Raw genomic sequence first — 57,671 nt, 5'->3', positions numbered from 1 at the left:
GGATCAGGGCGCCGAGAGATACCGGTCCTGCAGATAATCGAAGATGCGCGCAACACCGCCGGCCTTCGACAACGCTGTCGTGTCCACCGTCAGGTCAGGATCGGTTGGCGGCTCATAGGGCGCGGATACGCCGGTGAACGATGGAATTGCGCCGGAGCGTGCCTTCGCATAAAGACCTTTCGGGTCGCGGCGCTCGCAGTCGTTTACCGACGCAGCGACGTACACCTCGATAAATTTGTCGTGCCCGATAATCTCGCGAGCCATCGCGCGATCTTCCCGCATCGGCGATATCAGCGCGACGATCACAATCAGCCCGGCATCGTTCATGAGCTGTGCGACATGCGCAACCCGACGAATATTCTCGTGCCGGTCTTCCGCGCTAAAACCAAGATCGCTGGTGAGGCCGTGCCGGACGCTGTCGCCGTCGAGCACATAGCATGCGCGACCCTCCGACATGAGCTGGCGTTCCAGTTCGAATGCGAGCGTGGACTTGCCTGCTCCCGACAGACCCGTGAGCCACACGGTCATCGATTTCTGTCCAAGCACCTGGGTTCTCTCGTTGCTGGTAATGATCCCACTGAAGCGCTGCAGGAAGGGCTGGGTGCGAGCGGCAACAATAGTCGTTCCATCTTCGGGTGCTGTGTCACCGCTTTCACAATGGGGTTCGACGGCCGACGGGTGTAAGTGAGGGGTTTTCAATTTGGGTTATCTCTCTTGCCGGTTCTTCTACAAAACCTGTAGCCGGTCATTTCTCCTGTTTGTCGCGAGGGCGCGGACATATTTCCCGAATCACGTGTATGACACGTAATAAGCGAAGAATCGCGCGCGCCCTTTAGTTATATATCGCATTGAAATAGACGGCGCTGTAACGGCAAATTACAGACGTAATGGACAAACGCCGGCAAGGTGTTGGCGTTTTGGCCAGGCGCTTGTCAATGATCCGAGGGGACGATACTCCGTCGATGCCCGTCAGTTATGTGGATGTAAGCGGATCACGGGTCATGCGACGCGACGAGTAAAGAAATACCCCAGCGTAGGGACGCCCGGAAACGGATCCGTGTCTGCAATAGAGCGTAATGAATTGCGGTCTGAATAGACCCATGAAGAAAGAGCCGCGACACGAATGTGCCCGGCTCACTCACGCGTGCTCGCGTTGGCGGCAAAGATCAGTGCCGCGCTTCCCCGGGCGGCGCATCCTTCGCGCTCGCCACCGGCGCTTCATCCTCGCTGGCGCGAGCCCAGAAAAAGCGATCCGGCAGATACGCGCCCATACCGGGGCGGTACGCGTTCAGGGTTGCCTGATATAGATACTCCTGCGCTTCGCGCACGGCTTCGGCAGGGTCCTGGCCATTCGCGAGCAGTGCCGCGATCGCCGAGCCGAGCGTGTCGGTCAGCCCCATCAGGCGATGCGGCCCACGATCCCACATATCTTCGCGCAACTGGCCGTCTTCGCTGAAGAGCGTATTGACGAGCCGGTGCGTGCCGGTCTGTGTCGAAAGGATGTATTCGCAACCTTGTGACAGCAGATGCGAGATCGCCGCGTCGAGACTCGGGGCTTCGGCATCGCCGTCCGGTTGCGCGAGCGCGAGCAGTGTTGCGTGGTCGGCGACCAGCAGCGTGGTCTGCGGGGCGAGCAGATCGGCGATTGCCTCGCGCAGGTCGTCGGCGGCGAGTACGTGTTCGTCGTCGAGCGTGAAGTCGGGTGCGAGGATCAGTGGGATGTCGTCGTAGTCGGCAACCACTTCGGCGATTGCGCTGACCACTTCAGCGCGCGTTGCCGCGCCGACCTTGAACGCCGCGATCGGCATGTCTTCGAGCAGCATGCGGGCCTGCGTCGCGACGACGTCGGGGTCGAGCCCGGTGACTTCGTCGCAGTTCGCGGAGTCGCGCACCGTATAGCCGGTGAGTACCGTGACGCCGTGACAGCCCATGCTGGCGAGCGTCATCAGGTCCGCCTGTACGCCGGAGCCACCCGTTGGGTCGGAAAGGCCGAAGGTGAGGACGATCGGAGGGGTCTCGCTGGGCATGAAAATCGGGGGCAGGAGTGAGCGGATTGTCGGGCGGAAGCCGCCGCGCGCCACGCGCGCAACGACTCGGCAGTCGGCTCAATTATGCGGCCTATTCTGCCGGCAGGGCATTTTTTCACGCCGTCAGGAACCGAGGGCCGATTGCTAGGCAGTGGGGCGGCAACACGGTACCATCATGGCTCCCGAATTAACGTGCTTTTCGACGCGATACAAGAATGGACCATAAGAGCTGGATGTGCCTGATTTGCGGCTGGATTTATGATGAAGAAGCCGGATTGCCAGATGAAGGAATCGCGCCGGGCACGCGCTGGGAAGACGTCCCAATCAACTGGACCTGTCCCGAATGCGGTGCCCGCAAGGAAGACTTCGAGATGGTCCAGATCTGATCCCGGGCCGCGCTGCGGCCCGTCAGCGTTCCTGCAGCCTGCCCATGATTCCTCCTGCCGTTTCCCCCGCGTCGTTCGAAGCGCTACCCAATCCGCGCGGCGGCGCGGTGCGGGCGGCGGAGGCCGCATTGGCCGACGCTGCGCACGCGTTCGCGCGGGGTGACGAGTTTGCTGCACCGCTGCTGCGTGCCGCATGGGTCTTGCGCGAAGCAGGGTGGTTGGCGGCACAACGGTTTACCGACACGCTCGTGCTGGTGTCGCCGCTCGCGGCGGCGCATGTCGAACCGACGAACGCTCAGCGTGCACGGGCCGTTTTCGCGGCTGCGCTCGACGATTTCCGCGCCGCTGTCGAGCGGCGCAATCTGCGCGAGCTGTCCTGTTCGCCGGCGCTGTTTGCGCACTACCGCGCGCTCGATCTGTTGCTCGCGCAGCGCACTCCGGGCGTAAATGCTGCGTTCGAGGGTCTCGCGCTTGCCGGGCGTCCCGTTCCACCGGCAACGTTCAGCCCGCAACCCGCCGACCGGCTTGCCCATCTGCGTGCCCGTTACGAGCAGGCGTTGCTGCCGGTTCTGCGTGCTCCGGCGCTGGCCGGCGCCGCGGTACAAACAGCCGAGGCAGCCGGAGCCACCGATACCCGCGCCGCACTCGATACGCTCGGCGCGTGCCTCACCGAACTCGCCGGTCCCGATCCCTACGATTTCTGGCGCCTCGCGGCCGCCTGCGCGGATGCGCTGCGCACGAGCGCCCACGTATCGGGCGACGCAGACCTGCGGCGCTTCCATGCCCGTTGCAATCTCGCGCTCGCCGATCACGCACGCGGCGTCGTGCTCGCGCCGCGCTCGCTGGTGCGCCTGGCGCTCGCCTTGCTGTGGCGCGATTACGCGCTGTTCGGCGCCGCGGCGGAGGATGCGGACCACGTCACGCTGCTGCGCGACTACGGCTTGACGACCGACTGGCACGTCGCGGGCACGCAGGCATCGGAAGCGCTGTGGGAAGCCGGCACGATTGCCGCCGATGCAACCGCGTTGCGCGGCGACGGTGCAACCCGCGAACTCGGCGTGCTGACGGTCAACGCCCATGCGTTTGAAGACTTCCTGCAAACCGCGGACGCAGCGATTGCCGCACTATCGGATCATGCGCGTGCCGCGTTGCAACCCGACCGGGCAGACCCCAGTGCGGCACTGCAGGCGGGCGACGCCGCCTACCGGCTCGGTGCGGCCGCGGCGGCCCTCGGGCTCGGTCACATTGGCCTGCTGGCCGATGCGCTCGGCGTAGCCTGGCGGCGGCGCGCACATGCGAGCGCGAGCGAAACCGCAGTGGCGCACCCAGCGCATCCCATCGTCGAAGCACCCGATGCCCCCGCACTGGAGCAGGCCGCCGAAGCGTTGCGCGCGATCCTGCACAAGATCGCCGCCGGCATCGCACCCACCGACGGCAGCGCCGCGCTCGCCGTACTCACACACGCTATCGAGCGCGGCGGCGCCTAGCGTGCCCGCAACTGTCCACCGCTTGCCATTGTCCGGTTGCGCATACTTCGCGCGGCTCGATACAGGGCCGCCGGCCGGGGCTGGGCGCGTGATAGAGTGTTGCAACATGATCCGCATTTCCCGGATCGCGGCAAACCCCATCCGCCTGTGCGGTCGGCGGGTGCCGAAGGCCCGCTATCCCGCATCGTCTTTGCTAAAATCCGAACTATGTCCAAGAGTACCGATCGCATCAATCTGACCAACCAGTTCCTGATCGCCATGCCGAACATGGCGGATCCCACGTTTTCAGGAACGGTGGTCTACCTTTGCGATCACAGCGAGCGCGGTGCGCTCGGCCTCGTCATCAACCGGCCGACCGACATCGATCTGCAGGCGCTCTTCAACCGCATCGACCTCAAGCTCGAAATCGAACCCCTGCTGCATGTCCCCGTTTACTTCGGCGGCCCGGTGCAAACCGAGCGCGGCTTCGTGCTGCACGATCCCGCGGAAGGCAACACGTACACGTCGTCGATGTCCGTGCCGGGTGGCCTCGAAATGACCACGTCGAAGGACGTGCTCGAAGCGGTGGCGAGCGGCAGCGGCCCGCAGCGCTTTCTACTCACACTGGGCCACGCGGGTTGGGGCGCCGGCCAGCTCGAGGAAGAGATTCTGAAGAACGGCTGGCTCTCGGTGGAAGCCGACCCGAAAATCGTTTTCGATGTCCCCGCCGAAGAACGTCTCGAAGCCGCGCTCGCGCTGCTCGGCATTTCGCTGTCGATGCTTTCGGGCGAAGCAGGTCACGCATGAGCAGTGCGGCTGGACGCGAGGCAACGCTGCTTGCGTTCGACTATGGCGAAAAACGCATCGGTGTGGCGGTTGGCAATTCGCTGACCCGTCACGCGCAATCCCTCGTAGTGCTGCAAAACCGCAATCGCGAGTATCGCTTTGAGGCCGTTGGCAAGCTGATCGGCGAGTGGAAACCGGACGCACTGGTGGTCGGCCTGCCGATGCACCAGGATGGCACTCCCCACGCAATGACCCAGCAGGCCAAACGCTTCGGCAATCAGCTGAACGGTCGCTTCAATCTGCCGGTGACGTGGGTCGACGAGCGCTATTCATCAGTTGAAGCAGAAGCCGCCATCCGCGCCGGCACCGCGCGCACCGAGCTGGTCGACGCCGAGGCCGCGCGCATCATCCTCCAGCAATATCTAGACGGGCTTTCCGAAGATCATGAGTTCCATTGACGCCGAAGCGCTCTACAGCGCCGTGCTCGAACAGATCCGTGCCGCGTATGGCGAAGCGTTTGCTGCGGGTACCGGCGAGGTCGTGCTGGCCGGTATCTATAGCGGCGGTGCGTGGCTCGCGCAGCGCCTTGCGCGCGACCTGAAGGTCGCGTCGTTCGGCGTCGTCAACGTGGCGCTGCATCGCGACGACTACGCGAAGAAGGGACTGCACACGCAGGCGAGCCCGACCTCATTGCCGTTCGAAGTCGACAAGCGCCGCATCGTGCTCGTCGACGACGTGCTGTACACCGGGCGCACGGTCCGTGCCGCGCTGAACGAACTGTATGACTACGGGCGGCCGGCATCGGTGGAACTCGCGGTGCTCGCCGATCGCGGCGGGCGCGAGTTGCCGGTGGCGGCGCGTTTTGTCGGCGGCGTGGTCGACGTGCCGGCGCATACGACGCTCGTGCTCGCACGCGGCGAGGGCGCCACCGACGACGCGCCGCGCTTCACGTTCCATACCGAGGCACGCGTCGATTCCTGATTCACCCGATATACCCCAGGCACACCCATGAACACCGCTACCCAGGGTTCCACCAGCAGCGACGCCGCGGAACCGTTCCGCTACGGCTTCCTGAAGGGCAACCCGCAGCTCACGAAGAACGGCGAGCTCAAACATCTGCTGACTATCGAAGGATTGCCGCGGGCAATCGTCAATCACATTCTCGATACCGCTGAGCAGTTTGTCAGTGTGACCGACCGCGAAGTGAAGAAAGTGCCGCTATTGCGCGGCAAGTCGGTGTTCAACCTGTTCTTCGAGAACTCCACACGCACGCGCACGACCTTCGAGATCGCGGCGAAGCGTCTGTCGGCAGACGTGATCAACCTGAACATCAATGCGTCGTCGACGAGCAAGGGCGAGTCGCTGCTCGACACGATCAACAACCTGTCGGCGATGCATGCCGATATGTTCGTCGTGCGTCACGCATCGAGCGGTGCGCCATATCTGATCGCCGAACATTGCGCGCCGCACGTGCACGTGATCAACGCCGGCGATGGCCGCCACGCGCACCCGACGCAGGGCCTGCTCGACATGTACACGATCCGCCACTACAAGCGCGATTTCACGAATCTGCGCGTGGCGATTGTCGGCGACATTCTGCATTCGCGTGTCGCGCGCTCGGATATTCATGCGCTCACTACACTCGGCGTACCCGAAGTGCGCGCCATCGGCCCGCGCACGTTGCTGCCGGGCGGGCTCGAACAGATGGGCGTACGTGTATTCCACAATCTCGACGAAGGGTTGAAGGACGTCGACGTGATCATCATGCTGCGTCTGCAGAACGAGCGGATGAGCGGTGCGTTGCTGCCGTCGGCGCAGGAATACTTCAAGAGCTGGGGCCTCACGCCGGAACGGCTCGCGCTCGCGAAGCCCGATGCGATTGTGATGCACCCCGGTCCGATGAACCGCGGTGTCGAGATCGACTCGCAGGTGGCGGATGGGCCGCAATCGGTGATCCTGAATCAGGTGACGTTCGGTATTGCCGTGCGGATGGCGGTGATGGGGATTGTTGCTAGCAATCACGACTAAACGCCCATGTCCGGCGAGTTGCAGATCAGACAGACCATGCAGAATAAAGGCAGCGCATGAAGATTCATATTCAGGGTGGCACGCTGATCGATCCGGCGGCCGGCACCGAACAGCAGCAGGACATATTCATTGCGGCGGGCAAGATCGTCGGGCTCGGCAGTGCGCCTGTGGATTTCCACGCGGCGAAAACCATCGATGCGCGCGGATTGCATATCTCGCCAGGGCTCGTTGACCTGTCGGCGCGGTTGCGCGAACCAGGTTTCGAACACAAGGCGACGCTCGAATCCGAAATGGCCGCGGCACTTGCAGGCGGCGTGACAACGCTGGCGTGCCCACCCGATACCGACCCGGTGCTCGACGAACCCGGTCTCGTCGAAATGCTGAAGTTTCGCGCGCGCAACCTGAATCAGGCGCATGTGTATCCGCTCGGCGCGCTTACTGTTGGCTTGAAAGGACAGACCATCACCGAGATGGTTGAGCTGACCGAAGCGGGGTGCATCGGTTTCTCGCAGGCCGATGTGCCGGTGGTCGATACGCAGGTGCTGCTGCGCGCGCTGCAGTATGCGACCACATACGGCTATACCGTGTGGCTGCGGCCGCAGGATGCGTACCTCGCGCAGGGTGGCGTTGCGGCAAGCGGCGCGCTGGCGTCACGGCTCGGTTTGTCTGGCGTACCGGTTTCCGCCGAGACGATCGCGCTGCATACAATTTTCGAACTCGTGCGCGTGACGGGTGCGCGTGTGCATCTGTCGCATGTTTCGTCGGCGGCGGGCGTCGCGCTCGTGCGTGAAGCGAAGGCCGAGGGCCTGGCGGTGACCTGCGATGTGACCATCAACCACGTCCATCTGATCGACGTCGACATCGGCTACTTCGATGCGCAGTTCCGGCTCGATCCGCCGTTGCGTCAGCAGCGCGATCGCGAGGCGATCCGCGCGGGACTCGCGGACGGCACGATCGATGCGATCTGCTCCGACCACACACCCGTCGACGACGACGAGAAACTGCTGCCGTTCGCCGAAGCGACACCAGGGGCGACCGGGCTCGAACTGTTTTTGTCGCTCACTGTGAAGTGGGCGAACGAAGCCCATGTGCCGCTTGCGAAGGCACTGAACCGGATCACAACTGCGCCAGCGGACGTGCTGAAGCTTGCCGCAGGTCGCATCGGCGTAGGCGCGGCGGCGGACCTGTGCGTGTTCGATCGCGATGCGCACTGGCGTGTCGAACCGCGGGCGCTGAAGAGCCAGGGGCACAACACACCGTTCCTCGGCTACGAACTGCCGGCGCGCGTGCGCGCTACCGTGGTGGCCGGACATGTGGCGTTCGAGCAGCGTTGATGCTGCACGGGCGCCGCGCTTCAATGGATAGATAGAGAACACGTCACAGCATGAAACTCGCGTTTCGCAAGGCACGACTCGTTGTACATCTACTGGTCGGGATGTTCGTGGTGGCGACGCGCTTTCCGCGCGCATCCGCGGACGAACGGCTCGAGTTGAACCGTGCATGGTCGCTGAAGATGCTGCGGCTCGCGGGCCTGCGGCTCGTCGTGCACAACGACGGCGCGCGGCTCGATCATGGCGCACTGGTGGTCGCGAATCATGTGTCGTGGATCGATATCTACGTGATCAATGCGTGGCGGCCGACACCGTTTGTGTCGAAGGCGGAGATCCGTCAGTGGCCGGTGGTGGGGTGGCTCGCGCAACAGCTCGGCACGGTGTTCATCCAGCGCGAGAAGCGCAGCGATGCGAAGCGGATCATGCACGAGCTGGCCGACCGCCTGAGTTCCGGCGAATTGATGTGCGTGTTCCCGGAAGGCACGACGTCCGACGGGCTCGGGTTGCTGCCATTTCACGCGAACATGTTTCAGGCGGCGGTGCTCGCGTCGGCGCCGGTGCAGCCGCTGTGTCTGATGTATGAGGATGCGCAGGGGCGGCAGTCGACTGCGCCGGCGTATATCGACGACCTGACGCTGGCCGACTCGTTGAATGCGTTGCTGCGTGAGGGGCCGTTGACTGCGCATGTTTATGTGGGCGCGCCGCTGGCGGCGGGTGAAGACCGGCGGGTGCTGGCGGGGCAGGCGGAGGCCGCGGTGCGCGGTGCACTCGAAGCAATGCGCGGCGCGCAGAGTACGCCACTGCTTCCAGTCGAGCACGGCTAGCTGAAGCTAGCTGAGCGGCGGCAACGCCGTTTGTTCGTTCGAGTAAACTACCGGCGATATGAACAGCGGACCGGCCCTCATGAACCGAACTGAAATTGGCGTGCTGATCGCGCAGCGCCTCGCGCCTGTTGTAGCGGAGGCACATGAGCAGTGGCTTCGCGCGGCTCCCATTCATTTCTTCGTTGTCGACAACCTGCTGCCCGTCGAACTGGCCAGCGAGATCCGCCGTGCTTTTCCGGATGCATCGAAGATGATGCTTCGCAAGAGCCTGCGTGAATTGAAGTACGTCACGGCGCAGATGAACCAGCACGCGCCGCTGCTCGAAGAAATCATCTTCGCGTTCCAGGAGCCCGCGGTTGTCGAGCTCGTGCAGCAGATCAGCGGCTTACGCTCGCTGTATCCCGACGAGCATCTGTACGCGGGCGGCATCTCGATGATGGGCAACGGTCATTTTCTGAACCCGCATCTGGACAACTCGCACGACAAGGATCGCGCGCGCTACCGCGTGCTGAACCTGCTCTATTACGTTTCGCCCGACTGGCAGGCCGGCAACGGCGGTAATCTCGAAGTGTGGCCCAACGGTACGAAGGCCGAACCGACGACGATCGTGAGCGAGTTCAACCGGCTCGTCGTGATGGTCACTAACCAGCATTCGTGGCACTCCGTTTCGAAGAACCTGACCGACCGGCAACGTTGCTGCGTGTCGAATTACTACTTCTCCGATCATCCGGTCGGGGATGACGAATACTTTCATCCGACCTCGTTTCGCGGCCGTCCCGACGAACCCGTCAAGGACGTCGTGCTGCAGGCCGATGCGGCCGCGCGCGGCGTGGTGCGGCGGTTGTTTCCGAAAGGGGTGAAACAGGCTACGCACGTCTACAAGAAGGACTAGCCTCGCGCGACAGCGAGGATTCGATCATCGCGCGATCGACCCACAGCGAGGGCGATTGCGAACATGGGCCAGAGGAGTAGCGAGTGACATTTTCTTCCGAACCGACGCCCCGGCGCGCACTGATCACCGGTGCGCGCGGCTTCACTGGCGCGTATGTCCGCGACGAATTGCAGCGCGCGGGATTTGAAGTGGTAGGCACACTTGCCGGCAACGAGACACCGGGTTTGAACGAGTACGTGCTCGACATTACGTCTCTCGACGACTGCAGACGCGTGATCGGCGAAGTACGGCCTACGCATATCGTCCATCTCGCCGCTATCAGCTTCGTTGCGCACGATGATGCGCTGGAGATGTACAACGTCAACGTGCTCGGTACGTTGAATCTTTTGCAGGCTTGCGTGGACGTTGGCGTACGGCCGGACAAGATACTGATTGCGAGCAGCGCGAATGTGTATGGCAACGCCGGCGGCGTGATCGACGAGAGCGTGGTTCCCGCGCCCGTCAATCACTATGCGGCGAGCAAGCTGGCGATGGAGCATCTCGTGCGCACATGGTTCGAACGCCTGCCGATCGTCGTGACGCGGCCGTTCAACTATACGGGGCGAGGGCAGGCGCCGCGCTTCCTGGTGCCGAAGATCGTCGAGCATTTTGTGCAACGTCGGCCTTTTATCGAGCTCGGCAACCTGGATGTGGCGCGCGATTTTTCCGACGTGCGGACGGTGGCGCAAACCTATCGGGCGCTGCTTGAATCGGCGGTGGCGGGGGAGGTTGTCAACGTTTGCAGTGAGCACGCCCGTACGCTGCATGATGTCGTGGACATGGTCCGCGAAGCTTCAGGGCACGATCTGGAGATTCGCGTCAACCCGGCCTTCGTTAGAGATAACGAAGTGAAGTTGCTGGTTGGTTCGGTGGCGCGGTTGCGCAAGCTCGTGCCCGATGTTCAACCGGTTGATTTTGCGGAGACGATCCGGTGGATGGTTCGTCCAGACTGACCGATGCTCGAGGTAACCGCGAGCCGGTTACTTCGAAGCGTGATCGGATTCCGAGCGACAGGCTGAACAATCCACCTGCGTGACTGTGCGTTTGCTGGGGTCTCTTGCCAGCTGCACGGCCGAAAGCCGATTGCCCCACACGCAACCCGAATCGAGGCCGACCAGATTGTCGCGCAGGGTCAGGCCGAGCGCGGCCCAGTGGCCGAATACCATCGTGATGTCGGTCGTCTTGCGCGATGGGACGTCGAACCAGGGCATGTAACCTTCCGGAGCGGCATCGAGTCCGCCACTCGATGAGAAATCCATCACGCCGTCCTTGTCGCAAACGCGCAGCCGGGTGAGCGCGCTGCAGGTAATGCGCAGACGCTCGATGCCTTTCAGATGTTTGGTCCAGCGGTTCGGCTCGTTGCCATAGAGACCTGCGAGCGTTTCCTTCCAGTCCGGTGCGCGCAGCGCGCGTTGCAGATCGTCGGCGAGTTCCAGCGTTAGTGTCACGTCCCATTGCGGCAGCACGCCGGCGTGGACGAGCAGCATGCCGTGCTCGAAGTGCGCGATCGGACGATGGCGGATCCAGTCGAGCAGATCGGCGGCGTCGGGGGCGGCGAGGATGTCGTCGAGCGTGTCGCCTCGTTTCGATTTGCGGATACCCGCCGAGACCGACAGCAGGTGCAGATCGTGGTTGCCTAGTACCGTGACCGCCCGGTCGCCTAGTGCGATTACGGCGCGCAATGTCGCCAGCGATTCGGGGCCGCGGTTGATGAGGTCGCCGGCGAACCATAGTGGTGTGTTGGCGGGGGGGGCGGTTTTTGCGAGGAGTTGCTGGAACTGGGTGTGGCAACCTTGTAGGTCGCCGAAGGCGAGGGGGGATGGGGACTGCGAAGTAACGACGGTCATTATGTGGACGGGTCAGTGACGACAGGCCTGGTCGTGAGGTAACACATTGACGTGTATGACGACGCTATTATCGCCGACAAGATGCCAGGGCTGTTTGCGATATCAGTGCCGCGCACGAGCGCTGCGTCTAATGACGTTGCGAACTTTAGCAACGCGCACATTATTACTCATCGTCGACGGGCAAAGGGTAATTTTGTCAAGTTGTCGCAAGTTGTTACGGGTCTTTTTTTTACCCCACACAGATTTATAATTGAGCCCGATACTTAAGCGCTTGAATGCTTGTTTGTTGTGAACAGTTTCGTATGGCGGGACCAGGAGTCGAATGATGCGCACGCACTCCAGGCAACCGAACGACATGCTCCGGCTGCATCTATCCCGGATATCTTGAAAGGAATTCCATGATCCTGGTAACGGGCGGCGCCGGTTTTATCGGAGCCAATTTTGTGCTCGACTGGTTGAATACATCGGACGAGCCTGTCGTCAACCTCGACAAACTGACTTACGCCGGTAATTTGAGTACGCTAAAGCCGCGGCAGGGTGATGCGCGACACATCTTTGTGCGAGCCGATATCTGTGATCGGGCAGCACTCGATGCGCTATTCGCCGAGCATAAGCCGCGTGCAGTGCTGCACTTCGCGGCCGAAAGTCATGTCGATCGGTCCATTCACGGTCCGGCCGATTTCGTGCAGACCAACGTGGTCGGCACATTTACGCTGCTTGAAGCCACGCGCGCATACTGGAATACGCTAGGCGACGATGACAAGGCGGCATTTCGCTTCCTGCATGTGTCGACCGATGAGGTGTTCGGTTCGCTGTCCAGCACCGACCCGCAATTCTCGGAAACGACATCCTATGCGCCGAATAGTCCGTACTCCGCAACTAAAGCGGGTTCTGATCATCTGGTTCGCGCATACCATCACACGTACGGCTTGCCGACACTGACGACGAACTGTTCGAACAACTACGGTCCCTACCAGTTTCCGGAGAAACTGATTCCGCTGATCATCGCCAACGCGCTGGGCGGCAAACCTCTGCCCGTGTATGGCGATGGTCAGAACGTGCGCGACTGGTTGTATGTCGGCGATCACTGCAGCGCGATCCGCGAGGTTCTTGCACGCGGCGCATCGGGCGAGACGTACAACGTGGGCGGCTGGAACGAGAAGAAGAATCTTGAAGTGGTGCACACCCTGTGCGACCTGCTCGATGAGCTTCGTCCGAAGGCTGCGGGTTCGTATCGTGATCAGATCACGTATGTGACCGATCGCCCGGGCCACGATCGCCGTTATGCAATCGATGCCCGCAAGCTCGAACGCGAACTCGGCTGGAAGCCAGCTGAAACCTTTGAGACCGGTCTGAAAAAGACAGTGCAGTGGTATCTCGACAATCAGGAGTGGGTCGACGAAGTGGTATCTGGCGACTATCGGAAATGGGTCGAGACGAACTACGCGCAGCGCGCGTAAAGGCAAAGTCATGGCACGTAAGGGCATCATTCTCGCGGGTGGATCGGGCACGCGGCTCTATCCGATTACGCATGTCGTCTCGAAGCAGCTGTTACCGGTGTACGACAAGCCGATGATCTACTATCCGCTGTCGACGCTGATGCTCGCGGGCATTCGTGACGTACTCGTTATTTCCACGCCCGACGATACGCCGCGCTTCCAGGCGATGCTTGGCGATGGAGCGCAATGGGGGATGAACCTGCAATATGCGGTGCAGCCCTCTCCAGATGGGCTTGCGCAGGCATTCATCATTGGGCGCGAGTTCATCGGTGCCGATCCGTCCGCGCTGATACTCGGCGACAACATTTTTCACGGCCATGATCTGGCGCGACAGCTCGCAGCTGCCAGTGCTACGCATGACTGCGCGACAGTCTTTGCATACCATGTCAACGACCCCGAACGTTACGGCGTCGTGGAGTTCGACGATCAATTCCGTGCGCTTTCCATTGAAGAGAAACCCGCGCGGCCGCGCTCGAACTATGCGGTGACGGGGCTCTATTTCTACGACAACGATGTTTGCGATATTGCCGCAGATATCAAACCTTCTCCGCGCGGAGAGCTCGAGATTACCGATGTCAATTCACGGTACCTGAGTGCGGGCAAGTTACGTGTCGAGATGATGGGACGCGGCTATGCGTGGCTTGATACTGGAACGCACGATTCGTTGATCGAGGCTGCAACGTTCATTGCAACCTTGCAGAAACGGCAGGGGTTGGTAGTGGCGTGTCCGGAAGAGATCGCATACCGGCATCGGTGGATCGACGCGGCGCAGGTGGAGCGGCTCGCAGCACCGCTTGCCAAGAATGGCTATGGCAAATATCTCATCAAGCTGCTTTCGGAACCCATTGCATGAAGATCATTGTTACCCCAACGTTGTTACCCGAAGTCAAGCTCATCGAGCCCAAAGTCTTTGGGGATGCGCGTGGCTTCTTTTTCGAAAGTTTCAACGCGCGGGAGTTTGCCGAAGGCGTCGGTGAACAGGTGGACTTCGTGCAAGACAATCATTCGCTATCGACACAGAACGTACTGCGAGGATTGCATTATCAGGTTGAACGACCGCAAGGAAAGCTCGTGCGAGTGGTGGCTGGCGAGGTGTTCGATGTCGCGGTCGACATCAGGGCAAGTTCGCCAAACTTCGGCAAATGGACCGGTGTGCGACTAAGCGCCGAGAACAAGCGACAGCTGTGGATTCCAGCAGGATTTGCGCACGGGTTCCTCGTATTGTCCGAGCGCGCGGAATTCCTCTATAAGACGACGGACTACTGGCTCCCGGAGTACGAGCGCTGCCTCGTGTGGAATGACGCGCAGGTAGGTATCGAATGGCCCATCGACGGTGAGCCGGTGTTAGCGGCAAAAGACGCAGCGGGTAAGACGCTTGCAGAAGCCGAACACTATGCTTGAAGAGGCGACGTCGATGCGTGAGGAACGGGTTATCTTGCTCACAGGCTCGACGGGCCAGGTTGGCTTTGAACTGGTCCGTAGCTTGCAGGGATTGGGGAAAGTCGTTGTGACTGGCCGAAACAGCCTGAATCTTGCTGATACAGCGCAGATTCGCGACACCGTGCGGACACTCAAGCCGGTGTTGATCGTGAACCCCGCGGCGTACACTGAAGTCGACAAAGCTGAGGCCGACGTGGTGTCGGCAACGCAGCTTAATGTCGATGCCCCCCGCGTGCTGGCTGAGGAAGCAAAGCGCCTGGGCGCCGCGCTTGTGCATTATTCGACTGACTACGTTTTCGATGGAACGAAGACCACGGCCTATGTCGAACAGGACGAGACGAATCCGCAGAACGTTTATGGACGCACCAAGCGCGCGGGCGAACAGGCGATCATCGAGTCCGGCTGCGCGCATCTGATCTTTCGCACCAGTTGGGTGTATGGGACGCGCGGCAAGAACTTTCTGCTAACCATGCTGCGCCTCGGCGCGCAGCGTAGCGAGTTGAGCGTGGTGGACGATCAGTATGGTGCTCCGACGTGGGCTAACACCATCGCCGCGCTGACTTCGAACGTGCTTGCACAGGCGGTAAGAGGCAGTGCAGCGGATTGGGATAACTGGTGGTCGTCATACTCGGGCATCTATCACCTGACAGCATCGGGCGAGACAAGTTGGCATCAGTTCGCGCAGGCCATTTTCGAACTGTCCGATCTGGCGACGAAACCGCTAGTCAAACCGATTCCTGCCGCTTCCTATCCCACGGCAGCCGTAAGGCCGGCCAATTCCCGCCTTTCGAACGACAAGCTCGCCGACGTATTCGGAGTTCGCGCGCCGGATTGGCACGACGCGTTGCGCCTTTGCATGGCAGCGCGGTGACGCTTGAGCAGGTGCGCGAAGGCGCGTCACCTATTCAAAACTGATGCAGGAGTATGAAGATGCCGGGTCGCGAGCGTGTTCGTGTGATAGCACGAGAGACATTGTCGAGTGAACGACGGCGGTTGGAAAAGCTGACTTTCGAATACGATCGCAGCGACGGCAGCACGCAGCAGCTCACCAACGAGATCTACCACGTAGACGATGGAGCCGCAGGGCTGCTCTATGACGTTGAGCGTCGTACCGTTGTGCTTGTGCGGCAGTTCCGTTTGCCCGCGTACCTGCAAGGGGCGAGTGGATTCACGCTCGAAGCGGCAGCTGGTTTTCTCGACGGTGTTTCGCCGGAAGAGCGTGTGCACGAGGAGATCATGGAGGAGGCCGGGTATCGCGTGGCTTCGGCGAAGAAGGTGTTCGAGGCGTTGATGGTGCCGGGTTGTCTGACCCACACGGTGCATTGTTTCGTTGCACCGTATACGCCAGCGGACAGGATTGCAGCGGGTGGCGGACTACTGGAAGAGGGCGAAGATATTTCCGTGATCGAACTATCAATCGACGATGCGCTGACGATGATCGAGAGCGGTGAGATTGTTGATGCCAAGACGATCATGTTGTTGCAGTACGCGCAGCTGCGTCTTTTTGGCAAGCCTTGATTGTGCGGTCATCCGGTCGGAAGCATCGATTGCACGGGCTGATTTTGCTCGCGCTCGCGCTGGCAGATTTTGCGTAGTAGCTACACGAACGTCCCGGTCGGGGTCAACCCCGACGCGTTGACAATGCCATATATGTGCGGGATACTCCCCGGGCGATAAATTTGGGATGCATTTTCTTTCAGAATGCCTCCGCTTCAAACCTTTGGGTCAGTTCGTAGAAGTAGCAGTAGCGGGCTTGCTGCGCCCGCAGCAACGAACGACAAGCGAAGGAGCGCAGTCGCCAACTGCAGCAGGTCAGGGCGGGCGGCACGTCAATGCGTGGCACACGCCATGCTCTGTTTGCTCCATTCAAAGTTGAACAACACAGCCTGACAGGCTGATCTTTCGAGTTCTCGAGTGTGAAGTATTTGATCGCGTTAAATGACGTCCGTGATGGTATCCGTAGCCGCGAACTGTGGCTCGCCCTTGGCATGCAGGACATTCGCCAGCGCTATCGCCGCTCGATGCTGGGGCCGTTCTGGCTGACCATTAGCATGGGCGTCATGATCGGCGCTATGGGGCCGTTGTACGGAGCGCTGTTCGGATATAGCGCTGCGGTCTTCATTCCCCACCTTGCGCTTGGGTTGATCTTTTGGGGTTTCATTGCTGGGCAGATCAGCGACTTCGGAGAGGCGTTCTCGAATTCGACGAATTATCTGCGGCAAATGAAGCTGCCGCTTTCCATGTTCGTGCTTCGGGTGATGTGTCGACACTCGATCATCCTTGCGCACAATATTCTCGTCTTTGTCGTGGTCTGGGCAATTTTGCCGGTCCATCTGAATGCGAACCTGCTGGTTCTGCCATTCGCGGTACTTCTTGTGCTGGCCAATATCTTCTGGATCGGCGTCATCACCAGTATCTTTTGTACGCGGTACCGCGACATGCAACCGGTGATCGGTAACCTGGTGCAGGTTATGTTCTTCGTCACACCGATTATCTGGAGGGCGGAACAGCTCTCCCCCGCGCGGCAACACCTGATTCACCTCAATCCGTTCTTCTATCTTCTGGAACTCTTGCGGGAGCCGTTGCTTGGCATGATGCCGGCGCCTGCAATCTGGCTTCGCGCCGCGGGGATGGCAGTGGTTGGAATTGCGGTGGCGCTGTATATGCTCGGCAAGCTCCGGCATCGCGTTACATATTGGCTTTGACGGAGCGTTCGAATGCATATTTCTCTTGAGAACGTGACCGTACGGTTTCCCATTTACGATGCGAAGCAGCGATCGTTCAAGCGTGCGGTGATGGCGGCCGCGACGGGCGGTCAATTTGTTGGCAAGTCTGGGCACACCGTCGTAGAGGCGCTGCACGATATCAATCTGGAGATTGCCGAGGGCGATCGGATAGCGTTGCTTGGCGATAACGGGGCGGGCAAAACGACCTTGCTGCGTGTGCTAGCAGGGGTGTACCACCCTGATGAAGGTTCCGTTCGCGTGCAGGGCCGCGTGACCAGTTTGCTGGATTCGATGCTGGGTATGGATCTCGAGTCCACCGGCTACGAAAACATGTATCTGCGCGGACTCTTCCTTGGTCTCAAGGCTAAGCAGATTGCAGCGCTAGCGGACGAGATTGCGGAGTTTAGCGAGCTTGGCGATTTTCTGAATGTGCCGGTGCGCACGTATTCGTCCGGGATGACGCTGCGTCTGGCGTTTTCGATTTCTACGATCATCAAGCCCGAAGTCTTGCTGATGGATGAGTGGATGAGCGTCGGTGATGAACACTTTAAGCACAAGGCGGAGCAACGTCTTGAGCAGTTCATTAGCGATGCTGGAATCCTCGTGATTGCGACGCATGATTCTGGGTTGGCGGATCGCCTTGCGACTCGGCGCGTTACGATGGCGCATGGAAGGATTGCTGCGGTTGAGTGATGCTGGGTTGCCTTGGTTGCGGCGAATGCACTCATGTTTTGCAGATTACGCTTGGTGAATCATGTGATTTCCAGTATCAGGCGGACGATCAGCGTGACGATGCCGGCCCACATGGTGCGCGCTACGTCCTTCAGCCGCTGCCATTGCTTGCTATGTGAGTCCGCCGCGTCACCTGTGCGGCGGATATCTAAACCGGGTTGAACCGCATCCCTCGGCCGCCCATACAATTCTTAAGACCTGCCGCATTCAATTAATTTCAGGATCCTCATACGGTTCCTGTCCTGCCCGAAGAGACTTCTGATCTGCTGCCAGAAATGAGATGCCTCAATTGTGGCTCTATCTTATTCATTAAAACTGATCCAACATAATAAGAAATCGATACAATTAAAACGATGGAGATGATCAAAACGTTCCCGTTTCGAATCGATGCTTCCGAAGACAACCAGTAGAGAAGAGGCGGATGTAGCAGGTACAAGGGATATGACATATCACCGAGCCATTTTATACATTTATTTATTTTATCGTTCTTGATGTGAATTTCACTCGATAGATAAACAATCGCAGCTGTAGCTGCAACTGTGACCGATGCGAGTGGCAGATGATCACCCATATCGAACATTATTACTGGCAGAATCAGCATGAGCGCGAAATTGATTTTCGTCGGCGCTCTGTAAAATGAAAATCCCGTCATCCATGCCCATGCAAGGAGGAGGAAATCCAGGCCAAGCGGCATATGTGAATCACCGACCAAATAGCCCTTTGATCTCATATAAATCATCAAAGCGGCGAAAGACAATCCGATCAGAACTGATGTCCATTTGACGCTGTATCGAATTAGTACTATGGCGAGCATGTAGCACCACCACTCGACAGAGAGCGACCAGACAGCGCCGTCACCGCTTACCGACTGAGTGAGCGTCCCCTGCATCATAAAGATATTGCTGAGGATTGTTTGCCAGTTGCTTAGTACTATCACTTGACCTAGAGGAAGGTGCAGCGGATGTGGCAGCAGGACAATTGTTGAAAATAAAAGCGCAACGATGTAAGTCGGATATATGCGTCGCACTCGGCGCCAGAAATAGCCGCTGGGTTTCGATATAAGGCTCGCGGCGATGCTATATCCACTGATCATGAAGAATCCGAATACTGCGGGGTATCCGGTATTCCCTACATGCCTCCACAAGAAATACCCCGGGGCTACGATACCAGAGTGCGTTATAACGACGCACAAGGCTAGTATAAAACGTAGTCCTGCGAGTACTGTCCACTGTGAGTTGGGCCTATTTTGCGGTATCAATTGCGTCCTCGTAAAATTTCACGAACCTTCCAAGATGTAGATCGATTCATCGAACCGTAGCACGAAACTTGTTCCACGCGAACCCTCATCTCGTACGGACCGTGTCACCTGTCGAGCGGTTGTCGCTATGTAAAGAATCGAACCTGGCGGTGCGCGGCGTAGCCTTGCTCGCGGTCACGGGGATTCTGTCCGTGTAGTTCGCGGACTGCCACTTCCGTCAAATCCGGGTATTTCTGGAACGACGAGGTGACGCATAAGCCAGGACCGGACATACAGTTGCGGTATCTTGGGGTTCACCACATCCCACTGGCGTGGCAACGCAGGCGCGTGGCCACGTGCGTTAAGGGCCGCAGTGGCATGAGTTGGCTTTTTGTGGATTTCAACCAGTGCACTTCGGAGTTGAGTCTTATGCGACTTGAGTTTGAGCTTGAGTCGATTCGAGATATGCTGAACGTTGCCCCTTATGTTACAACGCTGCGGATTGCTTTGGGGATCCCTGCCACGGCGACGCCAGTAGCGCTGCGTCAGCAAAAAAGAGTAACCGTATACGCGTCGTGTCGCGGTTACGGCTAATCGGGTGTAGCCGAATTTCGAGTATTTGCCAGAGCCCAAGCGACTGGCGTCCCTGTCCCTTTTGTGGGTGCTGATAAAATGTCTAAATATCCGGTTCTCGCGGTCGTTACAGCTTTTTCTTTGGTTCTCGCCGCGTGCAACGGCGAAGTCAATTCGGCGCATTCAATTAAGGGGAAATTCGTCTATACGGCGGCTTCGTTTGGAAACATTTACGGGTATGCAGTCAATACGACGACAGGATCCTTGGCGCCTCTCGGTGTAAGTGGGGTTGCGGAAAGCTTTCCGAGCACGATCACGTTTAATCCGGCCGGAACGGTGGCATACGTCCTCGTACCCCAAAATAATGCAGTGACTACATTCGGCATCAATGGCACGACCGGGGTACTAACCCCGTTGACTAGCGGTCTAGTCAACACAGGTAACTATCCTAGCGGCGTAGCGGTTGCTCCGTCGGGGAAATTCGCCTATGTGACCAATCGCGATAGCAACGACGTGTGGGGCTATTCGATTAATGCCGGCACCGGCGCGCTTACCCTCCTGGCAGGTGGCACGGTTGCGACAGGGAGCGCGCCATACGGCCTCGCGATCGATCCCACCGGTCGATTCGTTTATGTCACGAACAATAACGACGGGACTGTCTCGGCTTATGCGATCAACGCAGGCACAGGGGCGCTGACTCCCGTGCCGGGAAGTCCGTTCGTGTCTGTAAATAATCCGGGTGCAATCACGGTTAACCCCGCTGGCACGGTCGTTTATGCGGCAAGTACCACGACGATCGTCTATCCCGGTACCAACAACGGAGGTATCTCCGCTTGGTCGATCGACCAGACAACCGGGGCACTCACCCCAATTGGAACGGTCGGAAAGGGTGTCGGCTACAGCAGCATCGCGGTCAATGCTGCTGGAACATTCGTATACGTCGGAAGCGTCAACTTCGATGGCCAAATCATTACGTGCGCCGTTGATTCGGCGAGCGGCGCGCTTACCCCCATTGCTGGTGATTCGGTGCAGGCGGACGCGAGCTACTCGATTACGTCGATCTCCACATCGGGGCCTTTGATGTACGTTGGGGTCGGCTACAAAGTGGCCGGCTACACCATAAACACGAGTACTGGTGCCCTGACGGCAGTTCCCGGGAGTCCCTTTACGCAAAACTCGTCGTCACTCGTGGCAGCCGTGACGCCGTGAGCGATGGTTCGTCAGTACGGGCTACGAGTCACACTCGTCAAGTTCAGGCTAGGGCGGTAACGAGAATAGAAGACTTTCGCCCTAAGCGGTGCCGGCCTTATAATGCCAACTTGCTTGGCTTTACGTTTGTACCATTTGCGGAACATGGTTCGGCTCGCAGGCTGGGTCTGTTTATTGCTGCTATTCTCACACCGTCGGCGAGATACGTGCTCAACTAGTCGATATCTTGCGGCGGCGACACGTCGCGCCTGACTGCCAATCGAATAGTTAGCTGCCTTGGTACGCCACATTCGTGCAGAAAATTATCCAAAGCCTGTTGAAAAGATCGCTCTGATAAAGACTGCAGATTGTTTGACTGAAAATCAGTGTCTCGCGCGAAGGTTAACAGTTGATATTAAGTGAGTTAAAATGAAAGCTGGCGAAAATTTATATGAGTAGAGGCTATAAGAATTTGCCCTCACTTACTGGGGGGCGTGGAGTTGCAGCGCTACTCGTTGCCGTTCACCACGGTTGCTTGACTTGGGGGGGGCTACTAGTGCCCATCGGCAACGTCGGTTGGCTCGGGGTCACGTATTTTTTTATATTATCGGGTTTCGTCCTGACATGGGCATTTTCTCCCGATAGATCCTATCGAGAGTTTATTTTATATCGTATTGCGCGAATCTATCCTCTACATCTGGTTACTTTGTTGGTTTCACTCGCATTCTTTGCAATATTTGGCCATGCATTGGGTGGTTATATAGGAACTCGAGTCGGTACGGTCACTCAATTTTTCCTGATTCATGATTTTGTGCCAGGGCATCCCGAAATAAGGCAGTCATGGAACGGAGTCTCGTGGTCACTGAGTGCAGAGTTTTTCTTTTACTTATTGGCCCCATGGTTCATATCGAGACTGAATCGCCTGGAAGAGACAAATCTTATTAGAATTGGACAGGTGCTATATTTCTTGCATTTAGTGATTGGAGTGGCTGCGAGTAGTTTTCAGTTTCCACAGATTTCAGATTTTATGCAGTATCATCCCATTGCATACATGCCGACTTTCATTTATGGAATCATCGCGGCTATATTTATTCAGAGAGGATACGAATTTTCGCCTAGCGTTGGAACAAAACTGATGCTGTTTGTCCCAATCTTCTTCTATGTTTACCATAACGAAGTACGTAATGCCATTGTTATGATTGATTTGTGTACACCCGCATTTCTGGCAATCATCATTGGAGGGGCGACAGATGATTTGAAGGGGAAGCGGACGATTTTGAGTCATGGTCTGATAGAAAAAATTGGAGAAGCGTCCTTTTCGCTATATATGACGCATGCATTGCTTTTAGGTGTTATGGCTGCAATATTCCAAAAATTCGGAATAGAATCGCATTCGTCGTTAAAAATATTGCTTTTCTTGATTTGTAGCCTGCTGTTATCACGATTGGTCTTTCTCTGGGTGGAGCTTCCATCACGTAAATGGTTTCTGGCCGCAGTTGGCCTAGGTCGCTCCAAGAAACAGGTACTCTACGGTGCGAAATGAATTTCTGCACGAACGACAGGGAACAAGAGAAGAATCGCCACATCACAAGTAATCCAGAAAACTCCTTCGGTTAAATCGGATTTTGCTGGATATTACTCCAGATACCTGTCTCTCGGTGCTTATCTTTGCAGAGTTCGGCAGATCATCGGATATTCCATTTGAATCCATTTCAGGCGAACGCGGATCGACCGCATGACTGGCTACCAGAGCAGTCTTGCGGCAGTGCGGTTTATGCACGACTGTAACTATCACCATCCCCCGCGCCAAGAGTTTGATCTAGAGAGCGAAAGAGACTTTCCTTCTCGCTGGTGTCGATGAGCGGTCGAAACTTCGTTATGGCACGTCGATGCCGACTCACGGCTTCTGCCGTAGTCTCGAGGCGGGGAGATTTCTTTCATTCCCTAGATGTGCCGCTGCACCTCCACGCCCGATAGTCATTCCTCGCAGGGGAGAAATTCCGGTTGAGTTCACTTGAACTCAACCGCAATGCGATCAGCAGTACTGTGACAACAACATCGCCCGCCGCAGGAACAGTGCAGTGAACACCAAATGGAGGATCTGGCAAAGCGAAGCCTCGCAGAGCGGGCATTGAAGCCGTCGACGATACAGCGTAGAGTCGGACCCGACGACGAAGCTGCAAAAACTTACGATATGGAGACGATTTAGCAATGAACAATCCGTATGAGAAAGCGAACGGCACACACTCTATTGAAACTATTCGTCCGTACCAGGTACTTCTAATTCAGGATGTCTTTAGCGAGGAAGTAAAATTCTTTATGCCTCAGCCTCAGGCGTGGGGTTCGCTCAGCACCATTGAAGCGATGATGTTAGTTAAGCTGATGAGGATCGTGAATCCACAGAAGATATTTGAATTCGGTACGTATAAAGGTCTCACGACGAGATTGTTGCTTGAAAATCTAGCCGAAGCTGAAATCGATGGTGAACGGGTTTATACATTGGATTTGCCCGCTCTCGATGGTGTGATTTTTCAAGGCGACGATTTGGCGGTCGCGAGTCAGTCAATTGGTTACTCGAGAAAATATCTGACGTCGTCCAGGAAGCACTGGGTAAGACAATTGTTGCAGGACTCTATGACGCTTAACGGCGAAGATTACAGGAAACAATTTCAGTTTATCTTTGTCGATGCAAATCATGAACTGAGTTACGTCAGACGTGACACGGAAAATTCCGTAAAAATGTTGGCGGATTCCCCGAGTTGTCTGGTCTGGCACGACTATAGAAATCCCGATTTCCCGGAACTTACTCAGTACCTAGATGAATTATCAAAGGAAATAAAAATCTACCATATCGGCGACACAATGCTGGCGTTTCACTTGCTTGGGTATGAGGTACCTCCCAAGACGACGTTCAAATAAAAATGAGGAGCGACAATTCGGAGAATCGAACTGTCGCGTCTCGCAAGCTTCATGTGCGCTGCCTGTCTCTTTACCAGCGCCACCGGTAGTCGTACCGACAAACTGACCCGCCGAGCAGCGCATTGGGCGTGCTATCTGGCGGGGGATGTTCAGCCCGCCGACCGCAATCGATCCAATCAGATTCCTTCGATGACAGGCGGCAAAGATGACATCTGTTTCATGACGTAACGGTTGACGTCATCACACAATTTCTCTCTGTCGTCCGATATGAATAATATAGGAGAGCGCTCGGTTTTCAGGTTCAATAGCGAAAGATCTACTCCGTGAAGGACCGCGACATGTTGACCATTTACTTCGTGAATGTCATAGCCCCACAATTCGCCACCCCCACCGATCGCGAGAGCCTTGTAGTATAAATTCCGTGCCTTTGCTGTTGGCCGGAGGAAAAATTTCTCTTGATTAATACCATCCAGACTAGAACCGCTGATTCCTATGTGCTCGGCAATACTACGCCCGTGATCAATAGGATTGGAGATCAATTCCTCGTAGGAAATTTTATAAGGGGAGATTTCCCGTTCGATAAAGAAAGTCGAGAAGAATTTTTCGGCGCCAAGAAGAAAATTCACTTTCTCCAAAATGGCGATCCTGGATATATAGTGAAATTTCTCATCGTGCTGGGAGCCGGAGAAATTATGCCAGATTCCCGTCTCTATCGATATTTGATAAGAAATTGCCTGAGCAAGGACATCCTTTCTCCAAATATAGACGTGGCGCCAATCCCTAATAGTAGAGAAGAATTCTGGCTCATCCTGAAGGCGCTCCGATTCAATTTCGATTCCGAACACCCCGTTCTCAGAACGCATCCTCGAGACAAGAAAGTCTTCATATGAAGAGAAAACATCCGAAAACGCGAGAGAAAAGGTCCTTAGCACATCCGGAACAAAATACTCGCCTGGGAATCCGAGCTTACCACTGCTTGCTAGAACTTCCGTAAGCAATGTTGATCCGGAGCGAGGTATCATGAAAATACAATACTTCAGAGGAGCCTTCGAGGTATATTTTAGAACGCGTTGAACCAGTTCCTTAGGGGTGCTCTGAAATTGAGATTTAATATACTCAATCGGTAGCGTCCACTCTTTTTCGAACAATGAAACTCTCTCATCGATGTCGATTTTCGGCGGAGAGATGTCGAGAGGATGAAAAGGCGCTTTCGCGTAAAAATCCGCTATTTCGTTTGACCCGGGATCGGAAGCGCGATCGTCGCATCGGAGTTTAAGCTCCCCTGTTGCATCGTCGCATTTAATGATTGCATATTGGATGAAGCTTCGACATGAGGCGGATTGCCTTTCTCTATCAGCATTTACCGTGAAATCGATAAACCCCGTGGAGGTTAATTTTACAAATCCGGCATAGCGAGGAGCGCTGTTAATGTCCGATATAGAATCTTCCCAAAGACGTTTCCCATTCGCACAAACCGTGATGACGTACCCCCCTTCAAAAGTAGTAGGGGTGAACGTGGCAACCACGAAATAGGTACCCGGAGAGGGAATGAGGATTCGCGCAGCCATTGTCTCAAATGCATGAGAGACCAAAACTGTCCGATGAGGTGGAATCGGAACGAGTTCGTAGATGCTGGTTGCCGCCCCTAAATTGGTGGCCGCAAATCCCGTTCCATCTTGCGGACGACTTGCCAAATTTGGTGCATACCAGCGTTTAATTCCACCTTCGGTAAAAGTATATTTCCGAAGAGGAGAGAAAAAATAATCTCCAATTTTCTCCCCATACTGGGTCAGGAATGTATTCTGTGCACTCGGAAGCGGATTTACAGTTTGGTTTTCCATTTTGCTTCAGGGTAGATTTTTTAAATCAAGAAAAATCGACGTCCGGATAACAGCAACCTCGAGTAGTCGAATGCAGCTCTTGAGTTTTCCGCCAGAGCCACCACCAAAGTCATGCTATCAACTGCGCTCAGGCAGCTCCTTGAAGTATGCCTGATCCGGGATTGGGCCTGCAAAATCCCACGGAGAACCCTTCTGGTCTTGACGAGGCACGGGTCCGCCTGTCACCGTCCGGGCGCCGGAACGGCTAGCGGGTCCACCGCTGTGCGGGGCACCGCTTGAATCATTGAATGGGTCGAGCGTCGAACTTGCGCGATCGGTGGCGTAAAGAAGCGGCGAGCAGAGCCGTGAACTCAACGCTTTCGGGCGACTCGACTGCCGTTCTGCATGCGATTGAGCCCAAGATGGAGAAGAGTGCCGTCCTCTCTTCTCGCAGGTTGGAAAAATTTAAAGTGCCAACGAATCTCGGTTATGTGATTTTATACAGCGCGTCAGATCAATCGGGCTTTTAATCTGCTCTTCCACTTTCCAGGCAGAGCTGCTGCGATTTTGAATGCGATTCTGTGACGATAGAATCGTACAACCATCGATCTCGTTAGGTTTCTTAGAAAACCTTGTGGAGCTCCGGGCATGACATGCACCGGATATATATCGCCCAGGCGCTTCGTTATGTCAGTCAATTGATAGGTGTCAATTTCTTCCTGACTCAGAATTTCCCATGCTGGCCCAATCGCTGGGGCGTCGATAAGTTTATACGCAAGGAGAAAATTCTCGTTGTCTTTAACATCGGAAACCACATATCCACGAGGGTGCAATCGGATGAAACGATCACCCATTTGATTCACAACGAGTGAACCAAATCGCAGGGCCAGATTATCAACGCCGATCGCCTGGAATATGAGTTCCAGTTTATTGACAAACTCTTTTTCCTTTAAGGTCTCGCAGCCCAAATATAATTCGCGGAGCATTTCGTTGGCGATCGCTTTTTCTGGGCATGTTCGACATAGAAAATCATATGCCTCGTCAAATTCATCGGAGGTCATTTTCTCTTCTTTCTTAAACCAACCATACCGAATCTGAGCTACCAGGTGTGAGTATAGTTCGTCGACCTGACGACGCAGCAATGTCCCCTCGGAGCACATCGAGCGACGCACATCGGCGTGGTCGTATGCACCTCTGTCGATCAGAAAATTAAATTGCCTGATTAATCCAAATGTCCATGCGTAGAATCGATAGGTCTTCGCAAGGCTTGAGTATCGTCTCCACTCACTATCGTCACCGGTGTGATAAGCCTTACTCTCGATCTGGCTTAAGAACGTCGAGAAGTACTGCATCGTCTCGCCGTGGAGCGTCGCCAACGTGGTCGTCACATGTGAAAAGTGCGGGCCACAGTTGTCAATGAGATGCTTCCATATTGTCCGGTCCATGCGTTTGCGTTCGAAAATCCAGGTCCCCATGCCTGTCGCGATGAAGTTTATCCCGGTGCTCATCACGAACTGCTTGTACGGCATGAGCCCTTGATTCGCCAGCATGTGCGTGGACGGATGACTGTTGGTCTTCCCGTTCTGATCGATCCAGCTTGAATTGAAGTATGCCGCCGGAGCCGTGGGTTTTTCGAGCCAGCTTGCCAGTCGTCGGAGCCCTTCCGGCAGGAAAATTCGCTTGTCACCGACGAGCCAGATGAAGTCGCCTTCGGCATACGCGGACGCGGAATAGGCGGATTCTTCGGCCGTGAGTTCAAAACGCTCCGAACGCACGATTTTCAACGTCAGAAATCGTGCGCGGATAGTTTCAAGGCGGCTTTCAATACGAGAATAATCGATCGGAGATAGAGGATCAGGATTCAAAAAAACAACCACTTCCGCACGTTCCAGCATCGTGGGCGGTGCGTGGTTGATTAACGAATGCAGGCAGCGAAAAAGATTCTTCTCCTTTCCTGTTGTCGGAATAATCAAAGAAATCAACGGACTTCCCATTGCTGCCATCCTCTATATATATTTAGTATGACGCTTACCGCGCCCAGCTCACATCCGCGATATCCGTCGAATACGGCTTACCGTTCTCATCAAACTTCGTCATCACAGCCGGGCCGCGGTAACCGTCTTCTTCGACCGAGACATCGATCAGACGACGCGGAGCACCACTGTTCAGACTCGCCTCGAGTTGTTCCAGCGTGTCACATTTCTCATAAGGCAGACCTGCAAGCTTCGCCAGCAGATCGAATTGCAACTCGTACAGTCCAGACGCCTTGGACGCACCAAATTCCTTGTTGAACGCACGCGCTTGCGATTTCATGATCGATTGATAGCCGCGGTTGTTCAGCACGATCACGGTAAGCGGAAGGTCCGGATTCGCCGCAAGCGTGAACAACTCCTGCACGTTCAACAGCAACCCGCCGTCGCCTTCCAGGCACACCACGGGTTGCTTGAGCCCAGCCACCGCCCCAACTGCAGTCGGCAGCCCCAGGCCCATCGAACCGAGCACATGTCCGGCCCATGCAAAGCTCGCGCCTTCGGTCGGCTTGAAGAACCGCGCAATGCCTTCGATTGCATAGCCGGATGCGGTAGGCACCACATACTTGCCGACACGCGATCGGGACAACACGGTTGAGATTTGATACGTCGTCAGCCTGGGATTACCGAATGCCGCCAGTTCGTCTTGCTGATCTTGCGCCTGCAACGTTTCGCAATTCGACAGCCACTCTTTGACATTGACCGTCGGTGCGCGAGTCAACAGGGCATCCACGACACCCGCAACGTTCACATTAAAGAACGTGGTGTTCGTCATTCCCTCGTTCTTCGCGATTTCCTTTTCGTCCAGTTCCACGACGATACGCTTTGCGTTCTTGCCGTAGTTCTGCGGATTGAACGCAGTGGTCAGCAAGTCAAGGCGCGTACCGAGGAAGATCACCGCATCGGCCGATTGCATGATCTTGTTCGAATGCGTCGGCGCAAGGCCGCCGGCACAGCCGAAGTTCAGCTTGTGATCGTGCGCGAGCAGGTCGAAGCTTGCCCACGTGAACAGAGTCGGCACGCCGATCTTCTCAACCAGCTGCTTGATTGACGAACGGGAGATGCCAGCAATACGTAGCGCATTGCCGACCACCAGCACCGGTTGACGCGCGCCCTGCAATGCAGAAATGATGGCCGACACCGCCGCTTCCGGCACGTCGTGATCTTTGTGTACCGCGTCTGCGATCAGTGCGGCAATGTTCGCCAGTCGTGTTTCTGCATCGGGCACGGTCTCGGCTTGAACGTCGAGAGGGATGTCGATGAACACCGGTCCCTTACGACCCGAAACGGCCTGCGCCAGATTGGTCGCCAGCGTCGTGTCGTCGATCTCCGACGGCACGTAGCGGAACGCACACTTCGTGATCGGTTGCATCAGCTCGAGGTGGGGCGTTTCTTGCGCGCCACGGCTGCGTACACCGTGACCGTTGATGTCGGCGCGCTTCACCTGGCCCGCGAGCACGAACATCGGCACCGAGTCATAGTAGGCGGAAGCCACCGACGTGATGGTGTTCGTCACACCCGGACCCGATGTCACGATGGCCAGACCCGGCGTCACGTAGTCCTTTGCCTTCGCATAGCCGTCAGCCGCGGCGGCTACTGCCTGCTCGTGGTTGCAATAAATCACACGCAGGTCGGGCGCTGCATCGGCTGCGCGATTGATGTGCATCGCCATACCACCGGTCAGGCAAAACGCGGTATCGGTGCCCAGCTTCTGGATGTTGGCAAGAATAAATTCAGCGACGTTCATGATGGCGTTCTAGTTAAGCTTGGTAAGGAAATCCAGCGCGTGCCAGAATCCGGCACCATGGTCTTTGTGGCCCTGCCACACTTCGGGGATAAAGCTGACTGACGGATAAGCCGAAATCTTCTTCCATGTCTGCGGCCAGTTGACATCGCCGGTGCCGATCACCACACCCTCGCCGTTCACGCCAAGCGCGTCAGCGACGTGCAGGTGCACGCTATGGGGCAGCAGCTTCGCCAGGGCGTCCTGGAAGTCCAGGCCGAAATGACTGCAGGTCATCTGCAGGTGCGACAGGTCGGTACACAGGCGCAGGTTCAGTTCCTTGGCCTTTTGCGCCAGCTCATCCGGCATCATGAAGATGTTCTGATGGCGTTGGCCGCCGAAGTGCCACGGGAACGGCGCCATGTTCTGCGGCGTTAGCTCGGTCGAACCGAAATCGATCTTCGCACACGACTCGACGAAGCGGTCGTACAGTTCGGCGCGATGCGCGAGCGGGAAGGGCGCGTCCATCGAGAATCCACCCACGTTCGCAACGATCAGCGCGGAGTCGGCCGCCGGGAAGAAGCTGCGAATCTGTTCGGTGACTTCAACCACACGTTTGAGGTTGTCGATCGAGCGTTGGCGATAGGCCAGGTCGTCGGCGGTAAGGTCGAGCAACTCGCTGTTTTCGAACAGTTCGGGCGCGTGAACGACTAGGCGCTTGCAGTTGCTTTCCTTCAGGTACTTCGACGGTGTCAGCGACATGTCGCGATACGACAGGTGGAATTCCCAGAGGTCCGGATCGATCATGCTCACATACTGATCGAAGTCGTGATAACGAACCGGCACGCCCCAGTACCCTGGGAACTGATACGTGCGCTTGACCGTCTTCTGCGCAGTCAGATCGCCCTCATACAGGAAGTCGCCGATACGGATATCACGGTGCGCGACTTTGCCCAGCAACTCGGGCAACCGGTAAGGGGCCAACCCCTGGCCTGGGCTCGCCACGCGCAGGCTTTCTTCGGTGAACGTCTCACCGTGCTTGATTGCGCGAGCGGCAATGACGCTCTTGCTCAGATTTTCTCGGTTCAGCAGTTCACCCTGGCTCGCGAGACGTCCTGGGCCGGTCCAGGGCAATGCCTGTTCGACCTGCCGGATGCCATCCACCAGGAACTTGAATTCCGCGGGTTCGAGACTTGCCGCGTGATCGGGGCCTTCCATGCTGCGGTCGAGCGTGATGTGCCGTTCGACGACCTTCGCACCAAGTGCGACGGCCGCGATCGTCACAGCCACACCGCGCTCATGACCGGAATAGCCGATGACGCTGTGAATTTCCTGCAGACGCTTGATATAGCCGAGGTGAATATCGCCTTCCGGTGCGGGATAGGCGCTATTGCAGTGGAGCAGTACAAACGGCACGCCAAGGCTCTTGACGAGTTTCGCGGCTGCCTCGATCTCCGGCTCAAACGACATGCCGGTCGACAGGACCAGCGGCTTGCCCAGGCTGGCTGCCTTACGGATCAGGTAGGGGTTCGTCAGATCGGCCGATGCCAGCTTCAGCGCCGGCACGTCGAACTCCGCCAGAACATCGACGCTTGGCTCATCCCACGGTGTGCACATGTACGCGATATTCTTCTGCGTGCAATAGTCGCGCATCTCGCGGTGCTCGTCATTTGTCAGCTCGACCTTGTTCAGAAGGTCTTGAATGTACTCGACGCCGAGATCTTCCGAGCCTTCTTCGCCAGGTGCCGTCCGGTAGAGCGCGGCGCGGTTTCTGAGCTGGAATTTGACGCAATCCGCACCGGCTTCGATCGATGCGTCCACCAGTTTTTTCGCAAGCTCAACGCTGCCGTTATGATTGTTGCCAATCTCAGAGATCACGAACGTACGCGGACCCCCGACAGTGAACTCGCCAATCTTGAATGTCGATTCGTTCATGCTACTTTGGTTCTCCACGATGTAACGCCCTCTTGTTCGAAACGGATGGTGCTCAGCGTGCAGCCGTGCGCCTTGAGCGCTGCGCTGACCGCGGAGCGGAAGCGCGGTTGCACGTAGAACAGGAAGAAACCGCCACCCCCTGCGCCCAGTAATTTTCCGCCTGATGCACCCGCGTCCAGCGCGGCCTTGTAGATTGTATCCAGCGTGTTGCCGCTGATCGCACTAGATAGCCCGTGCTTGATCGTCCACGCCTCATGCAGACTGGTGCCGAAATCGTTGAGGTCGCCGCGAATCAGATGCTTGTGCATGCGCCGGCACAAATCCACCATGTCGAGCAGTTGCTGGCTACGATCGACATTGTTATTGAAGTCTTCGCGTTGCTGCTTATGAATCTTGCCTGAGTTGTGCTCGATACCGGTATTGCACAGCACCAGGCACTCTTCCAGTTCGTTGCTGGTCGCCGGCTCGAGGCGCAGCGAATGCACGAGATTGCGCTTGCCGTCGAACTCGATCAGGTTAAACCCGCCAAAGGCCGACGCATACTGATCCTGCCAGCCGCCGGAGATGGCGTAGCAAAGCCGCTCTGCCTGGAACGCCAGTTCGGCAATTTCGTAGGTGCTCCATTTGTCCAGTCGCAACTCGTTGAATGCCGCGACTACGCTTGTTGCCACGGCTGACGAGCCGCCGAGGCCGGAGCCCACCGGGAAGTCGGAGTGCACAAACAGGTCGAAGCCGAAGTCCGGACGGATGACCGAAACTACCGAGGACAGAAGTCCTTTGTCCGGGTTGTCCAGCAGAGCGCGCAGCGACGGATAGTGTTCATGCCGATCGATGTCATGAGAAATGACATTGATCTCGGGACCCGCGGAAGGGATCAATGTTGCGTGTGCATACAACGCGATCGACGCGTTCAGAACGACACCGCCGTTCTTCATGAAGTAATACGTGAGATCGGTTCCGCCGCCGGAGAAGCTGATGCGGACCGGCGCGCGGGCACGCGAGAGCACCGCCACCTCTTTCGCGGGCGGAAAGAAATCCGGGGTCGCGAACTCCACCAGCTTGCCGAGTTCATCAAGCAGAGGCACGGCGTTATAGCCAATGTCGAACAGCTTCAACAGTTCTTCGCGCGAGGTCCCGTGTGGCAGGGCGTGGAACTTGCGGTTCATGCACTCGTGAACCGGGGTCGACGTTTGTCCACCGCCCACCAGGAAACGTCGGATATCGCCATTGGTCAGGACGCCGACGAGGACGTTCTCGGCGTCGACCACGAGCGCAATTTGCGTCGGCCCACGTTCGATGGCGGCAATCGCGTCAACGACGGGTTGGTCGTGTTTGACAACAAGATCTTTGAAGTGGTCTTTCATTACAGTTTCCGCACACCGTGTTCACGAATGAGTTTCAAGCTGTCTGGCGTGCCAATATCCAGGAACGGTCCCTCGTACACCTGCGCTGTCAGGAGCTTTTGCGCGATCAGTGCAGGGATGATGACCTGTTCCATGGATAACGTCTCGACAGGGAAGTCGGACAGATTGCGCGTATGCAAACCGTAGACGCCGGCGCTGATCAGCCCCGGACCGGTCTTGCCTTTCTCGGTGATCGCCTGAACCTGACGGTCCTCGTTGAATTGCACAGCGCCATACCGTTCGCAATCGTCGATCGGGGTCACGACGATCGAAGGTGGCGCAGCCTCTGCAGCGGCACGATAGGCGGTGGCATCCAGATAAGTGTCCGCATTCAGCGCGATAAACGGGCCTTCATACCGAAGCTCGGACAGCGCGTACAAAATGGCGCCACCGGTTCCCATCGGGGACGGCTCGCGCACGATGGCAACTTTGCGCGCAGGGTCGGAGGGCAGGTTCGTCACCACCTCTTCGACCTGTTCGGACTGGTAATGGGTACAAAAAACGAGGTCATGAAGGCCGGCCTTGGCGAGCTGTTCGATGACAAAGGAAAGGAACGGGCGCCCGTCGATATCGGCCACCGCCTTCTGCGATGCGCCGATCACGCTACGCAGGCGAGTGCCTAGTCCTCCACACAGTATCAGCGCTTTCATGAGTTTTTCGAAGACCAAAGAGCAGTGTTGAGAATCGCCTGCGGTAATGCGGTCCAGACGTCGAGGCCGAGTTCGCTGCGCGCTTCGTCGATCGACGGAATGTATCGGTTGCCGGCGCCTGGACTGTTGCTGGCACCCTCGACAACGACTGTCTTGGCCGGCGCCAGCGTGGCAATCACCTGGTGTGCCAGCTCGGCGATCGTGACTTCATGATCGGAGCCCACGTTGTAGATGCCGCGATTGCGCCCGTTCAACAGCAGATGGTTTAGCCAGACCGCGAGATCGGCTGCGTAGAGATACGACCTGACGCCTTTGCCATCGCCGCGAATCACGATTTGATCCTGCGTCAGCGCGTCGCGAATGAAGTTGCCGATCGCAAAATGCCCGTCGAGAGGCAGACCCGCACCGACAAATGCGAAGCATCGGGCAATCACGACTTCACATGCGTTCTCATGCGCATGGATAGCACCGAGCAGTTCCATCACGCGCTTGCCTTCGCCATACGCACTGCCGATTTCCATCGTCGAAGGCGCATTTCTTGACGACTCGAGCAACCGCGGCGTGTCGACGGACTGCCCGCCATACGCGCCACCCGAACTTACCAGCAGCACGCGCTTTGCCCCGCACGCTTTAGCGCATGCAAGGATGCGCTCGGTGCCGCGCACGATCGAGTTCAGCAGGAGAGCCGGCGACCTGCCTGCGGCCGCCGACGTGTCGGTCGCTGCATGGATGACGTAATCGACGGATTGCTCGGGAAAAACGAAGTCCTGGATGTCGCCGACGATCCACTGCAACCATTCAGCGTCGGCGACCCACGGGTGTTTGCGCTTGAAGCTCTGCGGGTCGCGAGAGATGGCCAGCACACGGAACTGCATGTTGCGGGTCTTTCTCAGCCATTCGAATAGCGCAAGGATCCACGCACCAAAAAAGCCGGTCGCACCAGAGACGAGGATCGTCTTGCCGTCGATGTCGTGGCAATCGATATGCGCCGTCAGTCTTGCGAAGTCGGAACTTGCAATCTCAAAAAACTGGCGCTGCGATGCCTGCATCTCATTGGGCGACGTCATACTCAGAATCCGATGCCGAGATAATTTTCGATCTTCGTTGCAACGTACTCGAGGTGCTCGCTCGTCAATCCTGGGTAAATGCCGAGCCAGAACGTTTGATTCATGACGATGTCGCTGTTGGTCAGATCACCCACCACGCGATAATTCCGGCCGAGCATATACGGTTGACGCGTCAGGTTGCCCGCAAACAGAAGGCGGGTGCCGACCTTGTTCTGGTCGAGGTAAGTCAGCAACTCGAGGCGGCTAACAGGAGCATTGTCCTTCAGCGTGATCGGGAAACCGAACCAGGACGGATCGGAGTTCGGTGTGGCATGCGGCAGCAGCAGGAATTCTTCGCAGCTTGCGAGGCGCGCCTTCAGGAAATCGAAGTTGGTGCGGCGCTTTGCGATGAAGTCGTCGATCCGGTCGAGCTGTGAAAGCGCACACGCGGCCTGCATGTCGGTGATCTTCAGGTTGTAGCCGAGATGCGAATACGTGTATTTGTGGTCGTATCCTTCCGGCAGATTCCCGAGCTTCCAGCAGAAGCGCTTGTTACACGTGTTGTCCTTGCCCGGGGCGCAATAGCAGTCGCGACCCCAGTCGCGGAACGATTCCGCGATCATCTTCAGATCGGGGTCGTTCATGAACACTGCGCCGCCTTCGCCCATCGTGATGTGGTGCGCGGGGTAGAAGCTCAGTGTGCCGATGTCGCCGAATGTGCCGACCTTTTGCCCGTTGTACGTCGCGCCGAGCGCATCGCAGCAGTCTTCGATCAGCCACAGGTTGTGCCGCGTGCAGATGTCCTTGATCATGCCGAGGTTGTACGGATTACCCAGCGTATGGGCCAGCATGATGGCCTTGGTCTTGCTGGAAAGCGCGGCCTCGATCTTCGATGCATCGATGTTGTAGGTGCCGAGTTCGACGTCGACGAAGACCGGCACGGCGCCGAACTGCAGAATCGGATTGACCGTAGTCGGGAATCCCGCTGCCACGCCGATCACTTCGTCGCCCGGCAGAATGGCGCGCTCGCCGAGTTTCGGCGATGTCAGCGTGCTGAATGCAACCAGATTGGCAGAGGAGCCCGAATTGACGGTGATCAGATGATTGACGCCGAGATATTGGGCAAGGCGTTTTTCGAACTCGTCGTTAAAGCGCCCGGTTGTCAGCCAGCCGTCAAGCGACGCTTCCACCATGTTGCGCAATTCCGGTGCGCCTATGACCTTGCCCGACGGCGGAATGGTCGTCTGACCCGCTACGAAAGGTTTGTCTGCGTAGGCAAGCGCAGCATATTCGTCAACCAGTGCCGCGATCTTTCGGCGCAGTTCGGCTTGTGCCTGTTTGCCGGAGTCGATGATTTCGATAGCCATAATGGGAGGACCTTGTAGGAATCTTGATTACTTGTTCGCTGCGCGTTGTTGCGCCGCGACTGAATAGTGTTGAATTTGCGCGAGGCAGACTTGCTGCATGTTTTCACCGCCGGTCTTCGCGCGATGCCATGCAACCGTTGCCTCAACCGCCGTGGGCAAATTCCAGCTCGGAACCCAGCCCAGGTATTGTTTGGCTTTAGAGCAATCTAGCTTCAGGAAGTTGGCTTCGTGGGGTTGTTCTGCGCCATCCTGTTGCCAGCGAGCCGACTCGCCCCATTGCTCGATGACGAGCTCGACGACTTCTCGCACGCTGCGCGCGTCGGTATCGTTGGGGCCGAAGTTCCAGCCGCCGTTGAAGGCAGTACCCTGTTGTGCGAGGGCCTGCGCCAATACCAGATAGCCCGATACGGGTTCCAGTGCGTGCTGCCACGGGCGCACGGCACCGGGGTTGCGGATCATCAACGGCACGCCTTTCTGGAATGCAGCAATGGCATCCGGAACCAGTCGGTCTGCAGACCAGTCGCCTCCGCCAATCACATTGCCTGCTCTTCCAGACGCGATGGCTACACCGTGGTCTGCATAACGTGCGGCCGGAAAGAACGATTCGCGGTAAGCGGCCGTCACCAGCTCCGCGCAGCCCTTGCTATTGCTGTACGGATCATGTCCGCCCATCGGCTCGTTTTCGCGGTAGCCCCAGGGCCACTCGTTGTTCTGATAGCACTTGTCGGAGGTCACCATGACGGCGGCACGCACCGAGTCGCACTGCCGGATCGCGTCGAGTACATGGACGGTGCCCATGACATTAGTCGCGTACGTTTCAACCGGCTCTGCATACGAATAGCGCACGAGAGCCTGCGCTGCCATATGAATTACGACATCGGGACGGAACTTGACCATTGCGGCCGTCAGTTTCTCCCGGTCGCAAACATCGCCGAAGTGATTTTGCTCAAGCGTAGCGAGCACACCCGCTGTGTCGAAAAGACTCGGCTGCGTGTTGGGCTGCAGCGCATAGCCGGCCACTTTGGCACCCATGGACGCCAGCCACAGCGACATCCAGCCACCCTTGAAACCGGTATGGCCGGTCAGGAATACGCGTTTGCCTTGCCAGAACGCCGGATCAACGACCATCGTCACTCCCACGTTTTCCACGGTGCGTTGCCCGACGTCCACAACTCTTCGAGGTGGTTTTTGTCGCGCAGCGTGTCCATGGGCTGCCAGAAGCCGGGATGAAAGTAGGCCTGCAGTTGATCGCTTTTCGCGAGGGCTTCGAGCGGTTGCCGCTCCCAGAGCGTTTCGTCCGCTTCGATGAGATCGATAGCGGACGGCTGCAGTACAAAGAACCCGCCGTTGATCCAGCCGCCGTCGCCGGTCGGCTTTTCGACGAATGAGCGCACTTGTGTGCCGTTCAGTTCCAGCGCTCCGAACCGGCCCGGAGGCTGAACGGCAGTCATCGTCGCCTGCTTGCCATGCGCGCGATGAAAGGCGAGCAGATCAGTGATGTTGACGGAGCCAACGCCATCGCCGTACGTCATGCAAAAATCGCCGTCGATATAATCGCGTACACGGCGAAGACGGCCGCCAGTCTGCGTTGTCTCGCCGGTGTCGACGAGCGTCACGCGCCACGGTTCGGCCTTTTTCTGATGGACTTCCAGGGAGTTTTTTGCCAGGTCGATCGTTACGTCGGACATGTGCAAGAAATAGTTGGCGAAGTATTCCTTGATCAGATACCCTTTGTAGCCGCAACAAACAATAAAATCAGTCAAGCCATGTGCGGCATAGATCTTCATGATGTGCCACAAGATCGGCTTGCCGCCGACTTCGACCATTGGCTTCGGTCGGACAGACGTTTCTTCCGAAATTCGGGTCCCGAGACCCCCTGCAAGCAGTACAACTTTCATCTAGGCTCAGCTCCTCGGAAATAATGATTTGGGGCAGTCCCGCAGTGACCGGTCACGCAAACAAGCGATGCACATCGCCAAAATAAAAGTGGTCACGATCGGCGCGACGATAGTGGTTTCAAAAACCGGGCACCCTGTGATAAAGCCGTATCAGAAGATGCCTGATTGTACGATTAGAGTTCTGGGCCTCAAAGGAACGTTAGATATCGTTGCAAATGACCGAGGAAGTTACAGGTTATCGAGGCGGCGAAGCCCTTGAGTTCAGGGGTAAGGCCTGACGACGGCGACATGCGCACTGGTTCGGGTTGCACCGTCCAATATTGACGCACACGCGCGATGATTGACATCGGGGAGGACATCCCGACCGATGAGCGTCCTGCTGCATAGGGCTGAAAACGCTGCGGCCAAGATTCGCAAATATTGTAAATTGTGTAACTGAGCTAACCAAAACGTGCGCTGGCAATGCACGTGCTAACCCGAGATCATACCGCAGAGGCAAGCAGGGGTGAAGCGTTTCCGGGCAAGAGAGGGATGCTCCGATCGTTTCCGGTCAGGGCGCCGAGCCTGAAGCGCGTCAGGACGGTTTGTGGGCTTGCGGGCAACGCCCGCAAGCCGGCGCATGAAAGTCAGTGCGCTGCTTCTACGGGAAACATCGCCAGTTCAACCGCTTCGCACACACTGTGTGCCAGCAGGATATGCAACTCCTGGATCGTGCTCGTGCGGCTGCCGGGAGCAACCAATGCGTAGTCCGCGAGCGTTGCGGCTTCGCCACCACCAAAGCCCGTAAAGACGATCGACTTCACTCCAGCCTGTTTGCACACCTGCAACGCAGACAGGATGTTCTTCGATTTTCCGGATGTCGTGATGCCCAGAAACACGTCATTGGGCTTCAACTTCGCGATCAATTGTCTGGAAAATACGTGTTCGTACCCGTAGTCATTACCGATGGCGGTAAGAATGGACGTATCTGTTGTCAGGGATTCTGCCGGGAGGGGATTTCTGTCCCGCGCGAGCCTACTGACGAATTCCGCGGCCAGGTGTTGGGAGTCTGCAGCGGAGCCACCGTTGCCAGCGATATAAAGTCGACCACCTGCCTTGTAGCAGTCGATTACATGCGATGCCGCTTTCGAAAAGGTTTCGAGTAAGCGCGCGTCGTTGAGTAGCGCTTCTTTCGCGCGGATGGATTGGGCTGTATTGGTTTGTAGAATATCTACGGGGCTGGAGGGGCTTGTCATAGCATTAGTCATTGGTTGATTGCGCGGTTGTCGTTAGAAAATGTGCGGTGGCTCTCGGATCAGAGTGGGTCAAAGCGCAAAAACTTGCGCCCGCATAGGGTCTGTTGCGGCACCGGAGGCTTTGACGCGGAGAGTGGGTCTGTTGTGTTTCGCCATCTTCCAGGGCGCCCACTGACCGCATGCACAATTAGTGGCGGGGCATATCGTGCCACTCCGGGCGGCGTAATGTGGGCCGTGCTCGCCAATATTGCGTGATTGTACGACCTGGGTGGCTCGTCGCATAGATGAGTCGTTGTATCGAATCGTTAGCGGCTGGGCAAGACCGGTGCTTCATATCAATCAGGTTGAGCCACCTCGACACGCGATCGAACGCCAGTCTCTCAGGCCTCTATGTTCGATTATCGCCCGCCAGTGAAAACTGCTTTTAACGCCCGCAGCGGCGCTGTCAAGCGCCAGCTGGTCGACGCGTGCAGCGCGAGGACGCTGCCTTGTAGTTCATCGATTCTTCCGTTGCGAGCGCGGAGTTGCTCGTCCTTCTCATGAAGCTGTCCGTTCAGGGCGGACAGTTGCTCGTCGATGGCGTGCAGTCTTTCCTCCTTGTCACGCAACGCCGTCTCGAGGGTATCGATACGGGCCAGTGCATTCGCAAATGGGGTCTCTTTGAGGGGCGTCGTATTGACCGCTTCTTCGCTGGATTCCCCTGCTGCACTGATCGCCGGCGCCGGAAAACGATAGACGAGATGCGGGTAGGCTTGTTCCGCATGCAATCCTGTCGCCTGAATCATTCCTTCGACCGCTTCCAGCGCACCGAGACATGTTGCTTGCAGGGGATCGTCGAATGCGAGGTAACCACCGGAGGCATGCATCTTCGGCCGCACAACCTCAGTCGCAAACTTGACTGCAGAGTAGATATCGCAATCGATATGCGCGAGAGTGACGGCGTCGATCTTTTCGAGCAGCGCCGGCGCTGTCTGCTCGAACAAGCCCTGGACAGGGATCAGATTGACCAGTTGATTCTCTTGCGCAAATGTACGTAGCGCGTCAAGTGAGCTGTCCTTGAAGTCTCCCGCCATATGCAGGTCGCGTGCGGTATCCGTTTCAGGCATTCCCTCAAAGGTATCGAGCGCATAGACCTTGGCCTTCGTCTCGAGCCGACGCGCGATATTCGCCATGAAGATCGCCGAGCCACCCTTGTAGCTCCCGAATTCGACGATGTCGCCCTCGATACCGGCCAGGCCATACTTCAGGATCAGAAACAGATTCATGAGCTTGTGCTCGTCGACCACGGTCCAGCCCCGCGCCAACTCCATGCTCTCTTTGTAGATGGGATCCTGCGCGATCGCGGGCGCAATCCCCTCGGGTGACTGAAGTCCCCACGATCGCACGTAGCCGGCGGTCACATTCCTGCCGGCGACAACACTGTTCGATGTGTTGACGTGAAGTTGACGGAGCGCGTGCTCGAGATCGGGCCCGTGAGTTTGATTTCTGAGGAGCGAGATTCCTGCGAGATGGAGATTCGTCATCCCTGCCAGTCTGGAAGTTGGTTCAAAAGGACTGCTCGGCACATGCCCGGATGTTCCGGCAGACGAGTAAGCAGCCGATGAATTCGACAAACGCGTTCGTGAATACTAACACCATGACCGACAGACGTCCGGGTCGATGACCGGCGTCATACAGCATTGACAAAACGCTCGAACCTCAAGGCCGATTCTGTGAGCTTGAAGGTTTTTTTCGATCGATTCGAGAGCAATTTCACGTAAGCGACAGCTTGATCACCACGGAAACAAGATGAACTGGTATTGATTCGAAGATCTCGACAACAGCGAAAATTCCCCCTCAGCTTGAGCCTGATTGTCTAAAACAGATTACCCATCGGGTTCCTTACGATTTGCCGCCATTGTGGAGTGTCTTTCACTATGCAGTGTCGCTAATCGTCTTACTCGCAGTAGAATCGGATGCCCGGATGGTCCGGTACACAAAGGAGAGTTCCGAGATGGGAAAATTCGTTGGAAGCCAGGCTGTAAATATCGCAGTCGATATTGTTAGAGATGCTTTAAGAAGCGATGCTATCAAGCTGCTTGGTCCCATCAACAAGGACGAAGCAGAAGCGTGCGCAAAAGCCGATGCGAAATACCTGGCGACGCTACTCAACGAGGTTCATGAGCAAATAACCAATCCCCGTCCCCAAGGTTGAAGTTGTCGTCGCCGGTGGCCTTTTGAAACGAGCAATGCGCTCGAAAGGGACTTATATTTCGTCGTCGGTTGCAGCGGTTTCTGCTCACCGACGGTGGAGGTCGAAAGATGACGTTCGTCAATTAAGGTACTTGTCCCGCAGATTGTCATACGGAGAGGCTTTGCGCCTGGCATGCATCGCCCTCGTTCCGTACGGTCCTCAAGGTCGACTGATCAACAAAGACAGGCGGTGTCGCGCAAAATGCATCCCGCGCTTCAGCTCCCCATTCCATATCCTTCCCGTGAGAACGGCGCCCCATCCCCACAGAATTGCAAGCGGTTTGGGCCAGGCGATAATCGGTGCGCAGAAAAACAGAAACGCCGCCCGATGGCCGAACTGTGTCTTGAAGCGTCGCAGCGTCGCCGGCGCGTTTCCGCCACCGGACAGGCGTTGTCTTAGCAGGTTGAACGGGTAATAACTGATCAGCATCTTGTTGCCCAGCCGATTGACTGCCTCGGGTTGCAAGCCCGCCGACTCATACGACTTCAGGATGTCGAAAAATTTTTCGACAAAAATCTCGGAAAAATCATAACCACCGGAGTTGGCCCGTTTGCACGCAAGGATGTAGTCAAGGACGTACGCGTTCAGACCTGCTCTAAGCGCTGGCAGGATGACAAGGTGTACCTGAACCAGATTGCTTCCGCAAAACACTCGCGCATCGATCTCGCGTTGCAGGTCCTTGTTAATAATGCAGGCGGATATGAATGTGACGAGCGAGCCGACTTCATACAGAAAGTCCGAGATGTCGGTGAAATCACGCCTGCCGCTGGTTCCGGTCGGTCGCTCCTTGACGAAATCGTGTTCGTATCCATACGCCTTCAAACAAACGACGCCGTAGTCGTTGCTTCGTAGCAGATCAACGACTTGTCGAAGTTTCCCGGGAAGATAAAGATCGTCATCGCCCAGAATCTGCACGTAGCGTCCCTGGGCGACATTGAAGCATTGCGCGATATTGGCATCGGACCCGATGTTTTGCTCATTGCGTATCGAGCGGATGTTCAACCCTTGTTGACGGATCGCTTCTACGGTTGCCGCGGTGTGATCGGAGGAACAGTTGTCGGAAACAACGATCTCCACTGAACCATCATCAAGCAGATCGAGGTCCGGCAGGAACTGGCGCAAACACAGTTCAACATACGCGGCGCGGTTGAACGTAGGGATAGCGATCGTAAGAAGGGGGCGAGTCGAGGCGCGAGTTTCCATGCTGTCTATCGGCCAGGTAGACGAAGATATGCAATGGCGTCGAGCGGAGACGTCACCTTGATCGCCGGCTGGTAGTTCGACTCATCGCCCATATAAAGCAACGTAGCCACTCCGGCTGCGCGTCCTGCATCCATGTCGGTCTTCTTGTCGCCAAGAAAGACAGACTCGCCAAAGTCTATTTCATAGTCGCGCGCGGCCTGCAGCAGCATGCCCGGAGCGGGTTTGCGGCAAGCACATTCCTGACGATACTTGCCGTCCCCATGTTCCGGGTGATGCGGGCAAAAGTAGACTCGTTCTATCGGTCCACCTGCCTCGGCGAACTTTTGAGTCACCCAGTTCATCAAGGTCCAGAAATCTTCCTCGGTGTAATAGCCCCGGCCGATGCCCGCCTGGTTCGTTACGATAAACGTCTTATATTCCCGACGCATTGCTTCAGTTACGAGTTCGAATATTCCGGGGATAAACTCGAATTGATCCTGCCGATGCGTGTATCCGGAATCGACGTTGACCACGCCGTCCCGGTCAAGGAATAAAGCTCGCTGTTTCATAGGGCATCTCTCTTCGCTCTTATCACGCGTGCCAGACCGCATCCTTCACGCGCTAGTCCAGTCGGGCATTACTCCGACGGCCCGACAGTCTAGCAGGTTGCCTTGTTGCTATCCGCGGCTACCGGCCGCCGGGGCGCCAACGCCCGGTTCGGGCGAGGCCCTCGTTGCGAGAATCTTCGTATGCACCCAATGGGCTAAAATACGCACGCTTACGGAGGGTCGGATGTTGTTTCCCCACGTAACAAAAGGAAAAGCTGGTTGTCCGACTCGCCTGTTTTGAGGAGACTGATGTCTCCGCCAGCGCGTCGTCGAAAAACACAAGTGTCGCGACCCAGGCACGCTGCCTCGTTTACATGAATATTAGTGCGCTGATTTCCGAAGTCGAGGGTCTGTCCGTGTCTGTGGTCGTATATCGACCGGACCCGGCGCAGTTGGCGCAAACGCTGGATAGTCTCGCGCTTGCATGCGACGCCCTGAGGGTGGCGAACCCCGGTGTTCCGATCGGCGTTCATATTGTCAATAACGGTGGCCTGCCGGACGATACCCCTTTGCTCGATGAGTTACGCGCCCACCAGTTGACATGCACGGTCATTGCGGGGCACGGCAACGTCGGTTACGGGCGTGGGCACAACCTGGCGATCGACCGCACCGCCAGCCGCTATCACCTCGTGCTGAATCCCGACATCGACCTTGAGCGCGATTCGCTCGTGCAGGCGATGGCGTTCCTCGACGAGCACCCGGAGGTGGGTTTGCTCACGCCGAGAATCGGCGATCACGAGGGCAGCATTCAGTACCTGTGCCGACGCTATCCGACGGTGCTCGACCTTTTTATCCGCGGTTTTTTGCCCGGCAGCGTGCGTAGGTTTTTCTCACGACGACTGGCGCGCTACGAAATGCGTGACCTCGTTAACGAACGCGACATCGTTTGGGATCCGCTGATTGTCAGCGGCTGTTTTATGCTGTTTCGAACGAGCGTGTTGAAAAAGCTTGCTGGTTTTGATCCACGTTATTTTCTGTACTTTGAAGACTACGATTTGAGTTTGCGCACCCACGACGTGGCGCGTGTCGCGTATCTGCCCGCCGTTCGCGTGCAGCATCACGGTGGAGGCGCAGCGCGCAAAGGTTCGTCGCATATCAGGATGTTCGCGGCATCAGCGGTCAAGTTCTTTAACCGTTTCGGTTGGAAGCTCCTATGACACATGTCCTGGTGAGCGGCGCAAACGGCTTCGTCGGGCAAGTACTGACGCGTGCGCTGGTTGACGCAGGTTACAGCGTGACCGGGCTGGTCCGTCGCGCCGCCAGTTGTGCGGACGGCGTAGCGGAATGGGTTCACGGCGGCAAGGATTTCGCCGGCCTGGCCGATGTGTGGCCTCAGGGGTTGAAGCCGGACTGTGTCGTGCATCTTGCGGCCCGCGTTCATGTCATGCATGACGATTCCCTCGATCCCGACGCCGCGTTCCGCGCGACCAATGTCGAAGGTACGTTACGACTCGCGGCCGCGGCGCGGCAAAACGGCGCGCGACGCTTTGTGTTCGTCAGCAGCATTAAGGCGGTGGCTGAATCGGATGGCGGACGTCCGCTTCGCGAGGGCGACGTCGTGCGCGCCGAAGACGCTTACGGGCGATCGAAGCGGGAAGCCGAGCAGGCGCTGATCCGCTACGGCGACGAGACGGGGCTCGACGTCGTGATCGTGCGCCCGCCGCTGGTGTATGGCCCGCAAGTGCGCGCGAATTTCCTGCGTCTGATGGACGGTATCTGGCGTGGCATGCCTTTGCCGCTGGGTACGGTGAGAGCGAGGCGCAGTCTCGTCTACGTGGGCAATCTCGCGGATGCACTTGTGTGTTGCGCCACTGACCCTCGAGCGGCTCACCAGTGTTTTCATGTTGCCGATAGCGACGATTCGACAGTAGCGGAACTCGCGCGCATGCTCGGCAGGCATCTGCAAAAGCCGGCGCGTCTGTTCCCCGTGCCAGTGAGCCTGCTTCAACTGGCGGGCCGACTGACCGGTCGTTTGCCGCAGATCGATCGTCTGATCGGAAGTTTGCAGGTTGATACGACACGGATTCGCACGGTTCTTGGCTGGCAGCCACGCTATTCAACCGACGACGGGCTTGCTGCAACAGCTCGCTGGTACCGCTCGACACATTGAGACCGTTCATGGCCACACAAGCTTTTATGGCGATCTCTCCTCAGCTCAGCGCAATACTTGCCGCGCTTGGTGCGGCATGCGTATGTGCGCTGATCCTGTCCATGCTGCTCAAGACCGGCCTGGCATGGCGTCTCGCCACCGACATTCCGAACGACCGTTCGCTGCACAACCGTCCCACACCGCGAGTAGGCGGCTGGGGCATTGTGCCGGTCTCGGTCGTAGCGATCGTGCTGGTTGCACCGAGCCTTTGGCTCGCAGCGGCCGCGACAGTTTTCCTCGCAGCGATATCGCAGATCGACGATCGCCGCGGGCTCCCCGCCCGCGTCAGGTTCGCAGCGCACCTGATCGCGGTAGTGGGACTCGTGGTCCTCTATCCAGCACCAGTCCCATGGTGGGTGCTCGCCGCCTTGTCATTTTTAATGCTCTGGCTAGTCAATCTTTACAACTTCATGGACGGCGCCGACGGACTTGCCGGCGGCATGACATTATTCGGCTTCTCCGGATATGCCGCCGCAGCGTTGATCAGCGCCCATCCGCTACCCGAACTGGCGCTGGCATCGGCGGCGGTAGCAGGAGCGGCAATCGGCTTCCTGCTGTTCAACTTCCACCCCGCACGTATCTTCCTGGGCGACGCAGGGTCCATCTCCACAGGCTTCCTGGCTGGCGCATTCGGTTACTGGGGCTGGCTTCACGGCGTCTGGCCGATCTGGTTCCCGGTACTGGTGTTTTCGCCATTTATTACGGACGCTTCAATCACCCTTACAAGACGTTTGTTGCGCGGTAAGAAATTTTGGCAAGCGCACCGGGAGCACTACTATCAACGTATGGTGCGCTCCGGCATTGGTCACGCTGGCACCGCTTGTGTTTGGTATCTCGTGATGGTTGTTGGCATAATGCTTGCTGTTTATGCACTCGACCGACCTTCGATTGTCCAGTGGAGTCTCGTTGCCACATGGATCGTTGCTTTGTGTTTGATGGGCGCGGCAGTCGATTTCCGCTGGCGTCGTTTCCAGTCAACACAGTCCGAACACTCTGAGGTATGACGCTGATGTTTAGATCCAGAGCCTCATGGCTGTCTTTCAGCGCTTTCCTTTTCGATGTCTGTGCGGTCGCCGCAGCGTGGCTGGTCGCCTACGTCATCCGCTTCAACGGTATCGTCCCGATCGAATTTCGAATGGGGGCGGTGCACTCGTTGCTGTGGGTGCTGCCTGTGTATGCGGTGATGTTCCATATCTACGGTCTTTACCGTGGCATGTGGGTGTTCGCAAGTTTGCCGGACCTGATGCGGATTTCCAAAGCAGTCGTGTCGGGTGCGCTGATCGCGATGGTCGTTCTGGTGATGGTTCAGCCACATCCGATCGTTCCTCGCTCAGTACTGGTCGTCTCCCCCTTGCTGCTGTTTCTGGCAATGGGCGGCTCTCGCGCCCTCTACCGCGCGACCAAAGAGTTCTACCTATACGGTGGCCTCGTGGCGCAAGGCAAACCCGTCATCGTTCTCGGCGCTGGCCGTGCCGGCGCAAGCCTCGCTCGTGAACTATCGCGCTCGAGCGAATGGCGCCTCGTCGGCCTACTCGACGATGATGTAGCCAAGCACGGCCGCGAAATCTACGGCTACAAGGTCTTAGGGCCCATCAGCGACCTTCCGCAACTCGCGGAGTCGATGAAAACCGAGTACGCGATCATCGCGATCCCCTCTGCGACCGTCGAAGCACAGCGACGCGTAGCCACGCTGTGCGTCCGTGCGGGTGTCCGCGCGATGGTGCTGCCTGCATTGACGACGTTGACACAGGGCCAGGCGTTCCTGTCGCGTGTACGGCACATCGACCTCGAAGATTTGCTGGGCCGTGATCCGGTGAAGATCGACACACCGCACGTCGAGGCACTGCTGCGAAACAGGGTGGTAATGGTGACTGGGGCCGGCGGTTCGATCGGCTCAGAGCTGTGCCGCCAGATCCTGCGTTTCGAGCCTGCGCAGCTCATCGCCTACGATCTATCCGAATACGCGATGTACAAGCTCACCGAGGAATTGCACGAGCGCTACCAGGGCGTGTCGGTAATCCCGGTCATCGGCGATGCCAAAGATTCGCTGCTGCTCGACCAGGTGCTGTCGCGCCATACACCGCACATCGTGTTTCATGCGGCGGCCTACAAGCACGTTCCGTTGATGGAAGAGCAGAATGCGTGGCAAGCGGTACGCAACAACGTACTTGGCACCTACCGCGTGGCACGTGCTGCGATTCGCCATGACGTCCGACACTTCGTACTGATTTCGACGGATAAGGCAGTCAACCCGACGAACGTGATGGGCGCGAGCAAACGCCTCGCCGAAATGGCCTGCCAGGCGCTGCAGCAAAGTAGCCAACGCACGCAGTTCGAGACAGTGCGCTTTGGAAACGTGCTGGGAAGCGCGGGTAGTGTGATTCCGAAGTTCCAGCAGCAGATCGCGAAGGGCGGCCCGGTTACTGTCACCCACCCTGAGATCACGCGGTTCTTCATGACCATTCCCGAAGCCTCGCAACTGGTGTTGCAGGCATCGAGCATGGGGCACGGCGGCGAGATCTTCATCCTCGATATGGGGCAGCCGGTCAAGATCGTTGACCTGGCTCGAGACCTGATCAAGCTGTACGGATTCAGCGAAGAGCAGATCCGGATCGTGTTTACCGGACTTCGCCCCGGAGAAAAGCTATACGAGGAGCTACTCGCCGACGATGAAACGACGACTCGCACACCTCATCCCAAACTGCGCATCGCCCAGGCACGGGAAGTAGCGGATAACCTGCTGGACGAATTGCTGCCGTGGTTGATGCAGCACCGCGTGCTGACCGTCGACGAGGTCCGTCGCGATCTACGGCGCTGGGTGCCGGAGTATCAACCGACGCTCGCACCGCCGCTCCAGAGCATCACGCCAGTGACGGGGATTCGCGCGTTGAAGTAACGAGTGGGCTCCCACGCACGGCGATAAACAAAGAAGGCGCTTACGCGCCTTTTTTGTTGTCACTTCCGTCCCTTCCGCACCACCAGCCACCGCGGCACCCGAAACCGCACAATACTCACGTAAAGCCAGACATACGTAAAAGCAAACACCACCACAAAGGCGAACAGATGCACCGTATGCCGCCAGAACAACGTCGCTGGAATCACAGCCACGAGACACAGTAGCCAAAGATAAGGCGAGGTAAGCGAATTCCGCTGCGTCAACTCCCGCGCTGTCCGCACCCCCACCGCCCAGCGCATCAGCCGCTTATAAACGAGCATATGCAGATGCACACCATCGGGTATCCCCGGTGAGATCCCCCGCACAAACTTCTTCCGGTAGATCGAGAAACACGTCTCGAAGATCGGATACATGAACAGCAGCACCGGATACCACGCGGACACATCGCGATTGCGCATCACCAGCATGATTGACAGCTCGGCCAGCATGAAGCCGATGAAGTAAGCGCCGCCATCGCCAAGAAAGATCAGCCCGGCCGGAAAATTCCAGATGAAGAAGCCCATCACCGCGCCCATCATGATCAGCGACGCGGACAGCACGATCGGGTCCGATACCTGAAACGCGACATACGCAAGCGACGCGAACATCATGAACGCGACCATCGAGGCGAGCCCGTTGAAGCCGTCGATGATGTTGATCGCGTTAGCCAGCGCCGCGACCGCCAGCACGGTGATCGCGCCGGAAATTACCGCATACGTGAGCAGGAAATCGAGAGGTGGCACGCTGATTCGCGTCACCGCGATATGCAACAGGAAGTAGGCAAGCGCCGCTGCCACCATCGTGCAGACGAGCCGCATGAGCGGCGAGACGCGCTTGGTCAGGTCTTCGACGAGGCCTGATGCGAACGCCGGCATGCCGCACGCAACCAGGCCGAGTATCCCCGCCGAAACAGCCGGATACGTGTGATGCAGCTGCACCGCCGAGACAATCAACCCAATCAGGATGCCGGTCCCGCCGATACGCGGCACGGGCCGCACGTGGAATTTCTGCACGCCGGCCAGATCGGTGTCGGTCGAAAATTTTTCGTGCAGATGCGCATAACGCACGATCAGCAGCGTGACCAGCAGCGAAACGATAAATCCGAGCGCAAAACTAAGCATGAATGTGGCCGGCCAGTACGCAAACGCCAGATTATACAAACGAATCCCGACAAGTCCCCGATCGACAGGTGCCGGCGGCATGCGGGCAGACCAGCCGCCCTCATGGATATCCCCTATACACCCACCGCGCCCAAACGCCGATATCCCGCTCAGGGAGGCCACGCCGGCAACCAGAAAAACGCACCCCGCACGCAACCGATAGACCGCCACGGACCCATCATGCTCAACAACCTCACCATTCGCGGTGGCCTGACCCTGATCATCTGCGTATTCGTCGCATTTCTGCTGACGGTGATTGGAGTCGGCTACGGCGCACTGAAGCACACCAGCGACGGTCTGCGCGACCTGCAACGCAGCTCGGCCGCGCTCGCGTCGCTGAAGACGAGCTCCGAGAAGTTGCTGCAGGTGCGTCTCGCGCTCGGCAGCTACGAGACGCTGTTCAGCATCGGCAAGGACACCGACGGACTGCTCGAAGCCGCTCACACGATGCTGGTCGATTCGAACAAGGACTTCGGTACCTACGCGAGCGGTCCGTTCGCGAGTGCCGACGAGCAGAAGCTGGCCCAGGCGGTTGCGCAGGCCCGCGACGCACTCGTCAAGCAGGCAATCGAGCCCGAGCACAAAGCGCTCGTCGACAACGACTTCAACACGTTCCGCACGATCCAGGGCGAAACCGCCGATCGCTACTACAAGGTCTACGCGAAGGCGATCGATGCCCTCGAGCATCTGCAAGCCGACGCCCAACGGCGCGACGCCGACGACATCGCTCAACGCTTTCGCATCACGGGTCTGCTGTTTGCAGCGATTGGCGTGATCTCGCTCGTGGTTGGTGTGGTTGCGCGCGCAATGATGTCGGCGGCGCTGATCAAACCGGTCAAGCGCACGATCTCGCACTTTCAGAGCATTGCAGCCGGCGATCTGACGATCTCGGTCCGCACCCGTTCGCGCAACGAAATGGGGCAGTTGCTCGGCGCGCTCGCACACATGCGCGACGGGTTGGTCGACACGGTATCGAAGGTGCGTGGCAGCACCGGCGCAATCGCACACGGCGTAAAGGAAATCGCCGCGGGCAATCTCGATCTGTCGCGCCGCACCGAGCAGCAGGCAGCGGCGCTCGAACGCACGGCGGCGAGCATCGAGGAGCTGTCGTCGACGGTGAAGCAGAACGCTGACAACGCGAAAGAGGGCAGCCGTCTCGCTCACGGCGCACTCGATACGGTCACGCGCGGCGGCGAGGTCGTCAACCGCGTGACGCAAACCATGGACGGCATCACCGAGTCGTCGCGCAAGGTCACCGAGATCACCGGGATGATCGAGGGCATCGCGTTCCAGACCAACATCCTCGCGTTGAACGCCGCCGTCGAGGCCGCTCGCGCCGGCGAGCAGGGCCGCGGCTTCGCGGTGGTGGCATCGGAGGTGCGCAGTCTCGCGCAGCGCTCGGCAACCGCCGCGAAGGAGATCAAGGAACTGCTCGGGCATTCGGCTGCACAGGTCGCGCAGGGCGCGGCGCTCGTCGTGCAGGCGGGCGGCACGATGAAAGACGCGATGCAGGCGGTGGAGCAGGTCACGAGCATCATGGCCGAAATCGAAGCGGCGGCGCGCGAGCAGAGTGCCGGCATCGAGCAGGTCAACCAGGCCATCACGCAGATCGATGAAGTGACGCAGAACAACGTCGCGCTCGTCGAAGAGGCGGCGGCCGCGGCGAAGTCGCTCGAAGAGCAGGCGGAGGTATTGCGGGAAGCCGTAGCGGTGTTTCGCATTGACCGGTCGGTCGTCGACTCCGAACCGGTGGTTTCTAAAGTGCCGAAGTTGCCGGAGCAAGCGGGCGCGATCGGGTACAGGCCACACCCGGCCCTCGAACATCAGACTGAAATCGTCACCACCTGAAAACAGCTTCAGGCGACGTACGACTGTCGTCACGGATAGTCCGAGAACCGAGACGTGGGCGCGTCGCTCGCCGGCAGCGGCGTATAGCCCGGTACATTCGCACGAAACTGATCGAGCAGCCCGTTATCGATCTTTGAAAAACCCTTGAGCTGCAGCTGCATCAGAACCCGGGTGCCGGTACTTGGCTCGGTCGTACTCGATGCGTTCGTATACTTTTCGAACGCGATACTGACCGCCCAGCAATCGGCGTCGTATTGAAGGCCGAGCAAACCGGCAATCAACCGGTGCGTGACCATGTCGTAGTTGATGCGCGCGACGCTCGACAGCCGGCGCGCGAGCGGCCACTGTTCCGAGACGATGAACTGGTTGACCGGTTCGTAATCGAGTGTCTCGTCTTCGCGCGTGTAGTGATAGGCGAAGTTCAACACCTCGCGGGTAGCGGGAGCCCAGCCGAACCCGACGGTCGCGCGCGACAGGTAGTGTTCGATTTCGTTGTACTGGACCGCCTGCTCGGCGCTGAAACCGGGGCCGATCCTGTACGACGCACCCACGATAATCCCGGTCCGGCTCATGTCGGAGATCGGCTCGCCGTCTACCAGCGTCACTTGTGGCGCCCGGAAGTCGTATAGCTGCGCAACGGTGAAGCGTGCCTTCTCGTCGCCACTCGATGGATCGATCAGGCGGCTCGTCACCGCAGCGGTAATGCGGCTCGCGTCCGCCACGCGGTCGCCGCCCACAAACGTGTTGTCGGTGAAGATTTCGGACAACCCGAAATCGGCTTCCGCGGTATCGAAGAGCGGTGCGAACTGCTGGTTGCGATACGGTGTGTAGACGTAATAGAGCCGCGGTTCTAGCGTCTGGATGAACGCGTGTCCGAACAGCCGGACACTGCGCTCGAAGGTCATGCCCGAATCGAGACTCAGCGTCGGCACGTTGAAGCTGAAGGTCTTCGGTTGCCCGGCCGGCGCATCGCTGCCTATCGACGACAGGTCATAGTCGACGAAATGCCACTTCAGTTGCGGCGTGAAAAACCAGCCAGGCCGAACGATCGGATAACTGATATACGGTGTGAAGGTGAAGCGATTGCCTTCGGTTACACCGGTCCCCGGCAACGTAAATCGCGTTGCATCGGCCTGGGTACCGAAGTCGAAACCATCCACGTTGTATTGCGAGTAGCGAACGTCTACCTGCGGTTCGCGGTTATACGTCGTGTCGGTCGAGAACGTCTGCCAGCGTTGCTCGCGTGCCAGTACCGACCACGGTCCGTTGTTGTAGGTGAGCCCGGCTTCCTGCTGATACAACGTGGTCGAACTGGTGGGGAACGCGGTACCCGACGCGAGATCGGTTGTCACCGAGGCATCCGACACCCGGTTGTAATTGACGTACCCGGCGAGACCCGGGGCGATCGTCCAGTTCTGCACCACAGCGATCGAGTAGCGGTTCGTCTTCGTGATCGCGTCGTCGGGCAGATACGCGACATCCATCGTGCCGGAAGACTTCGCTGTCAGATAGCGATAGTCGGCGCTCAACATTTCGCCGCGCTTCGACATATAGCGCGGCGTCAGCGTGAGGTCGTAGTTCGGTGCGATGTTGAAGTAGTACGGCAACGCGACATCGATGCCGTTGGTTGAACCGATCGAAAATGTAGGCGGTAACAGACCGCTTTGCCGATCGTTGGAAAGCGGAAACGACAGCCACGGGCTCGCGAAGATTGGCACGCCCTGGAAGAACAGCACGCCATCGTGTGCGATGCCGTCGTCGGCGCCCTGGTCGATATTGAACTGCGATGCCTTCACGTACCACGCAGGCTGGCCGTCGCACGGGCATGTGGTGTAGGTCCCGTCATGTATTACCGATCGTTCGTTGTCGATCAGGTCGATGCGTTGCGCGCTGCCCCAACCGCCAGTCAGGCTGAAGCGATACTTCGGCACCGTCATGTAGCCTTCGTTTGCATCTACACGCAGGTGCGCCTCGGGTCCCGTAAACACGTTGCCGTCGTTCACGATCTGCACGGCTCCGTACGCGTCGGCCATGTCGCTGTCGAATGCGTAATGCACATAGTCGCCCTTGACCGCCGACGTGTAGCGTCGCAATTCCGCGTTGCCCTTGAGCGCGAGATCGGTGTCTGTCGTAGCAGTCTCGCTGTTGCCCAATGTCAGCGTGGCAGCCTTTTGATTAGCGGGCAGCGAGTGTTCGGCGAGCTGCGGCGCGAGGCGCAAGTCCCATTGGCCACCGAGCGATTCCGGTGCTGCAGCTGTGCCCGTCAGTTGCGCATACACAGCCGGCGGCACCCAGCCTGCGGCGAGCAGCACGAGCGAAATCAGAGGTTTCAGATGAAAACCTCGCAGGGTGCTGCGCAGAGTCAAGATAAGTGTCGAACGATGTGCGATTCAGACCAGACGGCGCGAGACCGGCGTTGTGATGGTTCGGGCGAGGTCGCCCGAAGTGCTCGACTGGACGGCGAGCGTTGCGGGATCAAATGCGCGGTCTATCTTCCATGTGCGACGAATAAGCATGAAGCCTGTCGTCGGACACTGCGCTGGCCTCGCGGTAACCCGAGACCGTCAGCGTGCTATGCGTGGAGATCGAGGCCAGGAACGCGGAGTACACCGGAGCGGAACTGACCTTCAGCACCGCGGCAAGTACACAAGGGGTGAGAAATGATTTCATGATGACTGTCTGACCTCGCTGTAGCAGGAAGGGGCAGTCTCACGATAGCCGATGGTGTTCGTTGGTTTGTTACTGTCGTCTAGTTGTTCTTTACAGGATTTGTCATGAGCCGGAGGGATTGTGCAGGAGCGGCGGGCCGAGCACGTATGAGCACGCGTTTGCGTAATGGGCGCAAGACGGCGTTACGAATATCAAGGTCCGGAAATTTTTCGACAGCCGTAAGCGTTGGGAAGAATGCAATGCCGAATCGCGGTGAGAAGGCGTTGTTACTCACTATGTGAACGCGATTGTCTGGGCACACAGACGGATATCCCGATTCCATTGCACACAGCCAGATCGATCCCTATACTGCTTGCTGTTTGTAAGCAAGCCTCCGGGAGGGAGAGATATGGGGTTATCGCCTGTAGTTGCCGATCGCGGCTGAGCTGGCAAATCCACTCCTCGCCCGATCAACTTTTGTACTTCCGCCTGAATAGAATGACCGCATCGTCCACCTGTCGAATCGCAGTCCTGATTCCTTGCCTCAACGAAGCCCTGACCGTTCCGAATGTGATTCGCGACTTCAGAGAGGCGTTGCCAGGCGCAGAGGTCTTTGTCTTCGATAACAACTCCACGGATAAAACCATCGAAGTGGCGCGGGCGGCTGGTGCGACAGTACGCAAGGTCCCGCTGCGAGGTAAGGGCAACGTCATTCGGCGCATGTTCGCGGACGTGGATGCGGATGTCTATGTGCTGGTCGATGGTGACGATACCTACGACGCTCGCGTTGCACCCAGGATGGTTTCGGCGCTAATCGACGAAAGCCTGGACATGGTTGTGGGAACCCGTATCAGTCAAGAGCAGTGTGCCTATCGATTCGGTCATCGGTTCGGCAATGTTGCGCTGACCCGCTGCGTCTCGTCGATTTTCGGCAGGACATTTACGGACATGCTTTCGGGCTTTCGCGTTTTCTCCCGGCGCTATGTCAAGTCGTTCCCCGCTCACGCGTCTGGCTTCGAAACTGAAACCGAGCTAACGGTCCACGCACTGGAACTGAGGATGCCTGTATCGGAAGTCGTCACCGCATACCGGTCGCGCCCGGAGGGTTCGTGCAGCAAGCTGAATACTTACCGGGACGGCTTTCGTATTCTCGTCACTATCGTCAAGCTGCTGAAGTCGGAAAAGCCGTTTGCCTTCTTCGCCTCGGGCTCGTTATTGTGTGTGCTCGTTTCGGTCTTACTGGCTATTCCGCTGCTGGAGACGTACGTGGAGACGGGGCTCGTGCCGCGCCTTCCCACGGCATTGATGTGCGTGGCACTCGTGCTGTTCGGCGGCATCCTGCTGACTTGCGGCATGGTCCTCGACACGGTCACGCACGGAAGAGCCGAGGCCAAACGTCTGGCTTACCTGGCTGTTCCCGGGCCAGGCCGCTCGTGATCGGCAGTCAATTCATCCGGTTTGCCATTGCCGGCGTGATCGGTTTCGTTGTCGACGCGTCCGTTCTCTACCTGGCGCTAGCCTGTGGGCTCGGCCTGTTCGCGGGGCGGGCCGTTTCATTCATCGCAGCGGTCTGGGTAACGTGGCGTATCAACCGGCGGCATACCTTTCGCGAGCGCGCCGAGAGGTCCGCATGGGTCGAATGGTGGCGCTATCTTCTGTCCATGCTCGGGGGCGCCAGCGTGAACTACGCGACTTACTCGGCCGTCGTCCTCACCGTGCATGGCTGGCGACTTGTTCCCCTGATTGCTGTGGCTTGCGGGTCGGTCGCGGGACTGTTTGTTAACTTCTTTGCCGCGAAGCGCTGGGCATTCAAGAAATAGTTCGACACATCACTGCGGTAAAACCAGATGAACACACACTTCACGGCATGCCGGAACGGGCTCTTCCGGACACGGATGAACAGCCGTCGGTCTCTACTGATCGCGTGCTGGATTGTGCCGTTGATATACGGTGTCTATTCAGTAATGCAGGGTGCGGATTCGAACTGGGATATCCGCAACTATCATCTTTATAACGCTTTCGCGCTGCTCCACGGAAAGATAGCGATCGATCTGGCGCCGGCGGGAATGCAGAGTTACTTCAACCCGTTGCTGGATGTTCCGTATTACCTGATGTCGATGCACCTGCCGGCGATGCTGGTGGGATTCATCATGGGGGTGGTGCACGGTCTCAACTTTGTCGTGCTCCTGGGAATATGCCGTCTGACGCTTGTCGATCTGCCGGAACACGAGCGGAACAGGACGTCATTCTGGCTCGCACTCGCAGGTTGCCTTACCGCAAACTTCATGTCGGCCATAGGCAACTCGATGGGCGACAACACTACTTCGCTCTTCAGCCTCGGGGCACTGCTTGTCGTCATGACGGTCTGGCCGCGGTTGGCCGAGGTGAGGACGCGTGTCCTTTTGGTTATCGCAATCGGCGGGATCATTTCTGGGCTGGGGGCGGGACTCAAGCTCACGACTGTCGTGTATTCGGTCGCTTTGTGCGTGGGATTGTTGTTTGCGCCGATATCGGCGACAGCTCGTCTGCGCGTCGCGTTTACCTTTGGAGTCGGTGTACTTCTCGGTATAGCGGCAACGGGGGGGTATTGGTTCGTGGAGATGTGGCGCCTGTATGGGAACCCTCTTTATCCGCAATACAGCTCCATTTTCCCAAGCGCACTGACGTCGAGCGTTGGAGTGATCGATACGCGGTGGTTCCCCAAGAGCCTCTGGGAAGCCTTGATTTTTCCGTTTGTATTCTCACTCAACCCTTTCCGCGTCGGGCAGGCAAGGCTACATCAAGGCATCTGGGCCGTTGCATACGTCATCTTCTGGTGTTGGGTGATCGCGGTTTTTGTGCGTAGTCGCAAGGGTGCGCTTACGACGAGCCTGACCCCTGCCGCGCGTTACGTCGTCGCGTATGTTGCTATTGGGTATCTCGTGTGGATGATGCTGTTCAGTATCCAGCGGTATCTGGTGGCAATCGAGCTGTGTGTTCCCCTCTTCATCTATCTTCTGCTCACGCAGTTGTTCGCCTATCGCGTCGCGCGTCATTTAACCAGGGCGTTACTCGTGGTTTGCACGACGGTCGTTCTGGTTGGAGGCGCCCACTCGTGGGGGCACGATGCGTGGGCGAAGAGGATGTTCGAGGTGGATGTGCCACCGCTTCCCGAACCTCAGACGACGACGGTGCTGCTCACCGCAGGCGATCCGCCGCTCGGCTGGCTGGTGCCGATGTTCCCCGATACGGTCGCATTCGCAACGACCAGGTCGGCGTTTCCGCAGGCTCGACCGGCGTACGACAACAAGATTCACGACATTGTCCGGCAGCGAGGCGGACCTGTGTACGCGCTAATCCCGGGTTACTGGTCCGACGGCCAGGCAGATGCAGCGAAGGATGCAGCGGAACTCGTCGATTCGGGTCAAGCGTTGGCTGACTACGGCTTTTTGCTTGATGTTGGCTCATGTAAGACTTTTCTTGCGCATATCGGCAGGGGTGTCTATCCGTATCAGTGGTGTCGTATCTCCAGCACGAGGTGACGAAGCAGGGGGCGCTTCGTGAACCGGGCTCGTTGAGCCCGGTTCACACAAGCAACCGCGTACAGGCCACTAAGCCTGATAACTAGCGTCCGCCACCACCGTCTCAAGACTACTCAGATCCTTGGTCTTAGGATCGAATATCTTCGAGAACACCTCATCGTGGTTCTTGAACGCCTTGAACTCCAGCGCATTGCCCGAGGGATCGACGACGAACATCGTCGCGTGCTCGCCCGGCATGCCCGCCATGCGAACGTGCGGCGGATCGAAGAACGGATAGTTCTGTGTCTTGATACGCTCAGCCATGTCGCCCCACGTCTGCCGGTCGAGATTCAGACCGAA

General features: G+C 57.8%; 51 protein-coding genes (1 of these 51 cut by a window edge). 29 read left to right on the top strand and 22 right to left on the bottom strand.

The window, feature by feature from the left end:
- Window positions 1-3 precede the first annotated feature (3 nt).
- On the bottom strand, window positions 4-591 hold the full coding sequence (gene cysC / locus M0D65_RS00790; RefSeq protein WP_266251163.1) for an adenylyl-sulfate kinase: 588 nt from the start codon (window positions 589-591) through the stop codon (window positions 4-6).
- 575 nt (window positions 592-1,166) lie between these two features.
- On the bottom strand, window positions 1,167-2,027 hold the full coding sequence (locus tag M0D65_RS00785; protein ID WP_266250381.1) for a hydroxymethylpyrimidine/phosphomethylpyrimidine kinase: 861 nt from the start codon (window positions 2,025-2,027) through the stop codon (window positions 1,167-1,169).
- A gap of 215 nt (window positions 2,028-2,242) precedes the next feature.
- Here M0D65_RS00785 and M0D65_RS00780 point away from each other — a divergent pair, with 215 nt between their 5' ends.
- The 10 genes from M0D65_RS00780 (at window position 2,243) to M0D65_RS00735 (ending at window position 10,732) form a co-directional block, all read left to right on the top strand.
- Window positions 2,243-2,413 (top strand): rubredoxin, encoded by a 171-nt coding sequence (locus M0D65_RS00780; protein WP_091010641.1) that lies wholly within the window; start codon window positions 2,243-2,245, stop codon window positions 2,411-2,413.
- A 44-nt stretch (window positions 2,414-2,457) separates the two neighbouring features.
- The gene (locus M0D65_RS00775) at window positions 2,458-3,900 is read left to right on the top strand and encodes a hypothetical protein (protein ID WP_266250378.1); all 1,443 of its coding nucleotides are present in this window, start codon (window positions 2,458-2,460) and stop codon (window positions 3,898-3,900) included.
- Between the two features lie 207 nt (window positions 3,901-4,107).
- Entirely contained in the window at window positions 4,108-4,686 is a 579-nt protein-coding gene (locus tag M0D65_RS00770) for a YqgE/AlgH family protein (protein ID WP_091010646.1), read from the top strand.
- Window positions 4,683-5,123, top strand: a complete 441-nt coding sequence (gene ruvX, locus M0D65_RS00765; protein ID WP_091010648.1) for a Holliday junction resolvase RuvX — start codon at window positions 4,683-4,685, stop codon at window positions 5,121-5,123. The genes M0D65_RS00770 and ruvX overlap by 4 nt, the downstream gene beginning before the upstream one ends.
- Complete coding sequence (gene pyrR / locus M0D65_RS00760) at window positions 5,110-5,646, top strand: bifunctional pyr operon transcriptional regulator/uracil phosphoribosyltransferase PyrR (protein WP_266250375.1); 537 nt, start codon at window positions 5,110-5,112, stop codon at window positions 5,644-5,646. The genes ruvX and pyrR overlap by 14 nt, the downstream gene beginning before the upstream one ends.
- Window positions 5,647-5,673: 27 nt before the next feature.
- Window positions 5,674-6,693 (top strand): aspartate carbamoyltransferase catalytic subunit, encoded by a 1,020-nt coding sequence (locus M0D65_RS00755; protein ID WP_096720402.1) that lies wholly within the window; start codon window positions 5,674-5,676, stop codon window positions 6,691-6,693.
- A 56-nt stretch (window positions 6,694-6,749) separates the two neighbouring features.
- Window positions 6,750-8,027, top strand: coding sequence for a dihydroorotase (locus M0D65_RS00750; RefSeq protein WP_266250373.1), 1,278 nt, complete (start codon window positions 6,750-6,752; stop codon window positions 8,025-8,027).
- Between the two features lie 50 nt (window positions 8,028-8,077).
- Entirely contained in the window at window positions 8,078-8,848 is a 771-nt protein-coding gene (locus tag M0D65_RS00745; RefSeq protein ID WP_091010657.1) for a 1-acyl-sn-glycerol-3-phosphate acyltransferase, read from the top strand.
- Between the two features lie 79 nt (window positions 8,849-8,927).
- Complete coding sequence (locus tag M0D65_RS00740) at window positions 8,928-9,740, top strand: 2OG-Fe(II) oxygenase (protein WP_266250371.1); 813 nt, start codon at window positions 8,928-8,930, stop codon at window positions 9,738-9,740.
- Between the two features lie 83 nt (window positions 9,741-9,823).
- On the top strand, window positions 9,824-10,732 hold the full coding sequence (locus M0D65_RS00735; protein WP_266250369.1) for an NAD-dependent epimerase/dehydratase family protein: 909 nt from the start codon (window positions 9,824-9,826) through the stop codon (window positions 10,730-10,732).
- Window positions 10,733-10,759: 27 nt separating this feature from the next.
- On the opposite strand, the gene M0D65_RS00730 is transcribed toward M0D65_RS00735, so the two are convergent.
- Window positions 10,760-11,626, bottom strand: a complete 867-nt coding sequence (locus tag M0D65_RS00730; RefSeq protein WP_266250368.1) for a symmetrical bis(5'-nucleosyl)-tetraphosphatase — start codon at window positions 11,624-11,626, stop codon at window positions 10,760-10,762.
- 398 nt (window positions 11,627-12,024) lie between these two features.
- Between M0D65_RS00730 and rfbB the strand changes: the two genes are divergently transcribed.
- The 7 genes from rfbB to M0D65_RS00695 all read left to right on the top strand — a co-directional run bounded on the left by rfbB (window position 12,025) and on the right by M0D65_RS00695 (window position 17,984).
- Window positions 12,025-13,086, top strand: a complete 1,062-nt coding sequence (gene rfbB / locus M0D65_RS00725; RefSeq protein ID WP_091010664.1) for a dTDP-glucose 4,6-dehydratase — start codon at window positions 12,025-12,027, stop codon at window positions 13,084-13,086.
- 10 nt (window positions 13,087-13,096) lie between these two features.
- On the top strand, window positions 13,097-13,978 hold the full coding sequence (gene rfbA, locus M0D65_RS00720; RefSeq protein WP_266250366.1) for a glucose-1-phosphate thymidylyltransferase RfbA: 882 nt from the start codon (window positions 13,097-13,099) through the stop codon (window positions 13,976-13,978).
- Entirely contained in the window at window positions 13,975-14,526 is a 552-nt protein-coding gene (gene rfbC, locus M0D65_RS00715; protein ID WP_266250364.1) for a dTDP-4-dehydrorhamnose 3,5-epimerase, read from the top strand. Before rfbA ends, rfbC begins: the two co-directional genes overlap by 4 nt.
- A complete protein-coding gene (rfbD, locus tag M0D65_RS00710; protein ID WP_266250363.1) occupies window positions 14,519-15,436 on the top strand; it encodes a dTDP-4-dehydrorhamnose reductase in 918 nt (305 codons plus the stop codon). Before rfbC ends, rfbD begins: the two co-directional genes overlap by 8 nt.
- A gap of 59 nt (window positions 15,437-15,495) precedes the next feature.
- The gene (locus M0D65_RS00705; RefSeq protein ID WP_308076521.1) at window positions 15,496-16,083 is read left to right on the top strand and encodes a GDP-mannose pyrophosphatase; all 588 of its coding nucleotides are present in this window, start codon (window positions 15,496-15,498) and stop codon (window positions 16,081-16,083) included.
- A gap of 398 nt (window positions 16,084-16,481) precedes the next feature.
- Window positions 16,482-17,270 carry an ABC transporter permease gene (locus M0D65_RS00700; protein ID WP_091010672.1) on the top strand — a complete coding sequence of 263 codons (789 nt, stop codon included), beginning with the start codon at window positions 16,482-16,484 and terminating at the stop codon, window positions 17,268-17,270.
- Between the two features lie 12 nt (window positions 17,271-17,282).
- Complete coding sequence (locus M0D65_RS00695) at window positions 17,283-17,984, top strand: ABC transporter ATP-binding protein (RefSeq protein ID WP_091010674.1); 702 nt, start codon at window positions 17,283-17,285, stop codon at window positions 17,982-17,984.
- Between the two features lie 265 nt (window positions 17,985-18,249).
- Here the strand turns inward: M0D65_RS00695 and M0D65_RS00690 are convergent, their stop codons facing one another.
- Entirely contained in the window at window positions 18,250-19,281 is a 1,032-nt protein-coding gene (locus M0D65_RS00690) for an acyltransferase (protein ID WP_266250359.1), read from the bottom strand.
- 651 nt (window positions 19,282-19,932) lie between these two features.
- On the opposite strand from M0D65_RS00690, the gene M0D65_RS00685 reads away from it, so the two are divergent.
- The 3 genes from M0D65_RS00685 to M0D65_RS00675 all read left to right on the top strand — a co-directional run bounded on the left by M0D65_RS00685 (window position 19,933) and on the right by M0D65_RS00675 (window position 23,940).
- Entirely contained in the window at window positions 19,933-21,042 is a 1,110-nt protein-coding gene (locus M0D65_RS00685; protein ID WP_266250357.1) for a beta-propeller fold lactonase family protein, read from the top strand.
- Window positions 21,043-21,472: 430 nt separating this feature from the next.
- A complete protein-coding gene (locus M0D65_RS00680) occupies window positions 21,473-22,564 on the top strand; it encodes an acyltransferase (protein WP_266250355.1) in 1,092 nt (363 codons plus the stop codon).
- A gap of 668 nt (window positions 22,565-23,232) precedes the next feature.
- Window positions 23,233-23,940: a class I SAM-dependent methyltransferase gene (locus M0D65_RS00675; protein ID WP_266250354.1), complete on the top strand. Its 708-nt coding sequence runs from the start codon at window positions 23,233-23,235 to the stop codon at window positions 23,938-23,940.
- A gap of 176 nt (window positions 23,941-24,116) precedes the next feature.
- On the opposite strand, the gene M0D65_RS00670 is transcribed toward M0D65_RS00675, so the two are convergent.
- The 12 genes from M0D65_RS00670 to M0D65_RS00615 form a co-directional block, all read right to left on the bottom strand.
- Window positions 24,117-25,781, bottom strand: coding sequence for a Stf0 family sulfotransferase (locus M0D65_RS00670; protein WP_266250352.1), 1,665 nt, complete (start codon window positions 25,779-25,781; stop codon window positions 24,117-24,119).
- 488 nt (window positions 25,782-26,269) lie between these two features.
- Window positions 26,270-27,754: a hypothetical protein gene (locus M0D65_RS00665; RefSeq protein ID WP_266250351.1), complete on the bottom strand. Its 1,485-nt coding sequence runs from the start codon at window positions 27,752-27,754 to the stop codon at window positions 26,270-26,272.
- A 34-nt stretch (window positions 27,755-27,788) separates the two neighbouring features.
- Window positions 27,789-29,537, bottom strand: coding sequence for a thiamine pyrophosphate-binding protein (locus tag M0D65_RS00660; RefSeq protein WP_091010685.1), 1,749 nt, complete (start codon window positions 29,535-29,537; stop codon window positions 27,789-27,791).
- A gap of 9 nt (window positions 29,538-29,546) precedes the next feature.
- Window positions 29,547-31,448 (bottom strand): N-acetylneuraminate synthase family protein, encoded by a 1,902-nt coding sequence (locus tag M0D65_RS00655; protein ID WP_091010686.1) that lies wholly within the window; start codon window positions 31,446-31,448, stop codon window positions 29,547-29,549.
- A complete protein-coding gene (locus M0D65_RS00650; RefSeq protein ID WP_091010689.1) occupies window positions 31,445-32,812 on the bottom strand; it encodes a CBS domain-containing protein in 1,368 nt (455 codons plus the stop codon). The genes M0D65_RS00655 and M0D65_RS00650 overlap by 4 nt, the downstream gene beginning before the upstream one ends.
- On the bottom strand, window positions 32,812-33,501 hold the full coding sequence (locus M0D65_RS00645; RefSeq protein WP_266250348.1) for a sugar phosphate nucleotidyltransferase: 690 nt from the start codon (window positions 33,499-33,501) through the stop codon (window positions 32,812-32,814). The genes M0D65_RS00650 and M0D65_RS00645 overlap by 1 nt, the downstream gene beginning before the upstream one ends.
- Window positions 33,498-34,568, bottom strand: coding sequence for an NAD(P)-dependent oxidoreductase (locus M0D65_RS00640; RefSeq protein WP_266250347.1), 1,071 nt, complete (start codon window positions 34,566-34,568; stop codon window positions 33,498-33,500). The genes M0D65_RS00645 and M0D65_RS00640 overlap by 4 nt, the downstream gene beginning before the upstream one ends.
- Window positions 34,569-34,570: 2 nt before the next feature.
- Window positions 34,571-35,914: a lipopolysaccharide biosynthesis protein RfbH gene (gene rfbH, locus M0D65_RS00635; RefSeq protein ID WP_266250345.1), complete on the bottom strand. Its 1,344-nt coding sequence runs from the start codon at window positions 35,912-35,914 to the stop codon at window positions 34,571-34,573.
- Window positions 35,915-35,941: 27 nt separating this feature from the next.
- Entirely contained in the window at window positions 35,942-37,042 is a 1,101-nt protein-coding gene (gene rfbG, locus M0D65_RS00630; RefSeq protein ID WP_170275788.1) for a CDP-glucose 4,6-dehydratase, read from the bottom strand.
- Window positions 37,043-37,044: 2 nt separating this feature from the next.
- Window positions 37,045-37,812, bottom strand: coding sequence for a glucose-1-phosphate cytidylyltransferase (gene rfbF, locus M0D65_RS00625; RefSeq protein ID WP_091010699.1), 768 nt, complete (start codon window positions 37,810-37,812; stop codon window positions 37,045-37,047).
- A gap of 626 nt (window positions 37,813-38,438) precedes the next feature.
- Complete coding sequence (locus tag M0D65_RS00620) at window positions 38,439-39,047, bottom strand: SIS domain-containing protein (RefSeq protein WP_177228263.1); 609 nt, start codon at window positions 39,045-39,047, stop codon at window positions 38,439-38,441.
- Between the two features lie 398 nt (window positions 39,048-39,445).
- Window positions 39,446-40,570, bottom strand: a complete 1,125-nt coding sequence (locus tag M0D65_RS00615) for a TylF/MycF/NovP-related O-methyltransferase (RefSeq protein WP_266250338.1) — start codon at window positions 40,568-40,570, stop codon at window positions 39,446-39,448.
- Window positions 40,571-41,040: 470 nt separating this feature from the next.
- Here M0D65_RS00615 and M0D65_RS00610 point away from each other — a divergent pair, with 470 nt between their 5' ends.
- A complete protein-coding gene (locus tag M0D65_RS00610) occupies window positions 41,041-41,241 on the top strand; it encodes a hypothetical protein (protein WP_143098045.1) in 201 nt (66 codons plus the stop codon).
- A 198-nt stretch (window positions 41,242-41,439) separates the two neighbouring features.
- On the opposite strand, the gene M0D65_RS00605 is transcribed toward M0D65_RS00610, so the two are convergent.
- Window positions 41,440-42,483: a glycosyltransferase family 2 protein gene (locus M0D65_RS00605; RefSeq protein ID WP_266250336.1), complete on the bottom strand. Its 1,044-nt coding sequence runs from the start codon at window positions 42,481-42,483 to the stop codon at window positions 41,440-41,442.
- Window positions 42,484-42,488: 5 nt separating this feature from the next.
- Window positions 42,489-43,031, bottom strand: a complete 543-nt coding sequence (locus M0D65_RS00600; RefSeq protein ID WP_266250334.1) for an HAD family hydrolase — start codon at window positions 43,029-43,031, stop codon at window positions 42,489-42,491.
- Between the two features lie 353 nt (window positions 43,032-43,384).
- Between M0D65_RS00600 and M0D65_RS00595 the strand changes: the two genes are divergently transcribed.
- Genes M0D65_RS00595 through M0D65_RS00580 form a run of 4 tightly spaced genes read left to right on the top strand, consistent with a single transcriptional unit; the run spans window position 43,385 to window position 48,115 of the window.
- Window positions 43,385-44,227 carry a glycosyltransferase family 2 protein gene (locus M0D65_RS00595; RefSeq protein ID WP_266250332.1) on the top strand — a complete coding sequence of 281 codons (843 nt, stop codon included), beginning with the start codon at window positions 43,385-43,387 and terminating at the stop codon, window positions 44,225-44,227.
- Window positions 44,224-45,180 carry an SDR family oxidoreductase gene (locus tag M0D65_RS00590; RefSeq protein WP_266250330.1) on the top strand — a complete coding sequence of 319 codons (957 nt, stop codon included), beginning with the start codon at window positions 44,224-44,226 and terminating at the stop codon, window positions 45,178-45,180. Before M0D65_RS00595 ends, M0D65_RS00590 begins: the two co-directional genes overlap by 4 nt.
- Before the next feature lie 8 nt (window positions 45,181-45,188).
- A complete protein-coding gene (locus tag M0D65_RS00585; protein ID WP_266250328.1) occupies window positions 45,189-46,223 on the top strand; it encodes a glycosyltransferase family 4 protein in 1,035 nt (344 codons plus the stop codon).
- Between the two features lie 5 nt (window positions 46,224-46,228).
- Window positions 46,229-48,115: a nucleoside-diphosphate sugar epimerase/dehydratase gene (locus M0D65_RS00580; RefSeq protein WP_266250327.1), complete on the top strand. Its 1,887-nt coding sequence runs from the start codon at window positions 46,229-46,231 to the stop codon at window positions 48,113-48,115.
- 59 nt (window positions 48,116-48,174) lie between these two features.
- On the opposite strand, the gene M0D65_RS00575 is transcribed toward M0D65_RS00580, so the two are convergent.
- Window positions 48,175-49,275 carry a glycosyltransferase gene (locus M0D65_RS00575; protein WP_266250326.1) on the bottom strand — a complete coding sequence of 367 codons (1,101 nt, stop codon included), beginning with the start codon at window positions 49,273-49,275 and terminating at the stop codon, window positions 48,175-48,177.
- Between the two features lie 219 nt (window positions 49,276-49,494).
- On the opposite strand from M0D65_RS00575, the gene M0D65_RS00570 reads away from it, so the two are divergent.
- A complete protein-coding gene (locus tag M0D65_RS00570) occupies window positions 49,495-51,162 on the top strand; it encodes a methyl-accepting chemotaxis protein (protein ID WP_266250325.1) in 1,668 nt (555 codons plus the stop codon).
- Window positions 51,163-51,191: 29 nt separating this feature from the next.
- On the opposite strand, the gene M0D65_RS00565 is transcribed toward M0D65_RS00570, so the two are convergent.
- Both M0D65_RS00565 and M0D65_RS00560 read right to left on the bottom strand, forming a co-directional pair.
- The gene (locus M0D65_RS00565; RefSeq protein ID WP_266251162.1) at window positions 51,192-53,474 is read right to left on the bottom strand and encodes an LPS-assembly protein LptD; all 2,283 of its coding nucleotides are present in this window, start codon (window positions 53,472-53,474) and stop codon (window positions 51,192-51,194) included.
- A gap of 163 nt (window positions 53,475-53,637) precedes the next feature.
- Complete coding sequence (locus M0D65_RS00560) at window positions 53,638-53,832, bottom strand: hypothetical protein (protein WP_266250324.1); 195 nt, start codon at window positions 53,830-53,832, stop codon at window positions 53,638-53,640.
- Window positions 53,833-54,309: 477 nt separating this feature from the next.
- Between M0D65_RS00560 and M0D65_RS00555 the strand changes: the two genes are divergently transcribed.
- The 3 genes from M0D65_RS00555 (at window position 54,310) to M0D65_RS00545 (ending at window position 57,332) form a co-directional block, all read left to right on the top strand.
- Window positions 54,310-55,248, top strand: a complete 939-nt coding sequence (locus M0D65_RS00555; protein WP_266250323.1) for a glycosyltransferase family 2 protein — start codon at window positions 54,310-54,312, stop codon at window positions 55,246-55,248.
- Window positions 55,248-55,631 carry a GtrA family protein gene (locus M0D65_RS00550; protein WP_266251161.1) on the top strand — a complete coding sequence of 128 codons (384 nt, stop codon included), beginning with the start codon at window positions 55,248-55,250 and terminating at the stop codon, window positions 55,629-55,631. The genes M0D65_RS00555 and M0D65_RS00550 overlap by 1 nt, the downstream gene beginning before the upstream one ends.
- A gap of 75 nt (window positions 55,632-55,706) precedes the next feature.
- Window positions 55,707-57,332: a hypothetical protein gene (locus tag M0D65_RS00545; RefSeq protein WP_266250322.1), complete on the top strand. Its 1,626-nt coding sequence runs from the start codon at window positions 55,707-55,709 to the stop codon at window positions 57,330-57,332.
- A 69-nt stretch (window positions 57,333-57,401) separates the two neighbouring features.
- Here the strand turns inward: M0D65_RS00545 and M0D65_RS00540 are convergent, their stop codons facing one another.
- Window positions 57,402-57,671, bottom strand: the 3' portion of a protein-coding gene (locus tag M0D65_RS00540; RefSeq protein ID WP_091010725.1) for a VOC family protein. Its footprint extends 234 nt past the window's final position; only the last 270 of its 504 coding nucleotides appear in the window; the start codon falls outside the window, past its right edge; its stop codon occupies window positions 57,402-57,404.

It is taken from the genome of Paraburkholderia sp. CHISQ3, assembly GCF_030464945.1.
Classification (GTDB): domain Bacteria; phylum Pseudomonadota; class Gammaproteobacteria; order Burkholderiales; family Burkholderiaceae; genus Paraburkholderia; species Paraburkholderia megapolitana.
Note: the sequence above shows the minus strand (reverse complement) of the source record. Positions and strands in the feature narration are given on the sequence as shown.

What these genes read in the sequence shown, in the direction of transcription:
- M0D65_RS00785 (WP_266250381.1), bottom strand. Translation starts at nt 2,027, where the DNA reads ATGCCCAGCGAGACCCCTCCGATCGTCCTCACCTTCGGCCTTTCCGAC.
- M0D65_RS00780 (WP_091010641.1), top strand. Translation starts at nt 2,243, where the DNA reads ATGGACCATAAGAGCTGGATGTGCCTGATTTGCGGCTGGATTTATGAT.
- M0D65_RS00775 (WP_266250378.1), top strand. Translation starts at nt 2,458, where the DNA reads ATGATTCCTCCTGCCGTTTCCCCCGCGTCGTTCGAAGCGCTACCCAAT.
- M0D65_RS00770 (WP_091010646.1), top strand. Translation starts at nt 4,108, where the DNA reads ATGTCCAAGAGTACCGATCGCATCAATCTGACCAACCAGTTCCTGATC.
- ruvX (WP_091010648.1), top strand. Translation starts at nt 4,683, where the DNA reads ATGAGCAGTGCGGCTGGACGCGAGGCAACGCTGCTTGCGTTCGACTAT.
- pyrR (WP_266250375.1), top strand. Translation starts at nt 5,110, where the DNA reads ATGAGTTCCATTGACGCCGAAGCGCTCTACAGCGCCGTGCTCGAACAG.
- M0D65_RS00755 (WP_096720402.1), top strand. Translation starts at nt 5,674, where the DNA reads ATGAACACCGCTACCCAGGGTTCCACCAGCAGCGACGCCGCGGAACCG.
- M0D65_RS00750 (WP_266250373.1), top strand. Translation starts at nt 6,750, where the DNA reads ATGAAGATTCATATTCAGGGTGGCACGCTGATCGATCCGGCGGCCGGC.
- M0D65_RS00745 (WP_091010657.1), top strand. Translation starts at nt 8,078, where the DNA reads ATGAAACTCGCGTTTCGCAAGGCACGACTCGTTGTACATCTACTGGTC.
- M0D65_RS00740 (WP_266250371.1), top strand. Translation starts at nt 8,928, where the DNA reads ATGAACCGAACTGAAATTGGCGTGCTGATCGCGCAGCGCCTCGCGCCT.
- M0D65_RS00730 (WP_266250368.1), bottom strand. Translation starts at nt 11,626, where the DNA reads ATGACCGTCGTTACTTCGCAGTCCCCATCCCCCCTCGCCTTCGGCGAC.
- rfbB (WP_091010664.1), top strand. Translation starts at nt 12,025, where the DNA reads ATGATCCTGGTAACGGGCGGCGCCGGTTTTATCGGAGCCAATTTTGTG.
- rfbA (WP_266250366.1), top strand. Translation starts at nt 13,097, where the DNA reads ATGGCACGTAAGGGCATCATTCTCGCGGGTGGATCGGGCACGCGGCTC.
- rfbC (WP_266250364.1), top strand. Translation starts at nt 13,975, where the DNA reads ATGAAGATCATTGTTACCCCAACGTTGTTACCCGAAGTCAAGCTCATC.
- rfbD (WP_266250363.1), top strand. Translation starts at nt 14,519, where the DNA reads ATGCTTGAAGAGGCGACGTCGATGCGTGAGGAACGGGTTATCTTGCTC.
- M0D65_RS00705 (WP_308076521.1), top strand. Translation starts at nt 15,496, where the DNA reads ATGCCGGGTCGCGAGCGTGTTCGTGTGATAGCACGAGAGACATTGTCG.
- M0D65_RS00695 (WP_091010674.1), top strand. Translation starts at nt 17,283, where the DNA reads ATGCATATTTCTCTTGAGAACGTGACCGTACGGTTTCCCATTTACGAT.
- M0D65_RS00685 (WP_266250357.1), top strand. Translation starts at nt 19,933, where the DNA reads ATGTCTAAATATCCGGTTCTCGCGGTCGTTACAGCTTTTTCTTTGGTT.
- M0D65_RS00680 (WP_266250355.1), top strand. Translation starts at nt 21,473, where the DNA reads ATGAGTAGAGGCTATAAGAATTTGCCCTCACTTACTGGGGGGCGTGGA.
- M0D65_RS00675 (WP_266250354.1), top strand. Translation starts at nt 23,233, where the DNA reads ATGAACAATCCGTATGAGAAAGCGAACGGCACACACTCTATTGAAACT.
- M0D65_RS00670 (WP_266250352.1), bottom strand. Translation starts at nt 25,781, where the DNA reads ATGGAAAACCAAACTGTAAATCCGCTTCCGAGTGCACAGAATACATTC.
- M0D65_RS00665 (WP_266250351.1), bottom strand. Translation starts at nt 27,754, where the DNA reads ATGGGAAGTCCGTTGATTTCTTTGATTATTCCGACAACAGGAAAGGAG.
- M0D65_RS00660 (WP_091010685.1), bottom strand. Translation starts at nt 29,537, where the DNA reads ATGAACGTCGCTGAATTTATTCTTGCCAACATCCAGAAGCTGGGCACC.
- M0D65_RS00655 (WP_091010686.1), bottom strand. Translation starts at nt 31,448, where the DNA reads ATGAACGAATCGACATTCAAGATTGGCGAGTTCACTGTCGGGGGTCCG.
- M0D65_RS00650 (WP_091010689.1), bottom strand. Translation starts at nt 32,812, where the DNA reads ATGAAAGACCACTTCAAAGATCTTGTTGTCAAACACGACCAACCCGTC.
- M0D65_RS00645 (WP_266250348.1), bottom strand. Translation starts at nt 33,501, where the DNA reads ATGAAAGCGCTGATACTGTGTGGAGGACTAGGCACTCGCCTGCGTAGC.
- M0D65_RS00640 (WP_266250347.1), bottom strand. Translation starts at nt 34,568, where the DNA reads ATGACGTCGCCCAATGAGATGCAGGCATCGCAGCGCCAGTTTTTTGAG.
- rfbH (WP_266250345.1), bottom strand. Translation starts at nt 35,914, where the DNA reads ATGGCTATCGAAATCATCGACTCCGGCAAACAGGCACAAGCCGAACTG.
- rfbG (WP_170275788.1), bottom strand. Translation starts at nt 37,042, where the DNA reads ATGGTCGTTGATCCGGCGTTCTGGCAAGGCAAACGCGTATTCCTGACC.
- rfbF (WP_091010699.1), bottom strand. Translation starts at nt 37,812, where the DNA reads ATGAAAGTTGTACTGCTTGCAGGGGGTCTCGGGACCCGAATTTCGGAA.
- M0D65_RS00620 (WP_177228263.1), bottom strand. Translation starts at nt 39,047, where the DNA reads ATGACAAGCCCCTCCAGCCCCGTAGATATTCTACAAACCAATACAGCC.
- M0D65_RS00615 (WP_266250338.1), bottom strand. Translation starts at nt 40,570, where the DNA reads ATGACGAATCTCCATCTCGCAGGAATCTCGCTCCTCAGAAATCAAACT.
- M0D65_RS00610 (WP_143098045.1), top strand. Translation starts at nt 41,041, where the DNA reads ATGGGAAAATTCGTTGGAAGCCAGGCTGTAAATATCGCAGTCGATATT.
- M0D65_RS00605 (WP_266250336.1), bottom strand. Translation starts at nt 42,483, where the DNA reads ATGGAAACTCGCGCCTCGACTCGCCCCCTTCTTACGATCGCTATCCCT.
- M0D65_RS00600 (WP_266250334.1), bottom strand. Translation starts at nt 43,031, where the DNA reads ATGAAACAGCGAGCTTTATTCCTTGACCGGGACGGCGTGGTCAACGTC.
- M0D65_RS00595 (WP_266250332.1), top strand. Translation starts at nt 43,385, where the DNA reads ATGAATATTAGTGCGCTGATTTCCGAAGTCGAGGGTCTGTCCGTGTCT.
- M0D65_RS00590 (WP_266250330.1), top strand. Translation starts at nt 44,224, where the DNA reads ATGACACATGTCCTGGTGAGCGGCGCAAACGGCTTCGTCGGGCAAGTA.
- M0D65_RS00585 (WP_266250328.1), top strand. Translation starts at nt 45,189, where the DNA reads ATGGCCACACAAGCTTTTATGGCGATCTCTCCTCAGCTCAGCGCAATA.
- M0D65_RS00580 (WP_266250327.1), top strand. Translation starts at nt 46,229, where the DNA reads ATGTTTAGATCCAGAGCCTCATGGCTGTCTTTCAGCGCTTTCCTTTTC.
- M0D65_RS00575 (WP_266250326.1), bottom strand. Translation starts at nt 49,275, where the DNA reads ATGCTTAGTTTTGCGCTCGGATTTATCGTTTCGCTGCTGGTCACGCTG.
- M0D65_RS00570 (WP_266250325.1), top strand. Translation starts at nt 49,495, where the DNA reads ATGCTCAACAACCTCACCATTCGCGGTGGCCTGACCCTGATCATCTGC.
- M0D65_RS00560 (WP_266250324.1), bottom strand. Translation starts at nt 53,832, where the DNA reads ATGAAATCATTTCTCACCCCTTGTGTACTTGCCGCGGTGCTGAAGGTC.
- M0D65_RS00555 (WP_266250323.1), top strand. Translation starts at nt 54,310, where the DNA reads ATGACCGCATCGTCCACCTGTCGAATCGCAGTCCTGATTCCTTGCCTC.
- M0D65_RS00545 (WP_266250322.1), top strand. Translation starts at nt 55,707, where the DNA reads ATGAACAGCCGTCGGTCTCTACTGATCGCGTGCTGGATTGTGCCGTTG.